This window comes from Streptomyces sp. NPDC048590, assembly GCF_043199535.1.
Taxonomy (GTDB): domain Bacteria; phylum Actinomycetota; class Actinomycetes; order Streptomycetales; family Streptomycetaceae; genus Streptomyces.
On record NZ_JBICWC010000001.1, the window covers coordinates 284,337 to 342,007 of the forward strand.

45 protein-coding genes and 1 tRNA gene (2 of these 46 cut by a window edge) are annotated in these 57,671 nt (G+C 71.3%); 14 read left to right on the forward strand and 32 right to left on the reverse strand.

Annotated elements, in window-relative coordinates; translation table 11 throughout:
* A protein-coding gene (locus ACGFNN_RS01245; protein ID WP_385028638.1) for an SDR family oxidoreductase crosses the window boundary here: on the forward strand, positions 1–314 show its 3' portion. The gene continues 433 nt to the left of window position 1, outside the view; the window shows 314 of its 747 coding nt (coding positions 434–747); its start codon lies off the left edge, out of view; the stop codon is at positions 312–314.
* Between the two features lie 185 nt (positions 315–499).
* Here the strand turns inward: ACGFNN_RS01245 and ACGFNN_RS01250 are convergent, their stop codons facing one another.
* Positions 500–1,093 (reverse strand): hypothetical protein, encoded by a 594-nt coding sequence (locus tag ACGFNN_RS01250; RefSeq protein WP_393551740.1) that lies wholly within the window; start codon positions 1,091–1,093, stop codon positions 500–502.
* A gap of 428 nt (positions 1,094–1,521) precedes the next feature.
* On the opposite strand from ACGFNN_RS01250, the gene ACGFNN_RS01255 reads away from it, so the two are divergent.
* Positions 1,522–3,564 (forward strand): sensor histidine kinase, encoded by a 2,043-nt coding sequence (locus tag ACGFNN_RS01255; protein WP_393551742.1) that lies wholly within the window; start codon positions 1,522–1,524, stop codon positions 3,562–3,564.
* A gap of 25 nt (positions 3,565–3,589) precedes the next feature.
* Here the strand turns inward: ACGFNN_RS01255 and ACGFNN_RS01260 are convergent, their stop codons facing one another.
* The gene (locus ACGFNN_RS01260; protein ID WP_393551744.1) at positions 3,590–4,198 is read right to left on the reverse strand and encodes a DNA-binding response regulator; all 609 of its coding nucleotides are present in this window, start codon (positions 4,196–4,198) and stop codon (positions 3,590–3,592) included.
* 119 nt (positions 4,199–4,317) lie between these two features.
* Between ACGFNN_RS01260 and ACGFNN_RS01265 the strand changes: the two genes are divergently transcribed.
* Positions 4,318–5,049, forward strand: a complete 732-nt coding sequence (locus ACGFNN_RS01265) for an ABC transporter ATP-binding protein (protein ID WP_393551746.1) — start codon at positions 4,318–4,320, stop codon at positions 5,047–5,049.
* Positions 5,040–7,478 carry an FtsX-like permease family protein gene (locus ACGFNN_RS01270; protein WP_393551748.1) on the forward strand — a complete coding sequence of 813 codons (2,439 nt, stop codon included), beginning with the start codon at positions 5,040–5,042 and terminating at the stop codon, positions 7,476–7,478. Before ACGFNN_RS01265 ends, ACGFNN_RS01270 begins: the two co-directional genes overlap by 10 nt.
* 104 nt (positions 7,479–7,582) lie before the next feature.
* On the opposite strand, the gene ACGFNN_RS01275 is transcribed toward ACGFNN_RS01270, so the two are convergent.
* The 3 genes from ACGFNN_RS01275 to ACGFNN_RS01285 form a co-directional block, all read right to left on the reverse strand.
* A tRNA-His gene (locus ACGFNN_RS01275) sits at positions 7,583–7,655 on the reverse strand.
* A gap of 174 nt (positions 7,656–7,829) precedes the next feature.
* A complete protein-coding gene (gene orn / locus ACGFNN_RS01280; protein ID WP_362675077.1) occupies positions 7,830–8,435 on the reverse strand; it encodes an oligoribonuclease in 606 nt (201 codons plus the stop codon).
* Between the two features lie 10 nt (positions 8,436–8,445).
* On the reverse strand, positions 8,446–9,678 hold the full coding sequence (locus ACGFNN_RS01285; protein WP_393551750.1) for a helix-turn-helix domain-containing protein: 1,233 nt from the start codon (positions 9,676–9,678) through the stop codon (positions 8,446–8,448).
* An 824-nt stretch (positions 9,679–10,502) separates the two neighbouring features.
* Here ACGFNN_RS01285 and ACGFNN_RS01290 point away from each other — a divergent pair.
* Positions 10,503–11,024, forward strand: coding sequence for a universal stress protein (locus ACGFNN_RS01290; protein ID WP_362675079.1), 522 nt, complete (start codon positions 10,503–10,505; stop codon positions 11,022–11,024).
* 70 nt (positions 11,025–11,094) lie between these two features.
* On the opposite strand, the gene glmS is transcribed toward ACGFNN_RS01290, so the two are convergent.
* The 12 genes from glmS to ACGFNN_RS01350 form a co-directional block, all read right to left on the reverse strand.
* Entirely contained in the window at positions 11,095–12,924 is a 1,830-nt protein-coding gene (glmS, locus tag ACGFNN_RS01295; RefSeq protein WP_393551752.1) for a glutamine--fructose-6-phosphate transaminase (isomerizing), read from the reverse strand.
* A 53-nt stretch (positions 12,925–12,977) separates the two neighbouring features.
* On the reverse strand, positions 12,978–13,253 hold the full coding sequence (locus ACGFNN_RS01300; protein WP_393551754.1) for a hypothetical protein: 276 nt from the start codon (positions 13,251–13,253) through the stop codon (positions 12,978–12,980).
* Between the two features lie 217 nt (positions 13,254–13,470).
* The gene (locus tag ACGFNN_RS01305; RefSeq protein ID WP_393551756.1) at positions 13,471–15,279 is read right to left on the reverse strand and encodes an IucA/IucC family protein; all 1,809 of its coding nucleotides are present in this window, start codon (positions 15,277–15,279) and stop codon (positions 13,471–13,473) included.
* On the reverse strand, positions 15,276–15,851 hold the full coding sequence (locus ACGFNN_RS01310) for a GNAT family N-acetyltransferase (protein WP_393551758.1): 576 nt from the start codon (positions 15,849–15,851) through the stop codon (positions 15,276–15,278). The genes ACGFNN_RS01305 and ACGFNN_RS01310 overlap by 4 nt, the downstream gene beginning before the upstream one ends.
* Complete coding sequence (locus ACGFNN_RS01315) at positions 15,848–17,134, reverse strand: lysine N(6)-hydroxylase/L-ornithine N(5)-oxygenase family protein (RefSeq protein WP_393551760.1); 1,287 nt, start codon at positions 17,132–17,134, stop codon at positions 15,848–15,850. Before ACGFNN_RS01315 ends, ACGFNN_RS01310 begins: the two co-directional genes overlap by 4 nt.
* Entirely contained in the window at positions 17,118–18,566 is a 1,449-nt protein-coding gene (locus ACGFNN_RS01320; RefSeq protein WP_393551762.1) for a pyridoxal phosphate-dependent decarboxylase family protein, read from the reverse strand. The genes ACGFNN_RS01315 and ACGFNN_RS01320 overlap by 17 nt, the downstream gene beginning before the upstream one ends.
* A gap of 162 nt (positions 18,567–18,728) precedes the next feature.
* On the reverse strand, positions 18,729–19,580 hold the full coding sequence (locus tag ACGFNN_RS01325) for a siderophore-interacting protein (RefSeq protein ID WP_393551764.1): 852 nt from the start codon (positions 19,578–19,580) through the stop codon (positions 18,729–18,731).
* Between the two features lie 69 nt (positions 19,581–19,649).
* Positions 19,650–20,678, reverse strand: coding sequence for an ABC transporter substrate-binding protein (locus ACGFNN_RS01330; RefSeq protein ID WP_393551766.1), 1,029 nt, complete (start codon positions 20,676–20,678; stop codon positions 19,650–19,652).
* Positions 20,679–20,850: 172 nt separating this feature from the next.
* On the reverse strand, positions 20,851–22,017 hold the full coding sequence (locus ACGFNN_RS01335; protein WP_393551768.1) for an acyl-CoA dehydrogenase family protein: 1,167 nt from the start codon (positions 22,015–22,017) through the stop codon (positions 20,851–20,853).
* A gap of 7 nt (positions 22,018–22,024) precedes the next feature.
* Positions 22,025–22,975 (reverse strand): hydroxymethylglutaryl-CoA lyase, encoded by a 951-nt coding sequence (locus ACGFNN_RS01340; protein WP_393551770.1) that lies wholly within the window; start codon positions 22,973–22,975, stop codon positions 22,025–22,027.
* Positions 22,972–25,020, reverse strand: a complete 2,049-nt coding sequence (locus ACGFNN_RS01345) for a biotin carboxylase N-terminal domain-containing protein (protein ID WP_393551772.1) — start codon at positions 25,018–25,020, stop codon at positions 22,972–22,974. Before ACGFNN_RS01345 ends, ACGFNN_RS01340 begins: the two co-directional genes overlap by 4 nt.
* Before the next feature lie 13 nt (positions 25,021–25,033).
* Positions 25,034–26,650, reverse strand: coding sequence for a carboxyl transferase domain-containing protein (locus tag ACGFNN_RS01350; RefSeq protein ID WP_362547287.1), 1,617 nt, complete (start codon positions 26,648–26,650; stop codon positions 25,034–25,036).
* A 109-nt stretch (positions 26,651–26,759) separates the two neighbouring features.
* On the opposite strand from ACGFNN_RS01350, the gene ACGFNN_RS01355 reads away from it, so the two are divergent.
* Entirely contained in the window at positions 26,760–27,377 is a 618-nt protein-coding gene (locus ACGFNN_RS01355) for a TetR/AcrR family transcriptional regulator (protein WP_393551774.1), read from the forward strand.
* 233 nt (positions 27,378–27,610) lie between these two features.
* Positions 27,611–28,408: a phosphatase gene (locus ACGFNN_RS01360; RefSeq protein WP_362664046.1), complete on the forward strand. Its 798-nt coding sequence runs from the start codon at positions 27,611–27,613 to the stop codon at positions 28,406–28,408.
* Here ACGFNN_RS01360 and ACGFNN_RS01365 read toward each other — a convergent pair.
* On the reverse strand, positions 28,360–29,346 hold the full coding sequence (locus ACGFNN_RS01365) for a helix-turn-helix transcriptional regulator (protein ID WP_393551776.1): 987 nt from the start codon (positions 29,344–29,346) through the stop codon (positions 28,360–28,362). The two genes, ACGFNN_RS01360 and ACGFNN_RS01365, sit on opposite strands and share 49 nt — an antisense overlap.
* Before the next feature lie 63 nt (positions 29,347–29,409).
* Between ACGFNN_RS01365 and ACGFNN_RS01370 the strand changes: the two genes are divergently transcribed.
* On the forward strand, positions 29,410–30,564 hold the full coding sequence (locus ACGFNN_RS01370; RefSeq protein ID WP_393551778.1) for an epoxide hydrolase family protein: 1,155 nt from the start codon (positions 29,410–29,412) through the stop codon (positions 30,562–30,564).
* A gap of 36 nt (positions 30,565–30,600) precedes the next feature.
* Here the strand turns inward: ACGFNN_RS01370 and ACGFNN_RS01375 are convergent, their stop codons facing one another.
* The 4 genes from ACGFNN_RS01375 to ACGFNN_RS01390 all read right to left on the reverse strand — a co-directional run bounded on the left by ACGFNN_RS01375 (position 30,601) and on the right by ACGFNN_RS01390 (position 34,957).
* Positions 30,601–31,824 carry a cytochrome P450 gene (locus ACGFNN_RS01375; RefSeq protein ID WP_393551780.1) on the reverse strand — a complete coding sequence of 408 codons (1,224 nt, stop codon included), beginning with the start codon at positions 31,822–31,824 and terminating at the stop codon, positions 30,601–30,603.
* A gap of 81 nt (positions 31,825–31,905) precedes the next feature.
* The gene (locus ACGFNN_RS01380; protein WP_393551782.1) at positions 31,906–32,874 is read right to left on the reverse strand and encodes a cation diffusion facilitator family transporter; all 969 of its coding nucleotides are present in this window, start codon (positions 32,872–32,874) and stop codon (positions 31,906–31,908) included.
* Positions 32,875–32,902: 28 nt separating this feature from the next.
* Positions 32,903–33,778 (reverse strand): acyl-CoA thioesterase, encoded by an 876-nt coding sequence (locus ACGFNN_RS01385; protein ID WP_393551784.1) that lies wholly within the window; start codon positions 33,776–33,778, stop codon positions 32,903–32,905.
* Between the two features lie 21 nt (positions 33,779–33,799).
* Positions 33,800–34,957, reverse strand: a complete 1,158-nt coding sequence (locus ACGFNN_RS01390; protein WP_362664058.1) for an acyl-CoA dehydrogenase family protein — start codon at positions 34,955–34,957, stop codon at positions 33,800–33,802.
* A 490-nt stretch (positions 34,958–35,447) separates the two neighbouring features.
* Here ACGFNN_RS01390 and ACGFNN_RS01395 point away from each other — a divergent pair, with 490 nt between their 5' ends.
* Complete coding sequence (locus tag ACGFNN_RS01395) at positions 35,448–35,870, forward strand: Asp23/Gls24 family envelope stress response protein (RefSeq protein ID WP_362664060.1); 423 nt, start codon at positions 35,448–35,450, stop codon at positions 35,868–35,870.
* Between the two features lie 55 nt (positions 35,871–35,925).
* Here ACGFNN_RS01395 and ACGFNN_RS01400 read toward each other — a convergent pair whose 3' ends face one another.
* Genes ACGFNN_RS01400 through ACGFNN_RS01425 form a run of 6 tightly spaced genes read right to left on the reverse strand, consistent with a single transcriptional unit; the run spans position 35,926 to position 44,464 of the window.
* On the reverse strand, positions 35,926–38,253 hold the full coding sequence (locus ACGFNN_RS01400) for a glycoside hydrolase family 3 N-terminal domain-containing protein (protein ID WP_393551787.1): 2,328 nt from the start codon (positions 38,251–38,253) through the stop codon (positions 35,926–35,928).
* A gap of 41 nt (positions 38,254–38,294) precedes the next feature.
* On the reverse strand, positions 38,295–40,229 hold the full coding sequence (locus ACGFNN_RS01405; protein WP_393551789.1) for a cellulase family glycosylhydrolase: 1,935 nt from the start codon (positions 40,227–40,229) through the stop codon (positions 38,295–38,297).
* Between the two features lie 55 nt (positions 40,230–40,284).
* A complete protein-coding gene (locus ACGFNN_RS01410) occupies positions 40,285–41,289 on the reverse strand; it encodes a LacI family DNA-binding transcriptional regulator (protein ID WP_393552878.1) in 1,005 nt (334 codons plus the stop codon).
* Between the two features lie 47 nt (positions 41,290–41,336).
* Positions 41,337–42,164 carry a carbohydrate ABC transporter permease gene (locus ACGFNN_RS01415; RefSeq protein WP_393551791.1) on the reverse strand — a complete coding sequence of 276 codons (828 nt, stop codon included), beginning with the start codon at positions 42,162–42,164 and terminating at the stop codon, positions 41,337–41,339.
* 13 nt (positions 42,165–42,177) lie between these two features.
* Positions 42,178–43,140, reverse strand: a complete 963-nt coding sequence (locus tag ACGFNN_RS01420) for a carbohydrate ABC transporter permease (protein WP_393551793.1) — start codon at positions 43,138–43,140, stop codon at positions 42,178–42,180.
* A gap of 31 nt (positions 43,141–43,171) precedes the next feature.
* A complete protein-coding gene (locus ACGFNN_RS01425; protein ID WP_393551795.1) occupies positions 43,172–44,464 on the reverse strand; it encodes an ABC transporter substrate-binding protein in 1,293 nt (430 codons plus the stop codon).
* 399 nt (positions 44,465–44,863) lie between these two features.
* On the opposite strand from ACGFNN_RS01425, the gene ACGFNN_RS01430 reads away from it, so the two are divergent.
* Complete coding sequence (locus tag ACGFNN_RS01430; protein WP_393551797.1) at positions 44,864–46,972, forward strand: LamG domain-containing protein; 2,109 nt, start codon at positions 44,864–44,866, stop codon at positions 46,970–46,972.
* A 248-nt stretch (positions 46,973–47,220) separates the two neighbouring features.
* On the opposite strand, the gene ACGFNN_RS01435 is transcribed toward ACGFNN_RS01430, so the two are convergent.
* The gene (locus ACGFNN_RS01435; protein ID WP_393551799.1) at positions 47,221–47,634 is read right to left on the reverse strand and encodes a RidA family protein; all 414 of its coding nucleotides are present in this window, start codon (positions 47,632–47,634) and stop codon (positions 47,221–47,223) included.
* 230 nt (positions 47,635–47,864) lie between these two features.
* Between ACGFNN_RS01435 and ACGFNN_RS01440 the strand changes: the two genes are divergently transcribed.
* Positions 47,865–50,768 carry a BTAD domain-containing putative transcriptional regulator gene (locus ACGFNN_RS01440; RefSeq protein ID WP_393551801.1) on the forward strand — a complete coding sequence of 968 codons (2,904 nt, stop codon included), beginning with the start codon at positions 47,865–47,867 and terminating at the stop codon, positions 50,766–50,768.
* 90 nt (positions 50,769–50,858) lie between these two features.
* Here ACGFNN_RS01440 and ACGFNN_RS01445 read toward each other — a convergent pair whose 3' ends face one another.
* Positions 50,859–51,434 (reverse strand): M23 family metallopeptidase, encoded by a 576-nt coding sequence (locus tag ACGFNN_RS01445; protein ID WP_393551803.1) that lies wholly within the window; start codon positions 51,432–51,434, stop codon positions 50,859–50,861.
* Positions 51,435–51,602: 168 nt separating this feature from the next.
* Positions 51,603–53,072 carry a PucR family transcriptional regulator ligand-binding domain-containing protein gene (locus ACGFNN_RS01450; protein WP_393551805.1) on the reverse strand — a complete coding sequence of 490 codons (1,470 nt, stop codon included), beginning with the start codon at positions 53,070–53,072 and terminating at the stop codon, positions 51,603–51,605.
* 125 nt (positions 53,073–53,197) lie between these two features.
* Between ACGFNN_RS01450 and ACGFNN_RS01455 the strand changes: the two genes are divergently transcribed.
* From ACGFNN_RS01455 to ACGFNN_RS01465, 3 genes are all read left to right on the forward strand, one after another.
* Positions 53,198–54,667 carry a sodium:solute symporter gene (locus tag ACGFNN_RS01455; RefSeq protein ID WP_393551807.1) on the forward strand — a complete coding sequence of 490 codons (1,470 nt, stop codon included), beginning with the start codon at positions 53,198–53,200 and terminating at the stop codon, positions 54,665–54,667.
* A 121-nt stretch (positions 54,668–54,788) separates the two neighbouring features.
* Positions 54,789–55,757: an agmatinase gene (gene speB, locus ACGFNN_RS01460; RefSeq protein WP_362547352.1), complete on the forward strand. Its 969-nt coding sequence runs from the start codon at positions 54,789–54,791 to the stop codon at positions 55,755–55,757.
* Positions 55,754–57,436, forward strand: coding sequence for a thiamine pyrophosphate-binding protein (locus tag ACGFNN_RS01465; RefSeq protein ID WP_393551809.1), 1,683 nt, complete (start codon positions 55,754–55,756; stop codon positions 57,434–57,436). The genes speB and ACGFNN_RS01465 overlap by 4 nt, the downstream gene beginning before the upstream one ends.
* A 48-nt stretch (positions 57,437–57,484) precedes the next feature.
* On the opposite strand, the gene ACGFNN_RS01470 is transcribed toward ACGFNN_RS01465, so the two are convergent.
* A protein-coding gene (locus ACGFNN_RS01470) for a hypothetical protein (RefSeq protein WP_393551811.1) crosses the window boundary here: on the reverse strand, positions 57,485–57,671 show its 3' portion. 170 nt of this gene lie beyond the right edge of the window; only the last 187 of its 357 coding nucleotides appear in the window; the start codon falls outside the window, past its right edge; the stop codon is at positions 57,485–57,487.

Genomic DNA, 57,671 nt, shown 5'->3' on the forward strand with positions numbered 1-57,671 from the left:
CGGGCACGTCCGGCCTCGCCGCGATCAACGGCGCCCTCGAGGCGATGGTTCCGCCCCTCGCAGTCGAACTGGCCCCTCTACGGGTCAACGCTGTCTCTCCCGGCGTGGTCGACACCCCGTGGTGGGACCGCGTCCCGGTGGAGCAACGCACGGCACTCTTCGACGGCCTCGCGAAGACGACCCCGGCGGGCCGGGTCGGCCGCGCCACCGACGTGGCGGGGGCTATCCACTCACTGGCGACGAACGGATTCATCACCGGAGTCGTACTCGACTGCACGGGCGGCGCGAACCTCCCGATGGGCAACCAGGCGTAGGGCGTTCGGTAACCCGGGACATGTGCGCCGCACCGCACGTGTCCCGGGGGCCCGGCGACACGCGGCCCCTTCCCGCACGGGGGCCGACCGGCGCCCGTCCGCGTAAGGGACGGCCGAAGCTCCGGGGGAGCGGGAGATCGGCCTCCCGCCTCAACAGGGCGGAGGCCGCACTTGGCGGGCGCCGCTCAACGGCTCACTCCCGAGGAACCGTCGCGTTCGGTGGACGGTTCCGCGCCCAGGTAGTCGAGGGCCGCGCGGGCGAATCCCGGGGCGGTACGCGGGCACTGCCAGCGGGCCAGGACATCGGGCCCGGAAAGGTTCGCGGGTTCGGCCTTCCCGTCGAACCCGTCCACGTGGTCTTCCGGAAGCAGATCCTCCGGAAGCAGGTCGTCGAGAGCCTGGTCCACCGGGGAACCCAGCACCTCCAGGTAGGCGGGAAGGCGCTCGATCACGTCGTCCACGTCGGCCTCGTAGGGATGCCATCCGTGCGCGCACATTCCGCCGTCGTCGCGCCGCACGACCCGGCTCAGTACGGCAACGACCTCGTCCTCGACTCCCGGCCCGGGGGAGCCGAAGGCCACGTAGGGGGCGAGCGTCAGAAGACCCAGCGTCCAGAACAGGACGGGATCGCCGTCCGACCCGGGCGTCGTCGTATCGAGTCGACGGGCGCAGGCACGCACCGTGCCGTCCTTGTCCCCGGCGTGATACCCGTGCCTGAGCTCATCCCAACTGCCCTGTACAGAACGCCAGTCATCGGGCAGCGTCATGAACGTCGACATGCCTTGGTGCTCCCTTCGCGAGGTCCCGGCTCCGGGACGCCGATGGATCGACACGGGTGTGCGCCGACACCCGAGGACCGGGCACGGCACCCGGCCCGGTGGAGCCGCGTCGAGCGGGCGCGCCAGGGCTACGTCCCTCCGTGCTGCACACCACCAAACCTCATTCTGTCGCGTCGGCGAGACGCCGGACGGTGCGGTGCCGCATGCCGAGCCGACGTCGGATCGTGCATCGGCTGCGCCCGGCCTCGACCAGGACAGGGTCGTGGCGTGCCGGGGTCCGGTGGGATCCGCGAGTGGCTGCCGGCTACTCACGGCGCCGGCCACGATTCCGATCCGTCAGGCACGGTGGGTGGTCGAGCCGGCGGTGCCGGACAACCAGGACATGGCGCCGACGTAGGATGCGCTGGGTCGTTGGGGGCGGGGGCGCTGTGACGAGATCTGCAAGGGCGAGCACGGTGGCCGTGCTGGCCGCCTTCGCGTCCATCTACGTGCTCGCGGGCTCCGTCGTGGCCGTCCTCGTGTTCGGGCTGCAACTCCCGCACGCGCTGGGCCGGTACCGGGGTCGATGGCTGCTGCTCGCACAGGCGTGCGCCGGCTACGGTGCGGTGCTGGGCTCCGGGGCGTCCGTGGGAATTCTGGGATTCCTCGGTGGTTCGCTGCTGCTGTGCCGTCGTCCCTGGCCGCTGATGGCTCTGCCGGTCGTGGCGAGCGCGGTGTTTCTCGGCTCCGCGGACGAAGCCATCAGCATGGTTCTGATCAGCCTGGTGGTGTACGGGCTGACCACGCTCACCGTTCGAGCCGAGGAGGCGGATGCCGCGCGTGTCGGCAGTGTGGTGTCGGCCGTCGCCGAGGAGCGGCTGCAGATGTCCGTCGAACTCGGTGACGGTCTGGGACGCGGTCTCGCCGAGATCGGGACCGGTGCGCGGGCCGTGCTGGACCGCCCCGACCGCGCTGCTGCAGTGCTCGCCGAGGTCACCGATTCGGCACGGGCCTGCCTCGCGTCCGCCCGGCAGTCGGCAGCGTCGTACAGAGCCATGTCGCTCGCCCCGGAACTGACAACCGCTCGCGCCTTGTTGGAGGCCGCGGGTATCGAGGTGGACGTGCTCACCGGGCATGCGGAGCCGTTGGGTTCCTCCGGCGCTCTGCTGGCTCACGTTCTGCGTGAGGCGGTGACCGGTGTGGTGCGCCGGGGTGCCACCGCATGCCGTATCGAGACCTGGGCGGGGCATGGGCGGGTGGGGTTGCGCGTCGTCAGCGACTCCGTGCGGACAGCCGATGACGAGATCCTGGGGGACATACCACTCCGTGTGGCCGAGGCCGGGGGCAGTGTGAGGACCGGGCTGACCCCGGAGGGCCGGTACTTCACCGAGGCGGTCCTTCCTGGAGCGGTCTCCGGCGTGCCGGAGACCGGGAACGACGGCTGGGCGTACCGGCTGTCGATCGTCCTGCTCGCGGTCGTCCTCACCGGGTTCTGTGTCAAGTCGCTGCTGATGCTTGATGCGCCTCGGCTGATGCTGCCCGCGGCGAGTGTGTTCGCGCTGATCGTGTACCTCCAGATGTCTTCGGTGCACGGGCGCCACCCTTACAAGCTGACGGTGATGACGCTGCTCGCCTTCGTTCCCGTGCCGGTGTTCGGGCAGGCCTGGCTGGGTGTTCCCGGATTCGTGGTGGGACCTCTGCTGCTCGCTCTGCCCTGGCGGCTGGCGTGGCCGTCGGTGGTCGCCGTGTCCGGAGCCGTGGCCTGGATGGCGGTGCGCCTCGGGCTTTCGACGGGAGCCGTAGTCAACTACACGGTGTCGTGCGTGGTGACGGGCCTGGTGGTGCATGGGCTGCTGCGGCAGGCGCAGATCATCAGGGAGCTGCACCGGGACCAGGGTCGCCAGGTGCGGGCCGCTCTGGTCGAGGAGCGGCTGCGTGCAGCCCGTGACCTGCACGATCTGTTGGGGCACAGCCTGGCGGCCATTCTCCTCAAGTGCGAACTGGCCCGTCGGCTGCCGTGGGAGCGTGCGCGGGTGGAACTGGCCGACGTGGTAGCCATGACGGCGCGTGGGGAAGCGGATCTGCGGTCGGCTTCGGGCGGGGAGGTGTGGATGGCGCTGACTTCGGAGGCGGAGTCGGCGAAGGCTGTGCTGAACGCGGCCGAGATCGAGGTGAGGGTGCGCCTGCGGCACGGTGTGTTGCCCCCGGCAGCGGAGACAGTGCTGAGCGCCGGGTTACGTGAGGCGGTGACGAACGTCCTGCGGCACAGCTCCGCCGCGCTCTGCGAGATCAGTACGGAGTGCACGGACGGGGCCACGGTGCTGCGGGTCCGCAACGACGGGGCGTCCGGCCTCGGCGGTCGGCCCGGATCGTCCGGAATCGGGAACCTGACGACGCGTCTGGCTGCTCGGGGCGGCACGTTGAGCGCTGGGGCGGCGGACGGCTGGTTCACGCTGGAAGCGAGGCTTCCGGCTGCCGCGGATCGTGAGTGAGGTGCGATGCGGGGCATCTCGTCCGTCAGATCCAGCCTGCCTCCGAGGCGATGCGGGCTGCGTCCGTGCGGTTGCGTGCGTTGAGTTTCGCGACGATCGCGGTGAGGTAGTTGCGTACGGTGCCGGCTGAGAGGTGCAGCTGGGCGGCGGCCTCGGTGGCCTCCGCGCCTGCCGCCACCAGCCGGAGCACGGCTGCCTCACGGGCGGTGAGAGGGTTGTCGGCCAGATCCCAGGCGGTGACCGCCAGCGAGGGGTCGAGCACCCGTTCGCCCCCCGCGACCTTGCGGACGGCGGTCAGGAGTTCGTCGGGTGGTGCGGTCTTCAGGACGAACCCGTGGACCTGGGCGGCGAGCGCCCTGCGCAGGTGGCCGGGTTTGCCGTACGCGGTGAGCATGAGGAGCCGGCAGCCGGGGACCTGCGCCGTGATGCGGGCCGCAGCGTCCAGTCCGTCCATGTCGCCGGGCATGTCGATGTCGAGCACCGCCACGTCGGGCTGGTGGACCATGGCCCTGGCGAGGGCGGTGGCGCCCGTGTCGGCTTCCGCGACGATGTCGATGTCGTCCTCCATGCCGAGCAGCATGGCGAGCGCGGTGCGGATCACGTGCTGGTCTTCGGCCAGCAGTACGCGGATCACCTTCGGACCTCTCCTCGGTGGGGCGTGATGGGCGGCAGTGTCCGGATCATGACGAGATCATGGTAGATCCCGGACGTCGTCCATGGTGGTGATCCCCGCAGGTCAGCAGAGTTGAACTCATGACGAACGCAGTGCAGTTGGAGGCCGTGAGCAAGGTCTACGGCAAGGGGCAGGGCGCGGTGGCCGCTCTGCGTGAGGTGTCTGTACGGATCCCCGCGGGTTCGTTCACGGCCGTGATGGGACCGTCAGGGTCGGGCAAGAGTACGTTTCTGCACTGTGCGGCCGGGCTCGACACCCCGTCGTCGGGTTCGGTGCGGCTCGGCGACACGGAGCTCGCCGGTATGGACGAGACGAGGCTGACGAAGCTGCGGCGCCGCCGGGTCGGGTTCGTCTTCCAGTCGTTCAATCTCGTCCCGTCGCTGAACGTACTGGAGAACATCACTCTGCCGATGCGACTGGCCAAGACCCGCGTGGAGCGTGAATGGCTGGACGAGATCGTGGTGCGGGTCGGCCTCACGGGCCGCGTGGAACATCGTCCTGCTCAGCTTTCCGGCGGTCAGCAGCAGCGTGTGGCGATCGCGCGGGCGCTCGTCACCCGGCCCGAAGTGGTCTTCGGTGACGAGCCGACCGGTGCGCTGGACACGGTGACCGCCCGGGAGGTGCTGACCCTGCTGCGCGGCGTGACCTATGCGATGGGGCAGACGGTCGTGATGGTGACGCACGACCCGATGGCGGCCTCGTACGCGGACACCGTGCTGTTCCTGGCCGACGGCCGGATCGTGGACGCGATGACGGAACCGACCGCGGACCGGGTGGCCGAGCGGATGACGCGACTGGGGGCATGGACATGATGGCGGGTTTCGCTCTGAAGACGCTGCGGCACCGAAAGGCGGCGTTCGTGGGTGCGTTCGTCACCCTGCTGTGCGCCGCGGCGCTGGTCACGGGCTGCGGGATGCTGCTGGAGACCGGCCTGCGGGGCAAGGTGGCACCCGAGCGGTACGCGGGCGCACCGGTAGTCGTCGCGGGTGATCAGTATGTGCACCAGACCATCGTCAAGAAGGAGGGCAAGAAGAAGCACAAGGCGAAACAGATCGCCGAGCGGCGCTGGATCTCCGCCTCGCTGGCGGACGAGTTGCGCGAGCTGCCAGGCGTCCAGGAGGTTGTCGCCGAGGTGACGTTTCCGGTTCATGAGAAGGGCGGGCGTGAGGCGCTGGGCCACGGATGGGATTCCGCGGTCCTCACACCGTTCACGCTGGCCGCCGGCCGGGCCCCGAAAGCCGACGACGAGGTCGTTGTCGACGCCGCGTCCGGGCTGCGCGTGGGTTCGCGACTCGAGGCGCAGACACCGGCGGGCCCCGGTTCGTACCAGGTCGTGGGGGTGACACGGCAGCACCTGAGCAGTCAGCACACGGTGTTCTTCTCCCCGGCGCGGGCCGCCCTGCTGGCCGGGCGGCCCGGGCAGGTCACGGCCTTCGGGGTCTTCCCTCAGGTGAACGTCTCGAAGATCGAGCGGTCCGGCGAGGTGGTCGCGTACTCGGGCGAGGAGCGGGGCAAGGCCGAGTTCTTCGACGCGGAGCAGGCACGGATCAAGCTGATCAGTCTGGGCGGAGCGCTGGGCGGGACGGCGCTGCTGGTGGCTGTGCTCGTGGTGGTCGGCACGTTCGCCCTGTCCGTGCAGCAGCGGCAGCGGGAGATCGCGCTGCTGCGGGCCGTCGCGGCGACACCGAAGCAGCTGCGCAGACTGCTGGGCGGCGAGGCGCTGCTGGTCGCCGCCGTTGCCTCGGTGTGCGGAGCGGGGGCCGGGCTGGGGGTCGGATTCTGGCTGCGGTCGAAGTTCGTGGAGCTGGGGGCGATGCCGGAGCAGTTGCAGCTGGTCGTCAGCCCGTTCCCGGCGGTGGCGGCTGTGCTGGCCACGCTGGTGGCGTCGTGGGCCGCGGCGCGTCTGTCGGCCCGGCGGGCGGCGCGGATCCGGCCGGTCGAGGCGCTCGGTGAAGCGGCGATGCCGACCGCCCGGCTGCCCTGGTCACGGCTGCTGGCGGGGGTCCTGGTGACGGCAGGGGCGGTGACGCTGACGATCGTCCTGTCCACTCTGACGACCGAGGCGGCATCGGGGCCCCTGACCATGGTCACCGCTCTGCTGTGGACCGTGTCGGTCTCCGTGCTGGGACCGCTGGTGGTGCGGGCGGCTGTGGCACTGCTCGGGGTGGCACTGCGGGCCTCGCGGACGAGCGGTTACCTGGCTGCCGCGAATCTGCGGGCGCGGGCGCGCCGGCTCGCTTCGGTGGTGGCGCCGCTGACCCTGATGATCGGAGTGAGCTGCACGATCCTGTTCGTGCCTACGACGACGGGGCACGCGTCGCGGGCGGAGGCCGAGGCGGGCAACCGTGCGGACTTCGTGCTGGGCCCGCATGTCCCTTCCGTAACGGCGGCAAGGCTGCGGGAGCGGGCCGGGGTCGAGGCGGTGACCGAGGTACTGCACACGTCGGTGCGTGTGGGGCTGACGAAGTACGGGGCGCAGGGAGTGACCCGGCAGGGCCTGGCCCGGACGTCGGACCTCGGTGTGACCTCTGGATCGTTGGACGAGCTCGGCCCGGACACGGTCGCCGTGAGCGAGAACGCGGCCCGCCGGCTGGATGTCGCCGTCGGCGAAGAGGTGAGCCTGACCCTCGGAGACGGCACTCCGGTCCGGATGCGGGTGGTCGCCGTGTACGCACGGGGCCTCGGATTCGGTGACCTGACCCTGGATCACGGGCTCATGGCGCGCCACGTGGACGATCCGACAGGCACGCTGCTCGTCGCCGCGCCGAAGCTGAGCCGTGAGGAGGTGGCGGCGGCCGTGCCGGGAGCCTCGGTCCTCGACCGGGCAGAGGCAGTCGAGGCGGCCGCCCCGGACTCGGAGGTCAACTACGTGGCCATGGGGCTGATCATCGCCTTCACCGCGATCGCCGTGGTCAACACCCTCGCGATGTCTATCAGCGACCGCACTCGCGAGCTGGCGCTGCTGCGGCTGGTGGGCGCCACCCGACGGCAGGTCCTGCGGATGCTGCGCATGGAGACCCTGACGGCACTGGTCATCGCCGCTGCGCTCGGTACGGCCCTGTCGGTGATCACCCTGACGGCGTTCAGCAGCGGGATGACGGGGGCCGCCCCCTACATTCCGCCGGCCACCTATGCGGCGGTCCTCGCCGTGGCGGCCGGTCTGGCCATGGCGGCCACGGTGCTGCCGGCCCGGGTGGCGCTGCGCCGGCACGCGGCGGAGGCGGTAGCCGGAGGCGAGTGAGCTGCCCCGCTCGGCCCGGGCCGCGGACCACCGGGCGTCACCGACCGAGGGCGACAAAAAAGCCCCTGATCCGCGTTTCCGCGGATCAGGGGCTTCCCTGAAAGGGTGAGTAACGGGACTTGAACCCGCGACATCCTGGACCACAACCAGGTGCTCTACCATCTGAGCTATACCCACCAAGTCACCCGGTCGTTTTCCCGACCGGACGAGAAAAAGTGTACAGGGTCCGGGAGGGTGCTCGCGCACGCGTTTCCCGGGCGCGGTGCACGGGCCCCTCAGGGCCCGTGACCAGCGGTCGGACGCCCGGTCCCGCCGCCGCCCGTGGGCCGGGCGGGACCACGTCGGTGCGGCCTACTTCCCGGCGGGGGCCGAGTGGCGGGCCGCGATCTCCTTGGCGTGGGCGGAGTCCGGGCCGGGCTGCGGCACGAAGACCGCGTCCCGGTAGTAACGCAGCTCGGTGATGGAGTCGCGGATGTCGGCCAGCGCCCGGTGGTTGCCGTTCTTCTCCGGGCTGTTGAAGTACGCCCTCGGGTACCAGCGGCGCGCCAGCTCCTTGACCGAGGACACATCGACGATCCGGTAGTGGAGGTAACCCTCCAGCGACTGCATGTCCCGGGCGAGGAAGCCGCGGTCGGTGCCGACCGAGTTCCCGCACAGCGGGGCCTTGCCCGGCTCCTTCACGTGCTCGCGGATGTACGCGAGGACCCGCTCCTCGGCGTCGGCCAGGGTCGTGCCCCCGGCCAGCTCGTCGAGGAGGCCCGAGGCGGTGTGCATCTGCCGCACCACCTCGGGCATGGTCTCCAGGGCCGCGTCCGGCGGGCGGATCACGATGTCCACCCCTTCACCGAGCACGTTCAGTTCCGAGTCGGTGACCAGTGCGGCCACCTCGATGAGTGCGTCGTCCGTCAGCGAGAGCCCGGTCATCTCGCAGTCGATCCACACCATGCGGTCGTTCATGCGCCCCACCCTACGGGGCGCTGCGCTGCCCCGGCAGGGTCGGGCGCCCCGGAAAATACGCCTCGGAACCCGCCGTGAGCCGCTCCGCGTGGCCGCCCGGGGCGGTCGACGCGGTGACCGGGGACGGGCCCGGGGACGACGCAGCCGCGGCGCGGCGGCTCGACGGCGTGCCCTGGGTGGGCACGGACGTCTCCAGCGCCGTGGCGACGCTCTCCAGCACCCCTCCCTGCGGACGGCGGGCCCGGTAGGCGGCCCGGTACGCGGCGGGGGAGGAGCCGAGCTGGCGACGGAAGTGCCCGCGCAGCGCGACCGGCGAGCGGAAGCCGCAGCGGCCGGCCACCTCGTCGACCGAGTAGTCCGAGGTCTCCAGCAGCCGTTGCGCCTGCAGCACACGCTGGGTGATCAGCCACTGGAGCGGTGCGCTGCCGGTGAGCGAACGGAACCTGCGGTCGAAGGTCCGCCTGCTCATGTAGGCGCGCGCCGCCAGCGTCTCCACGTCGAACTGCTCATGGAGATGCTCCAGCGCCCAGGCCACGACCTCCGCGAGCGGGTCGGAGCCGATCTCCTCAGGTAAAGACCTGTCGAGGTAGCGCTCCTGCCCCCCGCTGCGCCGCGGCGGCACGACGAGCCGGCGGGCCAGGGCCCCGGCCGCCTCCGTGCCGTGGTCGGTGCGGACTATGTGGAGGCAGAGATCGATACCGGCGGCGGTGCCGGCCGAGGTGAGCACGTCGCCGTCGTCGACGAACAGCTCACGCGGGTCGACGTGCACCGACGGATAGCGCTTGGCCAGCGTCGGCGCGTACATCCAGTGCGTGGTGGCCGGGCGGCCGTCCAGGAGCCCGGCCGCGGCGAGGACGAAGGCACCCGTGCAGAGCCCGACGATGCGGGCGCCCTCCTCGTGGGCGCGGCGCAGCGCGTCCAGCGCCTCCGCGGGCGGCGGCGAGGTGATGGACCGCCAGGCGGGCACCACGACGGTGCCGGCCCTGCTGATCGCCTCCAGGCCGTAGGGCGCGCTGAGTTCGAGCCCGCCGGTGGTGCGCAGCGGTCCCTCCTCGCCCCCGCAGACGAGCAGTCGGTAGCGTGGAACGCCCGCGTCCTGCCGGTCGATTCCGAAAACCGAGAGCGGGATGGAGCTCTCGAAGATAGGGCCGCCACTGAACAGCAGTACGGCTACGACTTCCCGCCGTCGCCGCCCGGTCAGCTTCCGTGCGGCCTCCGTCGTGGTGGCGGAGTCCTGGCTCATGACGCTAAGCCCCCCTCGGTGTTCGCGTCTTCCTGGTCCCTACGGGCCTGTCGCTCCTGCACGTTTCCCCTCGGTCTCGCACGCGTCCCCAGTCCTCGACCCTCATGATCGAATCTACTGCGTCCCGTGACGTCGACGTGACACGTTCCCCCACCGGCACTATGTCGACAAGGCAACTTGGCGCGAAGCGTTCGATCACGAAGGGTTTCACCCGCGAGCCCCGCAGGGAAGTGCGCGTGGCGATCATGGCCCGTCCCCATAGGGTCAAAGCGTACCGCGCGGTCTATTCCTGCCTGCTGGCACGCGGGTTGAGCGGCCATGACGCCAAGGGAACGGGGTGTGGCTGAAGTTGGCTGAAATTCGATGGTCGCGTGCGCGTATTCAAGTCATACGACCGGCGTGCGCCCCATGGTCCCAGAAGCTTCCGTGCGCCTCTCGCGCCTCTCACGGGCGTCCGGAGTCCGGTGATGAACGGTGCGCGATGACCTGATGGCGGGGTGTGACGGGCCCGCCCCGGGTGGCGGGTGGCGGATTCGGCCGTCTTGCGCCGGCCGGCGGGGGCCGGGGCCCGGAGCCGCGTGCCGAGACCGCTCGGGCCGCCGTCAGCTGGATGTACGACGCAACCGGCATTGCCATGAGCGGCGGCGTCCGGCATGCTCCCCCCATTGCCGAAGGCGCCGTGCGAAGGCTGGGCAGTGGAGGAGTGGCGCCGTACCCTTGGGGGTAAGGGGTTGGGAAGATGTTTCCCGGACACAGCTTCGCCGCACACAGGTACACCTCCAAACCGCTCCCTCCTCACGAGGACTCTCTTCGCCGAGACACCGATGGCCGGTCACGAAATCCCTGAACCCGCAGACCGCAAGCAGGTAGCCGACCCCGGGTCGGAACCGCAGACGGTCGGAGAGTCGCGCCCTTCCTGCGATCCCGCCTTCCGGCATGGGGTCGTGGTCGGCTTCGACGGCTCCATGTCCAGCGAGCGAGCTCTCGCCTACGCGATCGGCATGGCCCACCGCCACGGGGCGGGGCTGATCATCGTCCATGTGGCCAACCGCCTCCCGACCACGGTCTGGGCCGGCTGCGAGCCGCCGGTCTTCGTCGACGTGCCCGACCACCGCACCGAGGTCCTCGGTCTGGAGCTCGCGTGCGCCGACTACCTCGCCGAGATTCCCTGGGTGCTGGTGGAGCGCGGCGGCGACATCTGCCACGAGCTGGAGGAGGTCGGCCGGGAATACTCCGCCGACGCCATCGTGGTCGGTTCGACGCACGGCATCGTGGGCCGCATCTTCGGGTCCGTGGCGGGCCGTCTGGCGCGCCGGGCCCAGCGCCCGGTCATCGTCATCCCCTGAGCCGCGAAAGGCCCCTGACGAGCCGTCAGGGGCCTTCTCCGTGCCCGTCCGGGCGGACGGGAGGGTTCTGCTACTCCACGGTGACCGACTTCGCCAGGTTGCGCGGCTTGTCGATGTCACGGCCCATCGCCAGCGCGGTGTGGTAGGCGAGCAGCTGGAGCGGGATGCCCATCAGGATCGGGTCCAGCTCGTTCTCGTTCTTCGGGACGACGATCGTGTGATCGGCCCTCTCCTGCTCGCGGTGGGCGACCGCGAGGATGCGTCCGCTGCGCGCCTTGATCTCCTCCAGCGCGGCCCGGTTCTTCTCGAGGAGGTCGTCGTCCGGGACGATCGCCACGGTGGGCAGGGCGGGCTCGATGAGGGCGAGCGGGCCGTGCTTGAGCTCGGAGGCGGGATACGCCTCGGCGTGGATGTACGAGATCTCCTTGAGCTTCAGGGAGGCCTCCAGGGCGACCGGGTAGCCCCGAACCCGCCCGATGAACATCATCGACTGGGCGCCCGCGTACTCCTCGGCGAGCTTCTTGATCTCGTCCTCGGACTCCAGGATCTCGCTGATCTGCCCGGGAAGCCTGCGCAGGCCCTCGATGATGCGCTTGCCGTCGGAGACCGACAGGTCGCGGATGCGGCCCAGGTGGAGGGCGAGCAGGGCGAACGCGACGACCGTGTTCGTGAAGCACTTGGTGGAGACGACGCAGACCTCGGGGCCCGCGTGGACGTACATGCCGCCGTCGGCCTCGCGCGCGATCGCCGAACCGACGACGTTCACGACGCCCAGGACGCGTGCGCCCTTGCGCTTGAGCTCCTGGACCGCCGCGAGAACGTCGTAGGTCTCACCGGACTGCGAGACGGCGACGTAGAGGGTGTCGGGGTCGACCACCGGGTTGCGGTAGCGGAACTCGGAGGCGGGCTCCGCGTCGGCGGGGATGCGGGCCAGCTCCTCGATGAGGCCGGCGCCGATCAGGCCCGCGTGGTACGAGGTGCCGCAGCCGAGGATCTTGATGCGGCGCACACCACGGGCCTCGCGGGCGTCCAGGTTGAGGCCGCCGAGGTGCACCGTGGAGAAGCGGTCGTCGATCCGGCCGCGCAGCACGCGGTCCACGGCGTCGGCCTGCTCGGAGATCTCCTTGTGCATGTACGTGTCGTGGCCGCCCATGTCGTACGACTCCGCCTCCCACTCCACCGTGGTCGGCGTGGCCGTCGTGGTCGAGCCCTCGGTGGTGTACGTACGGAAGTCGTCGGCCTTGAGGGTGGCCATCTCGCCGTCGTCCAGCGTGACGATCTGGCGGGTGTGCGCGACCAGGGCGGCCACGTCGGAGGCGACGAACATCTCCTTCTCGCCGATGCCGAGCACGACCGGCGAGCCGTTGCGGGCGACGACGATGCGGTCGTTGAAGTCGGCGTGCAGCACGGCGACGCCGTAGGTGCCCTCGACCAGCTTCAGCGACTCGCGGACCTTCTCCTCCAGGGTGAGGGCCTGCGAGCGGGAGATCAGGTGGACCAGGACCTCGGTGTCGGTCTCGGAGAGGAACGTGACACCGTCCGCGACCAGCTTGGCGCGGAGCTCGGAGGCGTTGTCGATGATCCCGTTGTGGACGACGGCGACCTTGCCCTCCGCGTCCAGGTGCGGGTGGGCGTTCTCATCGCTGGGGGCGCCATGGGTGGCCCAGCGGGTGTGGGCGATGCCGGTCGTGCCCGCGAACCGCTTGGGGACGCGGGCCTCCAGGTCGCGGACCCGGCCCTTGGCCTTGACGGTCTTCAGGGTGCCGGGCTTGCCCGCCGCGGCCTTGCCCGTGATGACGATGCCCGCGGAGTCGTAACCCCGGTACTCCAGCCGCTGCAGCCCTTCAAGCAGCAGCGGAGCCACGTCACGCTTGCCGATGTATCCGACGATCCCGCACATAGAGTCTCTGCCCCTCCGACGACGTACAAGTTTCCGTGCCCGCCCGCGGCGGCTCAGCCGTAGACGATGCGCCGCAGCTGGCGCAGCGAGAGCTCCTGCGGCGCGACCGCGCGGTGCGGCAGCTCGGCCGCGATCCGCTCGAAGATCTCCGCGTTGACCAGGCCGCCCGCCTGCAGTTCGCGGTGGCGGCGCCGGACGAAGACCTCGGCCGTCTCGTCGAAGTACGCCAGTACGTCCAGGACCACCCTGGCGGCCTCCCCGCGCTGGAGCGTGGTGGAGCGCACGAGGTGGTCGATCAGATCGTCATGCGTCTGGCGGCGTTCGAGCACCCGTCGATACTGCTTCGGGCGGGTGCGTTACGCAAGAAATCTGCCCGATATCGGGCAGGAATCACGCACTCAGGCATCTGTATGGGGTGAATGTCGCTTATCTCTACTTTCTCGCGCCGTGCGTCGTGCGCCCTCGCGCGCCGCGCGCGCCCCCCGACCCTGCTCTCCCCGGAGGGGCACAACCGGAGGTGAGCGGGGTCGGAGGAGCCGGGCGGCCTCAGAGCCCGGCGATCGGGTTCCGCAGCCTGCCGGTCAGCTGGAGCGCGCCCGCCGGGTCCTCCAGGTCGACCATCTCCTGGTTGTTCCGCAGCTGCAGCCGGTTCAGGCAGGACAGCGCGAAGTCCTGCGTGAACATGTCGTACCGCTCGAACTTCTCCGCGAGGTGGGGCACCGAGTCCTGGTAGCCCCGGACGCACTCGGCGACCGTCCGCCAGAACGTCTCCTCGTCGAGAACGCCCTCCGTGGCCAGGTCGGCCGAGAGGAAGCGGAAGAAGCAGTCGAAGACGTCGGTGAGCACCGACAGCAGCTTCATGTCCTCGGGCACGTCCGCGCGGATCCGCTCGACCTGGGGCGGCAGCACCGCCTCGGGGTCCATGACCGCGATCTCCTCGGCGATGTCCTTGAAGACCGCCCGCCGTACGACGCCGTCCTCGATCACCAGGATCACGTTCTCGCCGTGCGGCATGAACACCAGGTCGTACGCGTAGAAGCTGTGCAGCACCGGGACCAGGTAGGCGTCCAGGTAGCGCCGCAGCCAGTCGGCCGGCGCGAGCCCCGACTCGGCGATCAGGGCGCCCGCCACCGAGCGCCCCTCGGCGTCGGTGTGGATGAGCGCCGCCATCGTCGACAGGCGCTCACCTCCGGACAGCGCCGGTACCGGGCTCTCCCGCCAGAGCGCCGCCAGCATCTTCCGGTACGGGGAGCCCTTGGTGGTGGCCGCCTCGTAGGTCCGGTGGCGGTAGCCGACGGCGGCCCGCTCCCGGATGATCGAGAAGCCCGTCCCGCGCAGCAGCTCGTCCTGTTCGATCAGCCCGGCCAGCCAGTCGTTGATCGCGGGCGTCGCCTCCATGTAGGCGGCCGAGAGCCCTCGCATGAAGCCCATGTTCAGTACGGACAGAGCCGTCTTCACGTAGTGCCTGCCGGGGTGGTCGGCGTTGAAGAAGGTCCGGATCGACTGCTGGGCGAGGTAGGAGTCGTCGCCCTCGCCCAGGCAGACCAGATGCCGCTGCGCCACCTCGCCGGCGAAGGTGACGGAGAGCTTGTTCCACCACTGCCAGGGGTGGACGGGGATCAGCAGGTAGTCGTCGAGGTCGAGGCCGAGGTCCGCCATGCGCGCGGCGAACCGGCCGAGGGTCTCCTCGCCCAGCTCGCCGGCGATCAGAGTGGGGTAGTCCAGCCCGGCACCCGCCGTGAAGGTGGCGCGATCGCGCCGGGCGGCCAGCCACACCAGCGCGATCTCGGACGCCGCCTCGGGGGCGTACGCCCGGTACTCGCCGACGCCGAAGCCGAGCCGGCCGTTGTTGGCGACAAAGCAGGGGTGCCCCTCGGTCATGCCGGTCTCGATCGCCTGGAAACCGGCCACGGCCAGTTGCGCGGAGGTGGTCGGTTCCTTGGTCAGTTTGTACGCGGTTCCGGCCAGGGTCGACGAGATCTCCTCCAGGTACACCGGCAGGATCTCCGCCGAGAGGCCCAGGGTGGAGCGCAGCTCCACGAAGAAGTCGAGCGCGTCCAGCGGGAGCTCCGAGCCGTACCGGTGCCGGGTGACCGAAGCGGCGTCCACCTGCCAGTGGTCCAGGGCGAAACGGCGCGCGGTGAAGTGGTACTCCACGCTCCCGTCGTCGCTGAGCACGCGGTAGCGGTCGTCACCGAGCGGTTCGGGGGTCAGCAGCCGCTCGTGGGAGAACTCGGCCAGGGCCTTGCGGATCAGCAGCCGTCCGGCGGCCGCCCAGCGCTCGGGCGTCAGGTGGCCGGCCGCCGCGGCGGACGCGGGGGCGGTGGTGGCGGGGTGCGCGGTCGTCGTGGTCATCGGGCGTCTCCAGTGGTCGCGGCCTCGAACTGCTCCCGGGTGCAGGTGCAGAGCAGTGCCTGCTTCTCCGGCTTGGTGATCTCGCGGACGACCTCGAAGCCGACGGCCTTGTTCAGCGCCTGGACGGCGCTGTTGGTGACGTCCGGTTCGACGACGACCCGGCGCACCTCCGGGTCCGCGAAGAGCGCCTCCATGACGGCTTTGATGACGGCCCGGGTGAAGCCGTGCACCGGGGTCACGGGCGGGGCGACCAGGAAGTGCATCCCGACATCGCCGGGCTCCGCCTCGTACAGCCCCTTGAGCTCGACCTCGGTCGGGTCGTAGCGCTCCATCAGGAAGGCGGGACGACCGTCGTGCAGACCGATGTAGGCGTCGTGGTGCGGGTGGGCGGCTATCCGCATGTACTCCCGCTCGACGTCCTCGAGCCGGGCGTCACCCATCATCCAGAACGACGACCGGGGGTGGGTCACCCACTCGTGCACCAGTTCCGTGTCCGACCTCTCTCCCGGCCCGGCGGGGGAGAGGTCCAGGGGGCGGACGGTGAACGTTCCGAGAGGTTTCTTGCTGGTCATGCTGCGAACTCCTGGAAGGCGACGGACTTCTCGACCGGGTAGTACGGGCGGCCGAGCAGCTCGCCGATGATGTACGCGTTGCGGTAGGCGCCCATGCCGAGGTCGGGCGAGGTGATCGAGTGGGTGTGCACCCCGGCGTTCTGCAGGAAGATCCCGCGTCCGGTGGTGTCGATGCTGTAGTTGCGTGCCACGTCGAACCTCCCCCGGCTGTCGTGGCGGATCCGGTCGGTGACCGGTTCGAGGAAGGCCGGCGTGGTGTACCGGTAGCCGGTGGCGAGGATCAGGCCCTCGGTGTCGATCTCGTAGTCCCTGCCCTGCTCCTCCTGGCGCAGCCCCAGCGTGTACGTGCCGGTCGACTCCTCGTAACGCGCGGTGTTCAGGCTTGAGTTGGTGAGCAGGCGGGTGGGGACGGGGCCCGCCAGGTTCTTCTGGTAGAGCAGGTCGAAGATCGAGTCGATCAGCTCTCCGTCGATGCCCTTGAACAGCCCTTTCTGGCCGGACTCCAGCCGGTAGCGGGTGTCCTCGGGCAGGGCGTGGAAGTAGTCCACGTAATCGGGCGAGGTCATCTCCAGCGTGAGCTTGGTGTACTCGAGCGGGAAGAAGCGGGGGGAGCGCGTCACCCAGTTCAGCCGGTAGCCGTGCACATCGATCTCGGAGAGCAGGTCCTGGTAGATCTCGGCCGCGCTCTGCCCGCTGCCCACCAGTGTGATGGACCGCTTGGCCTGCAGCGATGCCTTCTCCTGCAGATAACGGGAGTTGTGCAGGAAGTCGCCGCCGAGGCCGCGGCAGGCCTCGGGGACGTGCGGCGGGGTGCCGGTGCCGAGGACGAGACTGCGGGCGCGGAAGGCCGCGCCGCCGGTGCGCACGGTGTAGAGGCCGTCGCCCTCGTCGTACGTAACCGACTGTACGGTTTGGTTGAAACGGATACTGCTCAGTTTGGCCGCGGCCCACCGGCAGTAGTCGTTGTACTCGGTCCGCAGCGGGTAGAAGTTCTCCCGGATGTAGAACGAGTAGAGCCGGCCGCGCTCCTTCAGGTAGTTCAGGAAGGAGTAGGGCGAGGTCGGGTCGGCCATCGTCACCAGGTCGGACATGAAGGGCGTCTGGAGATGGGCGCCCTCCAGGAACATGCCCGAATGCCACTCGAAGTCCGGCTTGGACTCCAGGAAGACGCCGTTCAGCTCGTCGACGTGCTCGGTCAGGCAGGCGAGTCCGAGGTTGAACGGACCGAGTCCGATGCCGATGAAGTCGTACGTGGTGGCGGCGGGCTCAGGAAGCGCGGTCAAGGGAGTCTCCCAGGTACTGCTCGGCGTGGCCGGCGATCAGATCGAGGACGGTGCGGAGGTCGGCCGTGGTCGTCTCGGGGTTGAGCAGGGTGAACTTGAGGTACTGGCGACCGTCGACCTTCGTGCCCGCGACCACCGCCTCGCCCGAGGCGGCGAGCGCCTTGCGGGCGTACAGGTTGGCCCGGTCGATGTCGGCGGCGGCCGTGACGCCCGCGGGGACGTGGCGGAAGACCAGGGTGGAGAGCCGGGGCTCCACGACGACGTCGTAGCGCGGGTCGGCCGCGAGCAGCCGCCAGCCCTCGGACGCCCGCTCGCACACCTCGTCGAACAGCTCACCGATGCCGTCCGCGCCCATGATCCGCAGCGTCATCCACAGCTTGAGGGCGTCGAACCTGCGGGTGGTCTGAAGCGACTTGTCCACCTGGTTGGGGATGCGCTCCTCGACGGCCCGCTCGGGGTTGAGGTACTCCGCGTGGTACGTCGCATGGCGCAGCGTGGCCCGGTCCCGGACCAGTACGGCGGACGAACTCACGGGCTGGAAGAAGGACTTGTGGTAGTCCACCGTCACGGAGTCGGCGCGCTCGATGCCGTCGAGCAGCTCCCGCCTGGTGCGGGAGGCCAGCAGTCCGCAGCCGTAGGCGGCGTCCACGTGCATCCAGGTCGCGTACCGGTCGCAGAGCGCGGCGATCTCGGGCAGCGGGTCGATGGAGCCGAAGTCGGTGGTGCCCGCCGTGGCGACGACCGCCATCGGTACGGCGCCCTCGGCCTCGCACTGCTCCAGGGCCGCCGCCAGGGCGGCGGTTCGCATCCGCTTCTCACGGTCGACGGGGACGGGGACGACGGAGCCGGGGCTCAGTCCGAGGAGCTTCGCCGACTTGCTGACGCTGAAGTGGCTGCACTCGGAGGCGAGTATCCGCAGCCGGCCGAACTCCTCGGGGCGGAGTTTCGCCTCCTCGCGGGCCAGCAGCAGGGCCTGCAGGTTGGACTGGGTGCCCCCGCTGGTGAAGACGCCGTCCGCCGCCGGGCCGAGCCCGATGCGGCCGGCCGTCCAGTCGATCAGCCGGCGTTCGATCAGGGTGCCACCCGCGCTCTGGTCCCAGGTGTCCAGGGACGAGTTGACGGCGCTGAGCACCGCCTCGCCGACCAGCGCGGGTATGACCACGGGGCAGTTGAGGTGGGCGAGGTAGCGGGGGTGGTGGAAGTAGACGGCGTCACGGAGGTAGACCTCCGAGAGTTCGTCCAGCGCGGCGGCGGTGTCACCGAGCGGCCGGTCCAGATCGACGGAGCCGACGACGGGGGTGAGCGCTTCTACGTCTGTACCGCTGAACGGCCGCGTGACGGAGGTGAGTCGGTCAGCGACCTGATCCACGCCCGCGGAGACGGAGTGACGGTAGTCCTCCGCCGTCGTGCGGTTGAGCAGGTGGGAACGCATGTGGGGGAGCCTCCCGGGTAGGGGCGTCGTCGCGCCCTCCGGGTACGGAAATGGGGGACGGGGGCCGCGACGATTAGGTTAGGCAACCCTAACCCAACGATTGTCGCGACTCCCGCCCCCCACGGCGTCCGTCACACGAACCCCACAAGAGGCACGGAGGTGTCACGAGGGACCCCCCGCCGCCTCCTCCCGCAGCTGCTCCTCGCTCAGTCCCCGCCGCCAGTAGCCGACGAAGGTGACGCGCCTCCGGTCGAAGTCCCGCTCGCCGACCAGGTGGCGGCGCAGCGCGCGGACCCCGGAGGCCTCGCCCGCGATCCAGGCGTACGGGGTGCCTGCCGGCAGTTCGGCGGCGCGCACGGCCTCCACGGCCGAGGGGGCACCTTCCTCGCGTATCAGCCAGGTGATCCGGGCGTCGGCCTCGGTGCTCAGTTCCAGCCGGTCCTGGGCGTGCGGGACCTCCAGCCAGACCCGCGCCTCGGTGCCGGCGGGCAGCCATTCGAGGGCGGCCGACGCGGCCGGCAGGGCCGTCTCGTCGGCCGCGATCAGGACCCATCCGGTGTCCTGCGGAGGCTTGAAGCGGAGTCCGCTGTTGTTCTCGCCGGTGGGGCCCAGCACCTTGAGACGCTGTCCCGGCACGGCGGCCTCCGCCCAGCGGCAGGCCGGTCCGCCGTGCTCGTGCACGGCGAAGTCGATGTCCACCTCCGTGGAGCCGTCGGCGGCGCGGCGCTGGGCCCGCACCGTGTACGAGCGCATCACCGCCCTGACGTCCGGGGGCAGGGCCCGCCAGGCCGGGAACCACTCGCCGTTCTCGTCGACCGGGACCACGGCCTCGGCCTGGCCCGGGTGGGGGAGGAAGATCGAGAGGCTCTGGTCACGGCCTCCCGCGGCGAACCCGTCGGCCCCCGGGCCTCCGAGCGTGATGCGCAGCATCGACGGGCCGAGCCGGCGGGTTCTCAGGACCGTCAGGTCGAAGAACCGGAATGGGGCGACGGCGGGTGCGGTGGCGGTCGTCATGCGGGGGTCCTCCCGGGAACCTGGACGGAGGCGGGTCCGGCCCGGTGGAGACCCGGGCCGGACCTCAGGTCAGCCTGCCTTCTTGGCCTTCTCGATGGCCTCGGCGAGGGCGTCGAGGATCGGTGCGCACTTGTCGTAGGAGTAGATGGGCTCCGTGGTGCGGGGAATGACCTGGCCGGCCTTCACGGCGGGCAGCTTCGCCCATGTCGGCTTTGAGGTCAGGGCGTCCGGCTGCAGAGCTGAGGAGCGGTTGTCCATCATGATGATGTCCGCGTCGTACTTGTCGACGTTCTCCCAGCTCAACTCCTCGAAGAAGCCTGCCTCGTTGACCTTCGGTTCGACGAACTGCACGCCGAGCTCCTGGAAGTACAGGGTGTCGGCGGAGGTCTTCGCGAGGGAGACGTAGAAGAGGTCCTGGCTCGCCGAGCCGATCATGACCTTGATGTTCGGCTGTGACTTGGCGGCCGCGCGCAGCCGGGCCGCGGCCTTCTCGAAGGCCGCCTTGGCGTCCGTGACCTTCTTGGCCTTGACGTCGGCGCCGAGCGAGGCGGCCAGATCCTCGTGGCGCTGGATCGCCTTCGGCATCGTGGTCTGCGCGGCCCACAGGGCGACGCTCGGGGCCAGCTTGAGGATCTTGTCCTTCGACTGGTCCGGCACGTACCAGAGGGCGTCCTTCTCCCACATGGCGGTGACGAGGAGTTCCGGCGCGAGACCGGCGTACTTCTCGACGTTGAACTCGCCCCAGACGTTGCCGAGCACCTCGACCTTGTTCACGTCGAGGTCGCCCGCCTGGACATCGGCCTTGCCGCCGGAGGTCTTCGTCGGGCCGAACACGCCCTTGACCTCTATGCCGTAGTCGTGGAGCGCGGCGGCGACACCGATGAACGCGACGATGTTCTTCGGTACGGAATCAGCCTTGACCGTCTGTCCGCGATCGTCCTTGAAGCTCCAGGGGCCGGAGTCCTTCGCGCCCGAATCGGAGGCCGAGCCCTTCTCGTCGCCGTCGCCGCAGGCTGTGAGGGCGGCCCCCAGGCCGATGGCGCCACCGGCGGCCAGCAGGCCGCGGCGGGAGAAGGGGCTGGTCCGGAGGTTGGGCATGAGTGTGTCTGCTTTCGTGCGCGCCGAAGTAACCGATGCCGATTCGAAAGGAAGGCTAGCCTAACCTCACACATCGCGGGCGGGCAGGGCAAGGGGGAGCGGTGGTTCCGTTACCTGCCTCGGTGAAAGCCGCCTTCCCTGACCAGGGAAGGCGGCCGGCGCGCGCCCTGCCTCAGGCGCCCACACCCAGCTCCCGGGCGATCAGCATCCGCTGGACCTCGCTGGTGCCCTCGCCGATCTCCAGGATCTTGGAGTCGCGCCACATCCGGGCCACCGGATACTCGTTCATGAAGCCGTAGCCCCCGTGGATCTGCGTCGCCTCACGGGCGTTGTCCACCGCGACCGTCGACGAGTAGAGCTTGGCGATCGCCGCCTCCTTCTTGAAGGGCTCACCCGCCACCAGCCGGGAGGCCGCGTCGCGCCAGCCGATCCGGGCCATGTGCGCCCGCATCTCCATGTCGGCGATCTTGAACTGGATGGCCTGGTTGGAACCGATCGGCTTCCCGAAGGCGTGGCGCTCCCGCGCGTACTTCAGCGACTCGTCCACGCAGCCCTGCGCCAGGCCCGTCGACAGCGCCGAGATGGCGATCCGTCCCTCGTCCAGGATCCGGAGGAACTGCGCGTAGCCGCGGCCCTCCTCGCCCAGCAGGTTCGCCGCGGGGACGCGGACGTCGGAGAAGGACAGCTCCCGGGTGTCCGAGGCGTTCCAGCCGACCTTGGAGTAGGGGGCGGCCACAGTGAAGCCGGGGGTGCCGGACGGGACGATGATCGCGGAGATGCGCGGCGCGCCGTCCTCCTTGCGCCCGGTCACCGCCGTCACCGTCACCAGTTCGGTGATGTCCGTGCCCGAGTTGGTGATGAAGCACTTGGAGCCGTTGATCACCCACTCGCCCGCGGCCTCGTCCAGCACGGCCGTCGTCCGGGTGCCGCCCGCGTCCGAACCGCCGTCCGGCTCCGTCAGGCCGAACGCGCCGAGCGCCTCGCCCGAGCAGAGCTTCGGCAGCCACCGCCGCTTCTGCTCCTCGGTGCCGAAGCGGTGGACCGGCATGGCGCCGAGCGAGACCCCGGCCTCCAGGGTGATTGCCACGGAGGAGTCGACCCTGGCCAGCTCCTCCAGGGCGATCCCCAGGGCGAGGTAGTCCCCGCCCATGCCGCCGTACTCCTCGGGGAAGGGCAGCCCGAAGAGACCCATCCGGCCCATCTCGGCCACGATCTCGTACGGGAACTCGTGACGCTCGTAGAAGTCACCGATCTTCGGGGCGATCACATCGTGTGCGAACTCCTCGACGGTACGGCGCAGTTCCTCGTGCTCGGCGGTCAGCCGGTGGTCAAGGGACATGGGTGGTTCACTCCTTGTGGGACAGCGCGCGGACGGTACGGGACGGGCTCGGGCGGCCCAGCTGTTCGGCCATCCACACGCTGGTGGCGGTGAGTGCGCCGAGATCGACCCCGGTTTCCACGCCGAGGCCGTCGAGCATCCACACGAGATCCTCGGTGGCGAGATTTCCGGTCGCGCTCTTCGCGTACGGGCAGCCGCCGAGCCCGCCCGCGGACGCGTCGACCGTGGTCACCCCGTGCTGGAGCGCCGCCAGGGTGTTGGAGAGCGCCTGGCCGTAGGTGTCGTGGAAGTGCACCCCGACCGTGTCGGTGGACACGCCCTCGGAGTTCAGGGCGGAGAGGAGTTCCCCCACGTGGCCGGGGGTGGCCACGCCGATCGTGTCGCCGAGGGAGAGTTCGTCGCAGCCCAGGTCCATCAGCGCCTTCGCGACCCGCACCACCTGGGGGACGGGCACGGCGCCCTCCCACGGATCGCCGAAGCACATCGACAGATAGCCCCGCACCCGCACCCCGGCGTCCTTCGCACGGGCCACGACCGGCTCGAACATGGCGAGCGACTCGTCCACCGTGCGGTTGAGATTGCGGGCGGCGAACGTCTCCGTCGCCGAACCGAAGACCGCGATCCCCCGCGCGCCGAGCGCGAGCGCCCGGTCCAGGCCGCGTTCGTTCGGCACCAGGACGGGGAGCTCCACCTCCCCGGCCGCCGCGAGGTCACCGAGCATCGGGAACAGCGACTCGGCGTCGGCGAGCTGGGGCACCCACTTCGGGTGCACGAAGCTGGTCGCCTCGATGGTGGTGAGCCCCGCCCCCGCCAGGCGGTGGACGAACTCCGCCTTCACCTCCGTGGGGACGACGCCCTTCTCGTTCTGCAGACCGTCACGGGCGCCCACCTCGTGGACGCGCACCCGGGCGGGCAGCCCCCGGGCGGGCACGGTCATGGGCAGCGCTGCAGCGGTCACGACTCCTCCTTGCGGTCCACCACGGCCAGGATCTGGTCCATGGCGACCGTGCTGCCCGCCGAGACGTCCAGTTCGGTGACGGTGCCGGCGTGCGGGGCGGAGATGACGTGCTCCATCTTCATCGCCTCGACGACCAGCAGGCTCTGCCCGGCCACGACCTCGTCGCCGACCGCGACCTTCACCACCGTGACCGTCCCCGGCATCGGCGCGGCGAGGGTGTCCGCCCCGGACCGGGCGGCCCCGCTCAGGGACGCCTCCACCGGGTCGTGGTCCTGGACGTGCCAGGCGTCGCCGTCCCGGCCGAGCCAGACACCGTCCGGTGACCCGGCCCGGCTGAAGGTGTGGGTCACTCCGCCGACCTCGACGACCACCCGCGTCCCGGATGCCTCCACCAGCCGGGACGACGAGGGTCCGGGCAGCGGCGGTACGGGACCGCACGCGTCGTCCCGCTCCTCCCGGTCCCCGGCGTGACCGAACGTCAGCGAGGCCGTGCCGCCCGGCTTCGTACGCAGTCCCACCCGCACCGGGTCATGGCCGGGGACACGGAAGTGGTGGAAGGTCTCCGCCGGTGTGCCGCCGAGGCGCCAGCCGCTGCGCACCGAGAAGGGGTCGACCCAGCCGCCGGTGGGCGCCGGGGCCCGCTGCCGCAGCAGCGCCGCCGTCGCGTACACCTCCTCCGGGACCCCGTCCGGCACCAGGCCGTCCGCCTCCCGCTCCACCAGGCCGGTGTCCAGCTCACCCGCGGCCACCGCGGGGTGTGCGAGCAGCCGGCGCAGGAACCCGGCGTTCGTCGGGACACCCAGCACCACCGTGTCCGCCAGCGCCGCCCGGAGCCGCCGCAGGGCGGTCGCCCTGTCCGGCCCGTAGGCGATGACCTTCGAGAGCATCGGGTCGTAGGTGCTGCCGACCGGCACGCCCTCGCTGAGTCCCGAGTCCGTACGCACCCCGCCGCCCTGCGGCTCGCGCAGGGCCAGCACCGTGCCGCCCGACGGGAGGAAGCCGCGCGCGGGGTCCTCCGCGCACACCCGGGCCTCGACGGCGTGCCCGGTGAGGGTGACGTCCGCCTGGGTGTAGGGGAGCTGTTCGCCGGAGGCGACCCGTAGCTGCCACTCCACCAGATCGAGCCCGGTGATCAGCTCGGTGACGGGGTGTTCGACCTGGAGGCGAGTGTTCATCTCCATGAAGTAGTACGAGGACGGGTCGCTGCCCGGGACGATGAACTCGACCGTGCCCGCGCCGACGTACCCGCAGGACCGCGCCGCCTGCACGGCCGCCTCGCCCATCGCCGCCCGGGTCGACTCGTCGAGCAGGACCGAGGGCGCCTCCTCGATGATCTTCTGGTGGCGGCGCTGCAGCGAGCACTCGCGCTCACCGAGGTGCACCACCGTGCCGTGCGCGTCGGCGAGCACCTGGATCTCGATGTGCCGGGGCCGGTCGATCCACCGCTCCACGAGCAGGGTGTCGTCGCCGAACGAGGCGCGCGCCTCGCGCCGGGCGGCCGCGATCTCCTCGGCCAGCAGCGTCTCCTCGCGCACCAGGCGCATGCCCTTGCCGCCGCCGCCCGCCGACGGCTTCAGCAGCACGGGCATCCCGATCTCACGTGCCGCCGCCTCCAGTTGGCCGTCGGTGAGGCCGCTGCCGGCGGAGCCGGGCACCACCGGCACCCCGGCGGCCGCGACGGTCTCCTTGGCCCGGATCTTGTCGCCCATCAGGGAGATGGCGTCGGCCGGCGGGCCGATGAAGACCAGCCCCGCCTCCGCGCAGGCGCGGGCGAACCCCGCGTTCTCGGCGAGGAAGCCGTACCCCGGGTGGACGGCCTCCGCGCCCGTACGCCGGGCGGCATCGAGGAGCCGGTCCACCGACAGGTAGCTCTCGGAGGCCGGCGCGGGGCCGATCCGTACCGCCGTGTCCGCCTCGCGTACGTGCCGGGCGTCCGCGTCCGCGTCGCTGAAGACGGCGACCGACCGCACACCGAGCTCGCGCAGGGTCCGGATGACCCGGACCGCGATCTCGCCACGGTTGGCGACCAGAACAGTGCTGAACATGGAAGTCCTCACATCACATCCGGAAGACGCCGAAACTGGGCTCGCCCAGCGGGGCGTTGGCACACGCGGTCAGGGCGAGACCCAGCACCTGCCGGGTCTCCATCGGGTCGATGACTCCGTCGTCCCAGAGCCGGGCGGTCGCGTAGTAGGCGTTGCCCTGCTGCTCGTACTGCGCGCGGACCGGGTCCTTGAAGGCCTCCTCCTCCGCGGCGGGCCACTCCTCGCCCCGGCCCTCGATCTGGTCGCGCTTGACCGTGGCCAGCACCGACGCGGCCTGCTCGCCGCCCATGACGGAGATCTTGGCGTTGGGCCACATCCACAGGAAGCGGGGCGAGTAGGCCCTGCCGCACATGGAGTAGTTCCCCGCGCCGTAGGACCCGCCCACCACGACCGTCAGCTTGGGGACCCGGGTGCACGCCACGGCCGTCACCATCTTGGCGCCGTGCTTGGCGATGCCGCCCGCCTCGTAGTCGCGGCCGACCATGAAGCCCGAGATGTTCTGGAGGAACACCAGCGGGATGCCGCGCTGGTCGCACAGCTCGATGAAGTGGGCGCCCTTCTGGGCGGACTCGGCGAAGAGGATCCCGTTGTTGGCGACGACACCGACCGGGTGGCCGTGGATCCGGGCGAAGCCGGTGATCAGCGTCTGGCCGTACTCCGCCTTGAACTCGGCGAAGCGCGAGCCGTCCACCACCCGTGCGATGACCTCCCGCACGTCGTAGGGCGTGCGCGGGTCGACGGGAACCGCGCCGTACAGCCCCGCCGGGTCCGCCTTCGGCTCCTCGGCCGGCTCCACGGTCCAGGGGAGAGGGCCCCGCTCCGGGAGGGTCGCGACGATGTTGCGCACGATCCGCAGCGCGTGCGCGTCGTCCTCGGCGAGATGGTCGGTCACCCCGGACACACGGGAGTGAACCTCGCCGCCGCCCAGCTCCTCCGCCGTCACGACCTCGCCGGTCGCGGCCTTCACCAGCGGGGGACCGCCCAGGAAGATCGTGCCCTGGTTCCGGACGATGACGGCCTCGTCGCTCATCGCGGGGACGTACGCCCCGCCCGCCGTGCAGGAGCCGAGCACCGCCGCGATCTGCGGGATGCCGGCGCCCGACATCCGCGCCTGGTTGTAGAAGATCCGCCCGAAGTGCTCCCGGTCGGGGAACACCTCGTCCTGCATCGGGAGGAAGGCGCCGCCCGAGTCCACCAGGTACAGGCAGGGGAGCCGGTTCTCCAGCGCGACCTCCTGGGCCCGCAGGTGCTTCTTCACCGTCATCGGGTAGTACGTGCCGCCCTTGACGGTCGCGTCGTTGGCGACGATCACGCACTCCCGGCCGCTGACCCGCCCGATCCCGGCGATCACCCCGGCGGCCGGTGCCGCGCCCCCGTACAGCCCCTCGGCGGCGAGCGGCGCCAGCTCCAGGAAGGGTGAGCCCGGGTCGAGCAGGGCGTCCACCCGCTCCCGTGGCAGCAGCTTGCCGCGCGCCACATGCCGGGCGCGGGCCTTCTCACCCCCGCCGAGACGAGCCGTGGCGAGCCGCGTGCGCAGCTCCTCGGCGAGCGCGTGATGCGCCGCCTCGTTGGCCTGCCAGGCCTCCGAGGCGGGATCGGCCGCGCTCACCAGGACCGGTGCCTGCTGCATCCTGTCGAGCCCCCTTGCCCGTACCGCGGTAGTCGGATGACGTTAGTGAGCGTTAACGTGTGACGCTCAGGTTAACGAGCGCTAACCCCCCTGTCTAGAATGAATCCCCATGAGCACCCATGCCGCCGCCCGTGTCGCGGCTCCCACCCGCCGCGAGCAGATCCTCCGGGAAGCGGCCCGGCTCTTCGCCGAGCGCGGCTTCCACGGTGTCGGGGTCGACGAGATAGGGGCCGCGGTCGGTATCAGCGGTCCCGGTCTCTACCGGCACTTCCCCGGCAAGGACGCCATGCTCGCCGAGCTGCTCGTCGGTATCAGCGAGCGCCTGCTGGCCGGCGGCAGGCTCCGCGTCACCGAGGACGGCGCCTCCGGCAGTTCCCCGGACGCCCTGCTGGACGCGCTCATCGAGGGGCACATCGACTTCGCCCTGGACGACCGCCCTCTGATCACCCTGCACGACCGCGAGCTGGACCGCCTGCGCGACACCGACCGCAAGCGCGTCCGCCAGCTCCAGCGGCAGTACGTGGAGGTCTGGGTGGACGCGGTCCGCGCCCGCTACCCCTCCCTGGTGGAGAGCGAGGCCAGGGTCACCGTCCACGCGGTGTTCGGCCTGCTGAACTCCACGCCCCACCTCACCCGCCCGGGTGCCCTCCCGGACCGCGCCGCCACGGCCGCCCTGCTCCACCGGCTGGCGCGAGGGGCGTTCGAGGCGGCGGGTCGCGCGGCCTGACGCCCCGCGGCGGGCTCCGGGCGGATCAGGCGCCGGCTGCCCCGCCGTCCCGGATCTCCTCCAGTGCGTCCCGCATGGCCTCGAGGGCCCGGGTGAAAACCAGTCCGCGAGTACGGCCAGGGCGCGACGAGCTCGCCGGAACGGGCCCCGCGTAGCCCCGGCGCGGCTGTCCGCGCGATCCCGCCGTACGAGACGCCAGGCACCCAGCGCGGCGGCGACGGCACAATGGCTGCATGCCGATACCCAGCCGCGCCGCCCTCGTCGAGCACCTCGTCCGCACACGCATCGCGGGCGACGTCGCCACTCCCCGCGACAACAACCTCTCCCACTACCGCCAGCTCGCCAACGGCAACCGCCACTTCTGGCTCGGGCTGGAGCTCGGCGACCGCTGGACCGACGAGCAGGACGTACTGGCCGTGATGGCCGAGCGGTGCGGGGTCGACGACGACCCCGAGCACCGGCAGGGCCAGGACACCATCGACCCGGAGCTGACCGTCGACGCCCTCGACCGGATGGCGGCCCGGCTGCGCAAGGCCGCGGCCGGCGGGCAGCGGGTGCTGTTCGCGACCGGCCACCCCGGCGGACTGCTCGACGTGCACCGCGAGACCGCACAGGCGCTGCGGACCGCCGGGTGCGAGATCGTCCGCATCCCCCAGGGCCTGACGACCGACGAGGGCCGGGTCCTCCAGTTCGCCGGTGTCGCCGTGCTGGAGCGCGGCGCCACCCTCTGGCACACCCACTCGCCCGCGCCGATGGCCGCGATCCTCGACGCCATGGAGCGCGAGGGACGGCCGCGCCCCGACCTCGTCGTGGCCGACCACGGCTGGGCCGGATGCGCCGGCCAGTACGGCGTCGACTCGGTCGGCTACGCAGACTGCAACGACCCCGCGCTCTTCCTCGGTGAGGCGGAGGGAACCCTCCAGGTCACCGTGCCCCTCGACGACCACGTCATCGACCCGCGCTACTACGACCCGATGACCGACTACCTGCTGGACGCGGCGGGGCTGGCACCCTCGGTCGACCGGGCGTAGCGCGCGGCCAGCTCCCGCAGGTGCGCGACCAGTTCCGGCGGGCCGGTCACCGTGAAGTCCAGGCCGAGCATCCCCAGGTGCACGCCGAGCGACTCCAGGGAATCGGCGCCGGTGTCCAGGACACACGTGCCCGCGTCGACGGTCTCCACGGTGCCCACCGCCGGGTTGATCCGCTCCAGCACCGCCTCGGCCGGGGCGTGCACCGTCACCCGGGCGCGGTGGCGCCAGGCTGCGGCCGACGCGCTCCCGGCGACATGCGCGGCGGCCCCGCCCTCCGGGTCCTCGCGCGGGGTGAAGCGGGGGCCGGCCGGAAGCCGCGGCGTGAGCCGGTCCACCCGGAAGGTGCGCCAGGCGTCGCGGTCCACGTCCCAGGCCACCAGATACCAGCGGCGCCCCCAGTTGACGACACGCTGGGGTTCCACCAGACGGCGTGACGACGCCCCGGAGTGGTCGCGGTAGTAGAGCCGCAGCCGCTCGTGATCACGGCACGCGGCCGTCAGCGTCATCAGCAGCTCGGTGTCCGCACCCGGTGCCGGCCGGTCCGCCGGCACCGGCACGGCGTACTCCTGGAGGGTGCGGACCCGTCGCCGCAGACGTGACGGCAGCACCTGCTCCAGTTTCGCCAGCGCGCGCCGCGCGGTCTCCTCCGCCCCCGCCAGGGCGCTCCCCGGTACGTTGCGCAGTGCCACGGCCACCGCGACGGCCTCGTCGTCCTCCAGGAGCAACGGAGGCATCGCGCTGCCCGCGGCCAGCCGGTAGCCACCCGTGGTGCCGCGGGTGGCATCCACCGGATAGCCGAGGGTGCGCAGCCGCTCGATGTCGTTGCGTACGGTCCTGCCGCTGACCCCCAGGCGCTCGGCGAGCTCCGAACCCGGCCACTCACGAGGGGTCTGGAGCAGGGACAGCAGGCGCAGCAGGCGTGCCGAAGTCTCCAGCATCGATCGCGACCCGCCGTCCCGATAGGAATGAACCGTTCCTATATCTTTCCTATGGTTTCACCCATGGAGCACAGCAGCAAGACCGCGACAGCAGACACGTCCGTCCGTCCCTTCAAGGTGGACATCCCGCAGGCCGATCTCGACGACCTCCGCGACCGTCTGGCCCGGACCCGCTGGAACGCCGGGGTGCGCGGGCTCGAAGACTGGTCGCGCGGGGTGCCCGCCGGCTATCTGAAGGAGCTCGCCGCGTACTGGGCGGACGGCTTCGACTGGCGGCGGGCCGAGGACAGGCTGAACGCGTTCCCGCAGTACCTCACGGAGATCGACGGACAGGACATCCACTTCGCCCATGTCCGCAGCGACAGGGCCGACGCCACTCCGCTGCTGCTGATCCACGACTGGCCGGGCTCCTTCGTCCAGTTCGCCGACGTCGTCGAGCCGCTGGCCCGCGACTTCCACGTCGTGGTCACCTCCACACCCGGAGTCGGCTTCTCCGGCCCCCTGTCGTCGACGGGCTGGAACACCGGCCGGATCGCCAAGGCCTTCACCGAGCTCATGTCCCGCCTCGGGTACGGGCGTTACGGCGTCCAGGGGAACGGCGGCGGCGCCTGGACCGCCGCCGAGATGGGGCGGATCGCCCCCGGTCAGGTCATCGGAGTCCACGTCAACGGCCTGGTCACCTTCCCCTCGGACGACCCCGCCGACTTCGCGGGACTCACCGAGGCCGAGCAGACCCGCCTGGAGCGGCTCCAGCACTTCCGCGACGACAAGATGGGCTTCAACGCCATCCAGTCCACCCGCCCGGACACGGTGGCCTACGGCCTGAACGACTCGCCGGTCGGCCAACTCGCCTGGATCATCGAGAAGTTCAAGGAATGGACCGACCCGGCGAAGGAACTCCCCGAGGACGCGGTCGACCGCGACACCCTGCTCACCAACGTCAGCCTGTACTGGTTCACCGGCACAGCGGGATCGTCGGCCCACCTCTACTACGAGTCGGCCCACGACCCCGCCGCCTGGGCGCCGAAGGAGAAGGGCACCGTCCCCACCGCCGTGGCCGTGGCGCTCCCCTCCGACGTCGCGATCCGCCGCTTCGCCGAACGCGACCACGACGTGGTGCGCTGGACCGAGTTCGAGCGCGGCGGCAACTTCCTCTCCCTGGAGCAGCCGGAGCTGCTGACCGAGGACGTACGGGAGTTCTTCGCCGGCCTCCGCTGACGCGGATGCCACCACGTGCCCTCGGCGGCCGCTCTCTCAGGGGCGCAGCCGGACGGGCAGGGACCGGTGGCCGTTGCTGATCAGCGACGCCACCGGTGCCATGTCCCCCTCCGACGGGGCCGCACACACGTCCGGGAAGCGGTCGAAGAGCGCGCCGAGCGCCACCTCCGCCTCCATCCTCGCCAGGGCCGCGCCCAGGCAGAAGTGGATGCCGTGACCGAAGGCCAGATGGTCCTTGGTGACCCGGGTGGCGTCGAAGGTGCCGGGGTCGTCGTGCCAGTCCGGATGGCGGTTGGCCGCCGCGTAGGAGGCGAGGATGGCATCGCCCTCGGCGATGGTCCGCCCGTCGGGCAGCGGGATGTCGGTGACGGCGTACCGCAGCGGCAGGTGCTTGACCGGCGGCGAGTGACGCAGCGTCTCCTCCACGACGTCTGCCCAGGACGCCCGGCCCGCCCGTACGTGGGCGAGCTGACCGGGCCGCGTGAGCAGGGAGTGGACGGCCTGGTCGATCAGGTTGCCCGTCGTCTCGTACCCCGCGTTGATCACCAGCAGCAGGGTGTCCCGCAGCTCCCGCGCCGACAGCCCCGGTCCGTCCGCGCCCTCCTCGCCCATCGCGATCAGCACCGAGGCCAGGTCGTCGCCGGGGGCGGCCCGTTTCGCGTCGATGAGGCCTTCGAGCAGGGCGTAGAGCCGCGCGGTGTTGGCGGCGGCCTCCTCCGCGTCCAGAGTCGTGTCGAAGACACCGTCGACGAGGGTGCGGAACTCGACGCCCCGCTCGTCCGGGACCCCCAGCAGGTGGCTGATGACCGCGATGGGCAGCGGATAGGCGAACGTGTCCCGCAGATCGGTGACCTCGCCACGGGGCTGGGACTCGAGACCGGCCAGCAGCTTCTCCACGATCGCCTCGACGGTCGGCTTCAGTGCGGCCGTCCGGCGGGCGCTGAACGCCGGAGCGACGATCCGGCGCAGACGGCGGTGGTCGCCCCCGTACGCGGTGAACATGTTCTCGACCGCCACCCACAGGGCCAGGGGCCAGCTCCGGACGGCCTGGTCGAACCCGGGCCAGTGCCGGCGGGCGTCCTTCGACACGGCGGGGCTGGTCAGCAGCTCCTTCAGCAGGACGGGATCGGTCACGGACCAGGCCTCCACCCCCAGGATGTCGACACGCGCAGCGGGCCCCTGGGCGCGTAACACCTCGTGCTCCGCGTCCGCGTCGCGGGCTGTGGGGTCGAGGACGATGGGCGTCGCTTGCTCGGTCACGGGGGCACTCCCGGGTCGGGGTCGGTCGGCGAGACCGAGCTACCCAGCCCGGGGGCCGCGGACCCCTCTCCCACGAGACCGTCACATCCGGACGCCGTCTCCCCTTGTGCCGTCACGCTGTTCGCGCCCCGGGGTGGGGTCCAGGTACACGCGCCGGATCGAGGGATAGCGTTCCCTCAGCTGCTGCTCCGCCTCCTCGCACGCCCACTCGATCTCGCCGGCCGTGGCGGCGTCCCGGAAGTCGACCTTCGCGGCGACCAGCGTCTCCGACGGCCCCTGGATCAGGGTGGTCAGCTCCAGCACCTCCACGACGTGGGGGACCGACAGGAGTTCCTGCCGCACCCCGGCCCGCATCTCGGCGGGCAGCGGACGGCCGATCAGCAGCTGGGCGTTGGAGCGGCCGAGCACCCAGGCCACGTACACCAGCAGGACGCCGATGAGGACGGACGCGATGCCGTCCCAGACGCCCGACCCGGTGAGCTGTCCGCCGAGCAGGCCGCCGGCCGCGAGCACCAGCCCGGTCAGGGCCGCCGAGTCCTCCAGCACCACCGCCTTGACGGCGGTGTCGGGGGTGCGGCGCAGATAGCGCGGCGCGGGCATCCGCAGCTCGGCCGCCTCCCCGCGCACCTGGCGGAGCCCCGTACGCAGGGAGAAGCCCTCCAGCACGAAGGCCACCGCGAGCACGATGTAGGAGACCAGTGGATCGCCCAGCTCCTCGCCCCGCACCAGGGTGTGGATGCCGTCGTACAGCGAGAACACCGCACCGCCGACGAAGGTCGCGACGGCGGCGAGCATCGCCCAGATGTAGCGCTCGGGGCCGTAGCCCAGCGGATGGTCCTCGTCGGCCGGCCTCTCGCCCCGCTTCAGCGCGGTCAGGAGCATGAGCTCGGTGACGGTGTCGGCGACCGAGTGCGCCGCCTCCGAGAGCATCGCGCTCGAACCGCTGATGAGACCCGCCACCAGCTTCGCGGCGGCGATGCCGAGGTTGGCCGCCGCCGCGACGACGACGGTGAACGTGGACTCGCTGCCGCCTGACCGGTCGTCACCCATGAGGGGCAGTATGTCCGAATACGCGCGGTCAGTCCCTCGGGACGCGGACCAGACCCTCCTGGATGACCGTGATGGCCAGCTTCCCGTCGGCCGTCCAGATCCTGGCCTGGCCGAGACCGCGCCCACCGGACGAGGAGGGCGAATCCTGGTCGTACAGCAGCCACTCGTCCGCCCGGAAGGGGCGGTGGAACCACATCGCGTGGTCCAGGCTGGCGCCCACCACGTCGCCGACCGACCAGCCGCCGCGCCCGTGCGCGAGGAGCACCGAGTCCAGCAGCGTCATGTCGGAGACGTACGTCGCCATGCAGACGTGCAGCAGCGCGTCGTCGGCCAGCTTTCCGCGGGTCCTGAACCAGACCTGGGAGCGGGGCTCACGGGGCTGCCCGGCGGTGGCGAAGGGAGGAGCGTCCACATAGCGCAGGTCGACCGCGGCGCGGGCCTCGACCAGCCGGTCGGCCAGCCGTGGATCGGCGAACCGGTCCACGTACCGGTGGAGCATCTCCTCGGTCGTCTCCAGGGTCTCCGGGTCCGGGGCCGGGGGCATGACCGTCTGGTGGTCCATGCCCTCCTCGTACACCTGGAACGACGCCGAGAGGTGGAAGATCGGCTTGCCGTGCTGGACGGCGACGACGCGCCGGGTGGTGAAGGACCGCCCGTCGCGGATCCGGTCCACGTTGTAGACGATCGGCGCCCCCGGGTCCCCGGGGCGCAGGAAGTAGGAGTGCAGGGAGTGCGCGCCCCGGTCGGCCGGAACCGTCCGCCCGGCGGCGACCAGGGCCTGCGCGGCGACCTGGCCGCCGAAGACGCGGGGCACGACCGCGGATCGGCTCTGGCCCCGGAATATGTCCTGCTCGATCCGCTCGAGGTCGAGCAGATCGAGCAGGGAGTCGAGTGCTTCGCTCATGGAGGAGAAACGTAGCCGTTCTCAGAGACCCATGGACTTGGCGATGATCGACTTCATGACCTCGCTGGTGCCGCCGTAGATGCGGTTGACCCGGTTGTCCGTGTAGAGGCGGGCGATCGGGTACTCGTTCATGAAGCCGTAGCCGCCGTGGAGCTGGAGGCAGCGGTCGATCACCCGGTGCGCGACCTCGGTGCAGAACAGCTTCGCGGACGCGGCCTCGGCGGGGGTGAGCTCGCCGGCGTCCAGGGCCTCGATCGCCCGGTCGCAGACGGCCTCGGCCGCGTCGACCTCGGCCTTGCAGGCGGCCAGCTCGAACTTGGTGTTCTGGAAGGACGCGACGGACTTGCCGAAGACCGTGCGGTCCGTGACGTACTGCTGGGCGAAGCGGATGGCCGCCTTCGCCTGGCCGTACGCGCCGACCGCGATGCCCAGGCGCTCCTGGGGGAGGTTCTGGCCGAGGTAGGAGAAGCCCTTGTTCTCCTCGCCCAGCAGGTCCTCGACGGGCACCTTGACGTCGACGAAGGCCAGTTCGGCGGTGTCGGAGACCTTCAGGCCGAGCTTGTCGAGCTTGCGGCCCACCGAGTAGCCCTCGGACTTGGTGTCGACCACCAGGAGCGAGATGCCGTGACGGCGGTCGTCGGCCTTGGGGGCGTCCGTGCGGGCGCAGACGATGACCTTGTCGGCGTGCACACCGCCGGTGATGAAGGTCTTGGCACCGTTGAGGATGTAGTGCGTGCCGTCCTCGGAGAGCTTGGCCGTCGTCTTCATGCCGGCCAGGTCGGAACCGGTGCCCGGCTCCGTCATGGCTATCGCGTACATCGTCTTGCCGGAGACGAAGTCGGGGAGCCAGCGCTTCTTCTGCTCCTCGGTGGCGTACGCCTTGATGTACGGCAGGCAGAGCAGGACGTGCACGCCGGAGCCGCCGAAGGAGATGCCCGCGCGGGTGGTCTCCTCGTAGAGGATCGCCTCGAACTTGAAGGTCTCCATGCCCGCGCCGCCGTACTCCTCGGGCACCTCGATGCCGAAGATGCCGAGCTCGGCGAGCTTGTAGTAGAAGTCGCGGGGCGCCTGGCCCGCGGCGAACCACTCGTCGTAGACGGGGACGACCTCGGCCTCGATGAAGGCGCGGACGGTCTCCCTGAACGCCTCGTGGTCCTCGTTGTAAACCGTACGGCGCACGGGGTGCCTCCTGGTGTCAGCTTCGGGCTTCGGTCGCGGTGGCTAAGCGCTTGCTCAGACTCTTCCGAAGTTACCCGGCGGTCACGGTGGCTGTCCAGGGTGATGCTGAGCACGCCCGGAGCTTGTGCGCGGCGGGCGATGCCGGTGTCCTCGGCCTACGGCTTCGAGAGCAGGGGAGTGGGGCGGCTGATCGCCGCCGGTGAGAGGTGGAACCGCGCGGGGACGGTGCGCGTCAGGTGCTGTCCTGGGGCGTGGGCGGACCACGCCCCAGGACAGGGAGGTGAGGGCTGGTTCCGGACCCTCGGCGATGATTCGGAGCCGGACCGGCGGCGGATTGGTCCGGGTTTCCGGCAGGTCAGGGTGGCTGAGAGTGCCGGCCGGCAGCGCCCTGTCACCCCGATGGCGGCACGGCTCGGGCAGGCGCACAGTGAGACGAGGGGCCGGTGACGAACGGGCCGGCCCGTCGCACCGAACTCTCTGTGAGGCAGTCATGGCTGATGTGGGCGGTAACACGGAACAGGCCGGACGCGGCACGACGACCATCGCGGACGGTGTCGTGGCCACCATCGCCGGAATCGCCATCCGCGACACCGAAGGCGTGCACTCGGTGGGCCGGGGGGCGTCGAAGGCGATTGGCGCGGTCACCGGTCGCCGCTCCGGCTCCTCCGGGGCGGGGCGCGCGGTCAAGGTGGAGGTCGGCGAGAAGCAGACCGCCATCGACGTGGACGTCGAAGTGGAGTACGGGGTCCAGATCCACAAGCTCGCCGACCGGATCAGGACCAACGCCACGGACGCGGTCGAGTCGATGACCGGCCTGGAGGTCGTCGAGATCAACATCAACGTCTTCGACGTCCACGTACCGGATGAGGACGAGGACGAGGAGGACGAGGGTTCGACCGCACGCGTGCGGTGAGACACGCGCCCTGAGGGCCGCCCCGGAGTGCCCGGCGCACCCCTGCGATCCGCGGTCAGCGCGCGCCGGACTCCGTCACCAGCAGCCCGACCGTGTCCGTCCGGTCGGACGACGGGCCCGTACCGATGGCGAACTCGCCCGGCTCCACGGCCCATTCACCCGCGTACGTGAACGACGCCAGCGTCCCCGCGTCCAACCGGAAGGTGACCTCCTCGGCCGCCCCCGGCTCCAGGTCCACCCGGGCGAAGCCGCGGAGCTCACGCACCCGGGGCCACGCGGTACCGCCGAGGACCCGGCGCACGTAGAGCTGGACGGTCTCGCGCACCGGACGGGGCCCCGTGTTGGCCACCCGCACCACGCACTCGACGGGCGCGGCGCCACCGTCCCGTGCGAACTCCTCGGCCTCCACCTCGGGCCGGGACAGCCGGGGCGTGCCGTACTCGACGGTCGTGTAGCTGAGCCCGTGGCCGAAGGGGTGGCGGGCGGTCGCGGGCTGGTCGACGTAACCGCGGTAGCCGTGGTCCTTGCCGTTGTAGAACACCGGCAGCTGCGCCGCCGAGCGAGGCACGGAGACGGGCAGCCGTCCCTGCGGCTCCGCCGCGCCGAAGAGGACGTCCGCGACGGCCCGGCCGCCCCACGGGCCCGGATACCAGGCCGACAGCACCGCCGACACCCGGCCGCCGAGGTCCGGCAGCGCGTGCGGGCGGCCCTGCACCAGCACCAGCACCACCGGGGTGCCCGTCGAGGCGACCGCGTCGAGCAGCGCCGACTGGCCTTCCGGAAGCGCGAGTTCGGCCAGGTCGACACCCTCGCCGCAGGTCATCTCCACCGGGTTGCCCGTGGAGACGACCGCCGCGCCGTTGGCGTCGAAGCGGGTGTCCTGCTCGCGTGCGCTCGAACCGCCGAGGACCAGCACCGCCACATCGGCCGCGGTCGCCAGGGCGACCGCCTCGGGAAGCCCGGAGATGTCCCCGCCGACCAGGTCGCAGCCCCGGGCGTGGACCACCTCGGTGCCCCGGGGCGCGGCCGCGCGGACACCGGCGAGCACGGTGAAGCCCGAGTCCGGCCGCTGAGGAGCCGTGTAGTCACCGATCTGCTGGGGGACGGAGTCGGCGTTCGGGCCGATGACCGCGATCCTCCCGAGCCGCTGCCCGGCCAGCGGCAGCGTCGCACCGTCGTGGGAGAGCAGCGTGACCGCCTCACGGGCCACCCGCTCGCTCAGCCGCTCCACGGCCTCCGGTGCCGGGGGGAGCGCGGTGGTGTACGGCTGCTCGAACAGCCCGAGACGGAACTTCAGGGTCAGGACCCGCCCGGCCGCCCGGTCGAGCGTCCCCTCGTCGACCAGGCCGCGTCCGACCGCGTCCGCCAGCCGCGGGTAGCAGTCGTCCCACAGGCTCAGGTCCGTACCGGCCCGCAGCGCCATCGCCCCGGCCGCCGCCGGATCACCCGCCAGCCGCACCAGCCGGTCCAGCGCGAGCCCGTCGGCCATCACCAGGCCGTCGAAGCCCCACCGCTCCCGGAGGATCCCGGTCAGCAGCTCCCGGTTGGCCGCGCACGGCACACCGTCGAACTCGTTGTACGCCGCCATCACACCGGCGGCACCCGCCCGCACACCCGCCAGCGCCGCCACCAGATGGATCTCGTGCAGCTCCCGCGGCCCGAGTTCGGTCGCCGCGCTGTTGCGGCCGCCGACCGTGGCGCCCTGTCCCGCGAAGTGCTTGAGGACGACCGCCGCCCGGTCCTGCCCGATGCCCTCCCGGGCCGGACCGCCCTGGACACCCCGTACCAGCGCCTCGGTGAACCGCGCGGCCAGGTACGGGTCCTCGCCGAAGCACTCCTCCGCCCGGCCCCAGCGCGGATCCCGCACCAGGTCGAGGGCGGAGACCAGGGCGACATGCCCGCCGCGGGCCCGGAGCTGAGCGGCGGCCGCGGCGGCGGCCTCCTCGTACAGCTCCGGATCCCAGGTGGCGCCGACCGCCAGGTTGACCGGGAGCACCGTCCCGTCCAGTGCCTGGTGTCCGTGCGGCATCTCCTCCACCATCAGGACGGGGATGCCGAGCCGGGTGTTCTCCACGGCGTACCGCTGTACGGCGTCGGAGACCCGCGCGCCGTCACTCGCGCCGATGCCCGTCTCCGCGGTCACCCCGGACCACGGATCGGCACGCTGCAGTCCGTACAGCGCGCCCATGCCGTCGTACGCCGCCACCTCCGCGCGGAACGCGTCCGTCAGCCGGTGGCCGGACGGGGTGCGCTCGTACGCGTCCCAGCCGTACATCCGCTGGTTCACCTGGCCCACCTTCTCGGCGAGCGTCATCCGCGACAGGAGGTCGCGCACCCGGTCGGCGACGGGCATCGCGGGGTCACGGAACAGCGGTTCGGACATGGTGCGGCGGCTCTTCTCTCGTGTCGGGCGGGCGGGCGCGGTCAGGCCAGTTCGAGGACGCGCACCCCGTACGGGGCCAGCGTCACGTCCCGCACCGGGTCCCCGCCGGACAGCTCACGCAGCTCGCCGTCCGCCGACGGACGCACGGTCAGTTCCTCGTCCGACTGGCTCACCAGCCACACGAAGCGTGCGCCGTCCTCGCGGACCAGGGTGTCGGCGGCGACGTGCGGAGTGTCCACCGTCACCGGTCGCGCCGCTCCGGCCAGTTCGGCGAGCGCCGCGTACAGCCGGTGGGTCTGCTCCGGGTTGGCACGTGCCGTACGGGCGGCCATGTGCTCCAGCGGGTAGGTGGCCAGGACCGTCCGCCCCGCGCCCGTCTCGTACCGCAGCAGCGCCGGACGGCCGTGCGCGTCGGTGGCGACCACCCGCGCCCCGTCCGGGACGACCGGCAGATAGGCCCGGCTGTCCTCGTTGCCCGCGACCGGGAAGGTCAGCACCTCACCCGCCGCGATCGTGCCGAAGTCCTCGGTGAAGGTCATCTCCAGCACGTCGTCCTCGATCGGCTCCGCGACCCCGTACGACAGCTGGAGCTCCACCCCGAACAGCCCGTCCAGGTCGTGGAACCAGGGGCCGCGGGTCGTCGGGTACTCGCCCGAGCAGAACGACAGGTAGACGGTGGCACCCTCCCGCGCCCGGCGCTCCAGGTCGCGGCGGGTACGGGTGGTCAGCTGCCGGGTCGACGGCAGCAGATACAGCGAGGCGTCCTCCGGCAGCCCGTCCGCCTCGCGGGCGAACGCCACCGGCAGGTCCGCGCCGCGCGAGGCCACGTACCCCTGGTGCAGCGAGGTGAAGATCAGCGGGCGGTCGGCCGGCCTGCTGTACGGGTAGCCCCGCTCCAGGAAGGCCGGCACCACGAGCGCCGCGTCCGCGTCGGAGCGACGGCAGCGCGCGAAGTCGACCTGCTCCAGCACCTTCGCGAAGGAGGCCAGTTCGCGCAGCGGCTCCTTCGGGCGCCCGGAGCTGTCGGTGATGCCGAAGTGCATCTCGAAGGGGTGGTGGTCGTACGGCGACTGCTCCCACAGGTCGTCGTAGTCCGTGTTGTTCCACGCCATCCAGCCGGTCGCCCCGCCCAGCAGCGAGTTGTGCAGGGTCTGGCGGTAGTAGATCCCGGCGTTCGCCGCCGACACCGTGTCCGTGGAGAGCCCGAACTCCTCCAGGACGACGGGCTGCCCGGTGACGGAGGCCAGCTCGCACTCGAACGCGGCCCGGTAGTGCTGGCGCGGCCGGTCGGTGTCGGAGCGGTAGACGTGCGGGCCGACGAAGTCGACGTACTCGGCGGTCTCCCGCAGCGAGAAGCCGTTGTCCCGGCCGGTCACCTCGATGCCCCAGGCGCCGTCGCCCAGAGACACCGGCTGGGTGCCGCCCGCCGCGCGCACCGCGTCGCACATGAACTGCGCCCAGGCCGTGACCACGTCGCTCGACGGGGGGTCCACCTGGTAGATCCGCCCGTAGCCGGGCATCTCGTTGGTGATCAGCCAGCCGGTGACGGCCGGGTGGTCCTTGAAGCGGCGGGTCATCTGGGAGACGAACCACGCCTGCCGGCCGACCAGCCACACGTCCTCGTACAGGTCGCGGTCACCACGCCAGACCGGGTCCCAGTTCTCGCCCGACATGTGACCGACGATGAAGGTGGGGACCGTGCCCATGCCCAGCTCCCGGTGGGCGTCGAGGAAGTCCCGGAACCGGTCGCAGAGCTCCTCGTCGATCCTCCCCGGCTCCGGGTGGAAGTCCGGCCAGTAGAAGAACGACCGGGTCATGTTCAGACCGTGCTCCCGGAGCACCGCCAGCTCCTCCCGCACCGTCTTCGGCTCGTAGTTCCGCCACATCAGCGGACCACCGGTGCGGGACCAGAAGTTGGTCCCGAGCCACGGGAGTACGGCGGAGTCGTGGGTGAGCTGGGCGCTGTGGCGTCGCATGGTGTTTCCGGGTTCCTCTTCGTGGTGCGGGGGTGTGCTGCGTGGTACGGGTGGATCAGGGCGGTGGGCAGGGCACGGGGCCGGTGGACTCCCGTACGACGAGCCGGGGGCGTCCGTCGAGCGCGGGCGGGGGAACGTCCTCCCCGCACCCGGCGAGCAGGACGCGGGCGGCTGCCGCACCGACCTGCTGCACCTGCTGGTCGACGGTGGTGAGCCGGGGGTGGAGCCAGCGGCCGAGCGGCAGGTTGTCGTAACCGACCACCGACAGGTCGTCCGGCACCCGCAGCCCGGCGCGCTGCGCGGTGCCGATACCGCACACCGCCATCGAGTCGTTGGGGAAGACGAGCGCGGTCGGCCGGTCCGGCAGGGCGAGCAGCTCCTCGGTGACCTCGACGGCCGCCCGCTCGGTGAAGTCGCTGTGCCGTACGGCCACGGGGACGAGCCCCGCCCCGGCCAGCGCGTCCTCGAACGCGCTCAGCCGCAGCCGGGTGTGCAGCAGTTCCGCCGGGCCCGCCACATAGGCGATGCGCCGGTGGCCGAGCTCCAGCAGATGGGCCACGGCTTCGCGGACACCGGCGTCCTGCCGGCCGAGCCCCACCCGGGGCACGGGGGACGTGGTGTCCGGCGCGCCCAGCAGGACGGCCGGCAGTCCCAGGCTGCGCAGCAACTCCGGGCGCGGGTCGTCGGCTCGGGCGTCGGTCAGCACCGCCCCGTCTATCCGGCCCTCGGCGGCCAGCCGCTCGTACAGAGCGCCCTCCTGGTCCATGCCGGCGACCAGGTGGAGCAGCAGACCGTAACCACGCGGGGCGAGTTCGCCCTCCAGACCGGTGATCAGCTCGCTGAAGTGCGGGTCGGAGCCCAGCACATCGGTGGGCCGCCTGACGACCAGCGCGATCGTACGGGTACGGGCCCGCCGCAGCGCAGTCGCGGAGGCGCTCGGCGACCAGCCGAGTTCCGCCGCCGCGTCCAGCACCCGGCGGCGCGTGGCCTCCGAGATCCGGCCCGTGCCGTTGACGGCCTGGGACACAGCCGCCGTGGACACCCCTGCCGCCGCTGCCACGGCCTTGATGGTGGGGCGTACGGTCCCACGTGCTTCCTGAGACTGGGTCACATTTTCACCGCTCCGCTGACGAGGGCCTGCTGCATCCGCTTCTGGAGCACGGTGTAGACCACCCAGACCGGGACCAGGGTCAGCACCGTGCCCGCCGTAAGGATGCCGTAGTCCGTACCGGTCAGGGACTTCAGCGTGGGCAGCGCGACCTGCACGGTCCGCAGGTCGGGGTCCGGGCCGACGATGACGAGGGAGTAGAGGTACTCGTTCCAGAACGTCAGGAAGTTCAGCAGCAGGATCGTCGCTATCCCGGGCATGCACATCGGGGTGTAGACGTGCCGCAGCACCGCGAAGGTGGACGCGCCGTCCATCCGAGCGGCCTCCTCCATCTCCCGGGGGATCGTCCGCATGAACTGGACCAGGATCACGACGGAGAGCGGCATCGCCGTCGCCGGCAGGAACAGCACCATGAACGCCCGGGTGTGGAACAGCCCGGTCGCTGCGGCGAGAAGGAAGGTGGGGAAGAGCGCGGCGAACGTCGGGACCAGGAAGCCCAGCGAGAACACCCGCTCGACGAAGGCGCCCATCCGGCCCTCGGCGCGGGCGATCGCGAAGGCCGCCGGTATCGCCAGCACCAGCGTCAGGAGCAGCGCCAGCGCCGTCACCAGTATCGAGTTGACGATCGCCGGCCCGAGGTGCGCCGAGGAGAACGACTCGGTGAAGTTGTGCGTGGAGAGCGAGGTGGGCAGGGAGAACGGGCTCCCGAAGATCTGGTCGTTCGTCTTGAAGGCGGAGACCAGCAGGTAGTACAGCGGGACGACCAGCAGCGCCATGTACAGCCAGGCGAGGATGTGCGCCGGCAGCCAGGACCTTCCGAATTTCATGGAACCGTTCCGATCAGTAGTTCTGGCGGAAGACGCGGCGGATGGTGAGCAGGCCGGCCAGGCCGACGAGGAAGAGCACCACACCCACGGTCTGGCTGTAGCCGAGGTCGGCCGCGATGAAGGCCTTCTGGTAGACGAGGAAGGAGAGCGTCGTCGACGAGCTCCCCGGGCCGCCCTGGGTCAGCAGCAGTACGTTCTGCGCCGAGCCGAACAGCGTCCACAGGAACTGCAGCATCGTCGTCACACCCACGAAGTCCCGGATGACGGGGAAGTGGATGCGCCACATCGTCCGCCAGTGCCCGGCCCCGTCGAGCTGCGCGGCCTCACCGATCTCGTCCGGAACGCTCCCGAGCCGGGCCGCGAACAGCACCGCGGTGAAACCGATACCGCTCCACACGTCCATGACGATCAGGCAGGCGAGCGCGGTGGACGGCGAGGCCAGCCAGGCGTCGGTCAGCGATCCCAGACCCACCTTGTCCAGGGCGCCGTTGAGGAGCCCGTCCGGGGAGAGGACCGCGTAGAACACCATGGCCTTGGCGGGGGTGGAGATGAGCCCGGGGACGAAGAGCAGATAGCGCAGGACCCGGTGGCCCGGCGGCTTCTGCGCGACGTAGTAGCCGAGCATGTAGGCCCCGGTGATCATCAGTGGCACGGCCACCGCGAGCTGTACCGCGGTGTTGCGCACCGCGTCCCAGAAGACCGGGTCGCCGAAGACCGCGCTGATGTTGGAGGTACCGGCGAAGGAGACCGGCTGGAGCATGCCGGGCCAGCGCAGCAGGGCGATCACGAAGATGGCGACCAGCGGGCCGACCATGAAGATCAGGTACCAGGCCAGCGCGGGCAGGGCGAGGACAGTCCCGCCCTGGGTGCGGCGCCTGGTGGTGGCGGCCGCGCCCGACTTGTCGTGGCCGGGCAGCGGGGGACGGGCCGGCCCACGGACCGAGGCGCCGCCCTGGGCGGACGAGAGCATCGTCATTGAAGTACTCGCTAAGGCTCGGGCGCGCGGATCAGGCCGTGCGGTAGGCGGATTCCAGGGCGGAGCGCACGGCTGCCGCGCTCTTCCCCCGGGTGAAGGCGGTGCTGGTCGCGGTGATCAGCGGCTGGGTCGCGGTCGGCGGTACGAACAGGTCGGGGAGCAGCACCTGGCCGACCGTGTCGCCGAGCCGCTGGGCGTCGGCCACCAGCGGGAAGTCCTTGCTGACGGTGTCGGTCACCAGCGCCATGTCACGACCGCTCTCGGTGATGAAGCGGGACACGATCTCCGGCCGGTACATGAAGCGGATGAACTTCTCCACCTGCTCCAGCTTCCGGACCCCGTTCGGGCTGATCCAGAAGGCGACCAGGGTGTACGACCGCAGGATGGTCGGCTTCCCGTGGGCCGCTCCCGGTGCGAGCGGCCAGCCACCGACCTCGGTGTGCCCGGCGGTCTTCGCCGGGACCTTGGCCAGCGCGGAGGACATCGCCGACTGCACGGCCGCACGCTCGGTGTTGTACTGGGTGGTCATGATGTCGGAGGTCAGGCCCTGCGCCTTGTCGGCGAAGACCCCGGCGTCCCGCAGCGCCACGAAGTAGTCGATGCCCTCGCGGGCTCCCCGGCTGCCGCTGAAGTCGCCGGTCGTGTAGACCTGCCGTGCCTCGTCCTGGGTGAGGAAGGTCTGGATGATCTGGGCCAGCAGCTTCTGCCCGGTCCAGTCGTTCCCTCCGACGGTGACCGGCGCGATGCCCTTGGCCCGCAGCTTCCGCGCCGCCCCGATCAGCTGGTCGCCGGTTGTGGGGACGGAGCCGACGCCGGCCCGCTCCAGCAGGTGCGTGTTGAAGGCGACCGGCCAGTTGGTGGCGAAGTAGGGGAAGGCGCGGAGCCTGCCCTTGTCGTCGGTCCACTCCTTCAGCGCCTGGGGCAGGACGCGGTCCCTCAGCCCCCAGTCGTCGAGATAGCCCTTGACGTCGACGGTGGCGCCGACATCGGTCCAGGCCAGCGTCTTGTCGTAGAGGTTGACCATGACCACGTCCGGCTCCTTACGGGCCAGTCGCGAGGTCTCGTACACCTGCGGCAGGTCGTCGCCGTTGACCAGGTTCTTCACCCGGAGGCCCGGGTGCTCCTTCTCGAACTGCTTCACGGCCGCCGTGTACGTCGGCGAGCCGGGCGCGGTGGTGCCGAGCTGGGTGTGGACGACGAGCGTGCCGGGGTCCGAATCGGCCGAGGCAAGGGTGGAGCAGCCGGATATTGCGGGCAGCGCGGTCGCGGCGGCCAGGCCGGAACCAGCAGCAAGGAAACCGCGCCGACTCAGGGGAGAGCGCACAGCGGGATGTCTCCAACCAGGACGTTAACCAGGGTGGTTAATCGATGTACCAGTGGGCTGCGAGAAACCTAGGCACGCATCGAGGATCGGTCAACCCCCGGTTGCACATGCTGGAAAAACCGACATGTGGGGCATTTGGGGTACTCAAGGGTGGGGTGGCCGCTTAGGGCGAGGTGGGCGTGCCCGGCGGCGGGTGGAGGGGCTGATCGAGGATCCGGGAAGCGCTGCTCCGAACGGAGTGCGAGGGGTGGCCGGATGGTGACGGATGCCGGGTGCAAAATCTCAGCCATGATCCGCCTCGTCTGTTAGCTTCATGCGGCTCGTGTCTCATCTGGGAGCCGAGTGGCAACAGGGGAGGGGCATTTGAGCAGGTCCGGAGTTACGGGAAGACGCAGACGGATGGTGGTCGCCGGCTGTGTGGGGGCATTGCTGGCAACGGCTTCCGGGACGGCCTACGCGGCGGAGAACTTGCCGCCGGACCGGCCGCTGGTCCAGAACCTGCAGACGGAGAGCAACCCCTGCGCGACCGGCGAGGCGACACCGTACGTCGCAAGGACGCCCAGGCTCAGCGCCAAGCTGTTCGACCCGGAGGAGGACAACCAGCCGTCCGAGTCCAGTCCCGTCAAGGCTCAGTTCGAAGCGTGGTGGACGGACGCGGCAGGCGTGGAGCAGCGTCGCTCCTACACCTCCGCGACCCTGTACTCGGGGGCGAACTTCTACTGGACGCCGCCCGCCGGCATCCCCTCGGACACGGTCGTCTCCTGGCATGTTCGTGCCGACGACGGTGAAGCGGTTTCCGCGTGGAGCGACGAGGGTGACGGCGCGGTGTGCTCGTTCGTCGTCGACGAGGTGAGCCCGGAAAAGGCGACGGTCAGGTCCACCGAATACCCCGAGGACGTGCTCTGGGTCGACGGTGTGGGTGTCTACGGTCACTTCACCATGGACTCGCCGTCCGACGACGTGGTGTCGTACGCGTACAACTTCATCGGCGGGCCCTACGGCACAGCAGACGCCGAAGGCCCGGACGGCGCGGCGACCGTCACATACCTGCCGCTCAGGTCGGGCCCCAACACCCTGACGGTCCGTTCGATCGACCGGGCCGGGCGGAGCAGCCAGTCGTCGAGCTACGACTTCTTCGTGAAGTCCGGGCGGGATCCGGTCGCCCACTGGAAACTGGATGATCGGGCAGGTTCCCGGTCCGCCTCCGCCGAGGCGGGTGCTGCCGCCAGGGCGGGGACCGGCGTGGCGTTCGACGGTCCGGCGCCCTCGGGCACCGCTCTTTCCGCCACCGCCGGATTCGATGGCAGCGGCCACGGATTCCTCACGCCGGGCGGCCCGGCGGTCGACATCCGGAAGTCCTTCGCGGTCAGTGCCTGGGTGCGTCCCGCCGAGACCGGCCGGACCATGACGGCCGCAGGCCAGGACGCGGACGGCAAGCCCGGCTTCACCCTGGGGCTGCGCACCCGGGGCGGCAACCCCGCATGGTCGTTCGCGACAGGTGGCGAGCGGGTGTCCGGCGGAGCGCCGGAGACGAGTGAGTGGGCTCATCTGCTGGGCCTGTACGACGCGGAGACGGGTCTCGCACACCTGTATGTGAACGGCCGCGAGGTCGGGATCCCGGTCGAGGTGACTCCCGCCGAGGCGGCCGGAGCCTTCCAGATCGGACGCGCCCGCGGTGCCTCCGGTTACCGCGACCGGTGGCACGGACAGATCGGTGACGTAAAGGTCTACGACCGGGTCGTCGTACCGGACGAGGTTGCCGAAACGGGCCGCCGGAAGCCGACGTTGCTCGGCCACTGGTCGATGAGCAGCACCGCCGACGGTGAAACCCCCGAGCAGTCCGGCGGTGCCCCACTGCGTCTGGGTGCCGGAGCTTCGATCCACCGGGGTTCCGATAGCAGTTGCATACCGGACCTCGACCCCGACTGCCCCTATGTGGCGCCCCCGCTCGTCGGGGAGGGCCATCTCGGCCTGGACGGCGAGACCGGGTACGCCGTCTCGGAGGGGCCCGTCGTGGACACAGGCGACAGCTTCACCCTGGGCGTCGTCGTACGACTCGCGGACGCCGAGCCCGCCCACGCGATGACCGTTCTCTCCCAGGCCGGGGAACACACCGATGCCTTCAAGGTGCGGTACGAGCCGTCAACGCACACCTGGCAGTTGGTGATGCCGGAGAGGGACGAGGTGGGGGCACCCGAGAGAGTCGTGTCCCATATCAGGAGTGCCGATGGCGGGCAGGGGCAGGGGCGCAGGCTTGCTGTCGTCTACGACGACGGGAGTGACACGATCAAGCTCTTCCTCGACGGATACACCAACGCCGACGCGACCGCGCAACTCCCGAACGGCTGGCACAGTACGGGGGCCCTCCAGATCGGCCGGGCCAAGGCCGGTGAGGGCTGGGGCGAGTACCTGCACGGCGACGTGGACGAGGTGCAGGCCTACGCCGGCGCACTGCGGGACGACGACGTGAACGGCCTGGGCTGGGACACGGACCCCTGCCTCTGCTGACCGGCCTGGGTAAGGGGATCAGCGGCACCCCGGACCGGGGAGTCAGTAACACCCTTACAGGGCAAAGGGGTTGAAGGTGCGGGTGGCAGCGGTCCGACGCTGTCACCCGCACATCGGTCGTGGGTCAGGACCGGATTGTCCCCCAGCGCATGGTTCGCCGAGGTTCCCGTCAACTGCCGCCTCGGACGCCTCACGTGCCCCGTGGGCGCCGGCTGTCGGGGCGCTCGGCACTGCGGCAGAGGCCCCGGTCAGGAGTCGAGTACGGCCGCGACCGCTTCGATCTCCACCAGCTGGTCGTGGTAGCCGAGGACCGTGACCCCCAGCAGGGTGCTGGGCACGTCGTGGTCGCCGAAGCCGGCTCGTACCACGTCCCAGGCGGTCACCAGGTCGGCCTGGCGGGTGGAGGCGACGAGCACCCGGGTGCTGATGACGTCCTCCAGGTCCGCTCCCGCGTCGGCCAGGGCGGTGCGCAGGTTCTCCAGGGCCTTGGCCGCCTGGCCGGCGTAGTCGCCGACCGCCACCGTCGCACCGTCCTCGTCGAGCGGGCAGGACCCGGCGAGGAAGATCAACCGGGCCTCGGCGGGGGCGGTCGCGGCGTAGGCGTAGTCGGCGACGTCGGACAGGGTGGCGGAGCGGATGAGGGTGACCGCGCGGCGGGTCATGGTTCACGTCCTTCGGGGTGCGGGCGGCGGGGTGCCTCCGAATCCTCACAGGGGCCGTTCGCCGTCGCCTCCGATTTACGGTCCGCCTCGTCAGCATGTGCCCCGGTCGGACGCTTCCGTGAACGGGCGATGGCGGTGGATCGGTTTCCGCTTCACGGGGCTCGAACATCGTTACGCTGCATCGCAGTTGCCGAGTGTTCGCGGAGTCATGAGAAGTCGCGGAGGTCGCTGTGGGGGAGCCGGCGTTCGGGGTCCTGGGGCCGCTGCGGGTGAAGACGGACGGAGCGGCCGTACGGATCGGAGGGGCCAAGCCCCGTGCCGTACTGGCGACGCTGCTGCTCCAGCCGAACGGCTTCGTCTCGGTCGACCTGCTGACGGAGGTGCTCTGGCCCGGGGGCGCGCCACGCTCCGCCGTCGCCAACGTACGGACCCATGTGCGCACCCTGCGCCAACTGCTGCCTCCGGCCGCGGTCGCCGCCCTGCGTACCGAGCCCGGCGGGTACGCGCTGGACGTCGCACCGGGCGAACTGGACGCGTTGCTCTTCGAGCAGCGGCTCGCGGTGGCCCGTGCCGCGCGCGACCGCGGTGAGGACTCCGGGGCCCTGCGCGGCTACGAGGCGGCTCTCGGGCTGTGGCGCGGTGGGGTGCTCCAGGACGTGCGGTCCAGCGTGGTGTGGGATCCGGCCGTCGCGCGCATCGAGGAGCTGCGGTCCCTGGCGGCCGACGAGTGCCTGGAGGTCCGGCTCCGGCTGGGCGACTACGCCCACCTGGTCTCCGGGCTGCGATCCCGGCTCGCCGAGAGCCCGTTGCGGGAGGACCTGTGGCGGATGCTGGTGCACGCGCTGCGGGACGCGGGCCGGGTCGCGGAGGCGCGGTCGGCGTACGCGGAGGCGGAGAGGGTGATAGCCGCCGAGCTCGGGGTGGAGCCGAGCGCGCCCCTGCGGGCCATCGGCGCCGAGGTCAACGGGTATGCCGCCCGCCGGCGGTCCGCGACCCCCGCTCCGGTCTGTCAACTACCGATGGACATACCGGACTTCACGGGTCGTGCGGTCGAGGTCGCGGACCTGGAGGCGCTGCTGTCCACCGCCGGAAGGCACCCCGTGGTCGCCGCCGTGTCCGGGGCGCCGGGTTCCGGGAAGTCGACCCTGGCGGTGCATGTCGCCCACCGGGTGCGTACGGCGTTCCCCGACGGGCAGCTCTTCGCCGACCTCGCCGGAACGAGCGAATGCCCGCGTGAACCGGCCGAGGTGCTGGCCGAGTTGCTGCGCGGCCTCGGTGTCATCGACAGTGTGATACCCGGCGAACTCGGAGAACGGGCCGCGATGTTCCGCTCCCGACTCGCCCAGCGTCGCTGCCTGATCGTGCTGGACGACGCGGTGGGTGCCGCCCAGGTGAGCCCGCTGCTGCCGGGTACCGGCGGCTCGGCGGTGCTGGTCACCTCGCGGCGCCGGATGCCCGGACTGCCCGCGCACGCCTGCCCGTTGGGGCTGATGCGGTACGACGACGCCCGTGCGCTGTTCGGGGCGATCGTCGGCGCGGAACGGCTGCTCCGGGAGGGAGCGGATGCCGACCGGGTCCTCACCGAGTGCGGATCGCTTCCGCTGGCCGTACGGATCGCCGCCGCCCGGCTGGTCAACCGGCCTGGATGGAGCGTCTCCACCCTGGCGGACTCGCTGCGCGACGAACGCGGGCGGCTCGGGGCGGTCCGCTCCGGTGAGCTGGAGGTACGCGCGGGCGCCGAACTCAGCTACCGCCATCTCCCGGAGGCCGCGGCCCTCGCCTTCCGGACCTTCGGCGACCTGCCGGACGAGGCCGTCCCCGGCTGGCTCGTCGCCGTGGCCACGGGCAGCGGCGAGCAGGCGGGCGAGGAGTCCGTCGGAGGGCTGGAGACCCTGCTCGACGAGCATCTGGTGGAGGTGACGGGCAGGGACGACCTCGGCCTGAACCGTTACCGGATGCACGACCTGCTGCGGTCCTACGCCCGCGAACTCGCCCTGACCGACCACCAGGAGACCCGTATGCGGCGCCGCCTGGTGGTCATCGACGCGCTGACCGCTCTGGCCCGTGCCGCCAACGCGGCGATGCCCACCCGCTTCCTGGGCGTGCTGGGCGGCGAGCCCGCCGCCTGTGACGGCGAGAGGCCACCGACCGCGGTGGCCGCCCTGGTGCGGGAGCGGCCCGTGGACTGGTTCGAGAGCGAGCACCGGAACCTGGTCGCCGCCGTCGACGCGGCGGTACGGCTGGGCAGGACCGACCGGGCCGCGGCCCTCGCGATCGAGCTGGCGGGCTTCTTCGACATGCGCGGCTACTACGGGGACTGGCTGCGCACCCACCGGCTCGTCCTCGACGCCATGCCGTCCCACGACGGAGCCGGGGCGGCCGCCCTGCTGCGCAACCTCGGGCAGCTCCACCTCTACCAGGACCGCTACGAGGACGCGCTCACCTCCTTCGACCGGTCCCGCGCGCTCTTCGCGGAGCTCGGCCACCGGACGGGGGTGGCGGTCGCCGCGGTGGGGGCCGGTTCGGTCCACCGGGTGGTGGGTGAACTGGATTCCGCGCTGCGGATGTTCACCATGGCCCTGCGGCACTTCGCGGCCACCGGCGACCCGCACGGCGAGGCGGTGGCACGGAACGCGATCGCCTCCGTGTGGCTGGAGCGGGAGGACCCGGAGGCCGCGGCCGGCTGGTTACGCGGAGCCCTGGAACTGTCCCTGGTCGTCGGTGACCGGCACCGGGAGGCGCAGGTACGGCGCAGGGTCGCCGTGCTGCACGAACTGCGGGGCGAGCCGCAGGCGGCGCGCGGTGAACTGGAGCACGCGCTCGGCATCTTCGACGAGCTCGCCGATCTGCACTGCGCGGCGTACGTGCAGCAGAGCATCGCCGAACTGTGCCTGCGGCAGGGCGAGTCCGGCGAGGCGTCGGCGCTGCTGGTGGGCGCGCTGGCGGTGCAGCAGCAGCTCGGGGACCGCCGGGCGGAGGCGCGGGTGGCCGGCCTGCTGGGGGAGCTCCACGACGCGACGGGGCGTACGCAGACGGCCCGGCACTACTTCCACCGCTCGCTGGCGACCTGGCGGCGGCTCGACGTACCCGATGAAGCGGGGCTGATGGACGCGAAGCTACGCGCGTTGCGATGAGCCCGTGCGAGACACGGGCGCGGGTGCGACCGCCGTCGCACCCGCACCCTGCTCAGGAGAGCCCCGGTCCGGTGGCGGACCGGGTGTGGGTCAGCATCTGTTGTTGCTCTTCTGGGTGCGCTTGGTGAAGTCGCTCCACGTCACTCCCTGGACGACGGCGACGACGACCGAACCGTTGAGCTTCTGCTCGTAGTGCAGGTGGGGGGAGAGGTCGTAGAGGGCGGAGGTGGCGCCGACCTTGCCGATCAGCTGACCCACGTTCACCGTGTCACCGGCCTGCACCTCGCGGGTCTGGAGGTGGGCGTACCGGGTCTGCCAGCCGCCTCCGTGGCCGATGACTATCGTGTTTCCGTAGCCCGCCCCCGTCGAGTAGTAGGACTCCAGGACGGTGCCGCCCGCGCTGGCGAACACCCGGCGGCCCAGGTCGTCCGGGGTGCCGTTGGCGTCGTAGTGGTTCCAGTCGATCGAGTGGGCGGGGCTGTGACCGTCCCAGTTGCTGCCGGTCCACACCTGGTCGCAGTCGAACGGCATCTTGAAGGCCGGCCTCGCGGCCACGGCGGCCTCGGAAGCGCCCACGACCGGCGCGGCGACCGCGACCGGGCCGATGACCATGGCGGCGGCGCTCACGCTCAGGGTGGTCAGGGCACGGCGGACATTGCTGTGCATGGTTCTCCCCTTGTCGTCGGATGACGCGTCGTCGGGTGACGCGGCGATTCAAGGGGCCGGGCATACAGGGCGGATACATTTCCGCCCCTCGCACGGAACTGCGAGGGGCGGAAGCCCGAGGGGCGGGAGAGTGAGGAGAGCTGGGCGAGAGGGACAGGTCCCGGAGCGCTACGCACGGCTCCGCAGGGCGAACCACAGCTCCGTCCGCACGTCCATGTCGTCCAGGTCCATGTCGAGCAGCGCCGCACACCGGGCGATGCGCTGGCGGACCGTGTTGCGGTGGACCTGGAGGGCGACGGCGGTACGGTCCCAGCTGCCGTGGAGGCCCAGCCAGCAGCGCAGGGTCTCCGCCAAGGGCCCGCCGAGCGGGGCGAGCAGGGCGCGGGCGTGCGCCGCGGCCTGGTCGGGCGGGACGAGCGCGGCGAGACCTCCGAGGCCGGGGCGGTAAGCGCTCACCGGGGCCCGGGTCGCCACGGCGTGGCCGAGGGCGCGGGCCGCCTGCGCGTCGGCGTCGGGCAGGGCCCCGGCCGGCGACGGTTCCGACACGCCGACGGTCCAGCCCGGCTGCGGCGGAACCGTGCGGCGGCCGGGGAGCAGGACCCGTACGGTCTCCCGGTCCGCGTCGGACAGGGCCGAGCCCAGTGCCGCTCCCAGCGCCCCGGCGTTCAGCGGGTCGGCCGGCGCGCCGTCGGTACGCCGTGCGTGCACCACCGTCCAGGAGTCCCCGTCGCCCAGCAGCGGGGCGACCTCCCGTGGTGCCGCGCCCAGCAGCAGCCGTACGAGCGCCGCCGAGCGGCCCGCCGCGTCGGCGCCCTGGTGCGGTGCGGTGAGGAGGGAGAGCAGCACCACGGCGATCCCGGCGACGGTGTGGTCCCCCGCGTCGCGCCGGGGAGTCGCCAGAGCGAGGGCCAGTCCCTGCCCGCCGCCCAGGGCGTACGCGAAGAGGTGGACGCCGTCCCGGGACTCGGCGGCCGAGGACGGGCTGGGCTTCCGGCCGGGCGTCCCGGCTGCCGGGGCGGCGGGGACCACCACCCGAGCCAGCCTGGCCAGGGCCGTCTGTACATCGGGTGCGGTGCGGTCGCCCGCCGCGTGGAGCACCCCGCCGTCCGCGGTGAGCAGTGCGACCCGCCCCTCCAACTGCACGGCGAGCTGCCGCAGCACCGCCGGCACCGGGTCCGGGCGCGCCGCCGCCGTCGCCAGCGCCTGCTGGGCCCGGGTCACCCGGCGCAGCTCGCGGTGCCGGGCCTCTGCCATCAGCCGCCACACCGCGCGGGCGATCGCCGTGAACCGGGTCTCCGGCGGCACCTCGACGAGTGGCAGCCCGTGCCGTTCGCACGCCTCCACCAAGGACTCCGGCACGGTGTCGTACACCGGGGTCACCCCGAAGCCCAGCGCGGAGGCGCCCGCCTCGACCAGCCTGGCCACATAGGTGTCCGCGTCGCTGAGCTGGACCCCGGCGGTCAGCAGCAGCTCCCCGCCGAGGAGATAGGGGTAGGGGTCGGCCATCTCGGAGGTGTGGACCCAGAGCAGATCCGCCTGCTCCGGGCCCGCGAGCAGGCGCAGCCCGAGCTCCTCCCTGCCCAGCAGTTCGGTCAGGGCGATCGGCGGGGTGGGAGGCCCGGCAGGGGAATCGGGCATGGATGATCCATCCATTCATCGGGGTGAGGATGGAGAAAACGTACACTTCAGCGTCGGCTTCCGGCCACCTACCGTCTTCATGACCACCCCCGACCCCTGAGCGGAAACGAGACGGAGGAAAGCCCATGGCTGTCGACTACGCGGTGATCGTGGTCTACCTGGCTGGCATGCTCGCCATGGGCTGGTGGGGCATGCGCCGCGCCAAGTCCAAGAGCGAGTTCCTGGTCGCCGGGCGGCGGCTCGGCCCCTGGATGTACTCCGGCACCATGGCCGCGATCGTCCTCGGCGGTGCCTCGACGATCGGCGGCGTGGGCCTCGGCTACCAGTACGGGCTCTCCGGCGCCTGGATGGTCTTCACCATCGGCCTCGGACTGCTCGCGCTGTCCGTCTTCTTCTCCGCGCGCATCGCGCGGCTGAAGGTCTACACCGTCTCCGAGATGCTCGACCTGCGCTACGGCGGCAGGGCCGGAGTCATCTCGGGCGTCGTCATGTGGGCGTACACCCTGATGCTCGCGGTCACCTCGACCATCGCCTACGCCACCATCTTCGACGTCCTGTTCGACGTGAACCGGACCGTCGCGATCATCCTGGGCGGTGCGATCGTCGTCGCGTACTCGACGCTCGGCGGCATGTGGTCGATCACGATCACCGACATGGTGCAGTTCGTCGTCAAGACGATCGGCGTCCTGCTCCTCCTCCTGCCGATCGCCGTGGTCAAGGCCGGCGGCTTCAGCGAGATGAAGGCGAAGCTGCCCACCGAGTACTTCGACCCGCTGGGCATCGGCGGCGAGACGATCTTCACCTACGTCCTGATCTACACCTTCGGCATGCTGATCGGGCAGGACATCTGGCAGCGCGTGTTCACCGCCCGCAGCGACAGCACGGCCCGCTGGGGCGGCACCGTCGCCGGCACCTACTGCCTGGTCTACGCGATCGCCGGTGCCGTCATCGGGACGGCCGCCAAGGTGATGTACCCGAAGCTGCCCAGCGCGGACGCGGCCTTCGCCACGATCGTCAAGGACGAGCTCCCGGTCGGTGTGCGAGGGCTGGTGCTGGCCGCCGCGCTCGCCGCGGTGATGTCCACCTCCTCCGGCGCGCTGATCGCCTGTGCCACCGTCGCCAACAACGACATCTGGTCGCGGCTGCGGGGTGTCGTCGCGAAGGACGGCCACGGCGAGGCCGAGCGGGACGAGGTCAAGGGCAACCGGGCCTTCATCCTGGTCATGGGCGCCGCCACCATCGTGATCTCCATCGCGCTCAACGACGTCGTCGAGGCGCTGACCGTCGCCTACAACCTGCTGGTCGGCTGCCTGCTGGTGCCGATCCTCGGCGGGCTGCTCTGGCGCCGCGGCACGGCCGCCGGAGCCCTGGCCTCCGTGGCCGTCGGCGGTGTCGCCGTCATCGGGCTGATGGCGGGCTACGGGATCCTCGCCAACGAGCCCATCTACTACGGGCTGCTCGCCTCGCTCGCGACGTACGTCGTCGTCTCGCTGGCCACCAGGCCGACCGACCCGGCCGTGCTGAGCGCCTGGCGCGAGCGGCTGGCCGGACGCGTCACCGAGGACCCGGCCACCCCGGACGCGGTCACCGCCTGACCCCGGCACCCGCCGCCTCGTGGCCCCTCGGCCGACCGGGCCACGAGGCGGCCCCTGACAGACTGATCAACGTATGAACGCCCACCCGGCGTGCATGGCAGAACGAAAGGCACCCGCACCCATGAGCAGCAACGAAGCGCCGCGCGGCCCCATCGACTCCTCCCGCGTTCCGCGCTATGCCGGGCCCGCCACGTTCGCCCGGCTGCCCCGCCTCGACGAGGTCGGTACCGCGGACGTCGCCGTCGTCGGCGTGCCTTTCGACACCGGTGTCTCCTACCGTCCCGGTGCCCGCTTCGGCGGCAACGCCATCCGTGAGGCCTCCCGCCTCCTGCGCCCCTACAACCCCGCCCAGGACGCCTCGCCCTTCGCGCTCGCCCAGGTCGCCGACGCCGGTGACATCGCCGCGAACCCCTTCAACATCAACGAGGCCGTCGAGACCGTCGAGGCCGCCGCCGACGACCTCCTGGCCACCGGCGCCCGCATGATGACCCTCGGCGGCGACCACACCATCGCCCTGCCGCTGCTGCGCTCCGTCGCCAAGAAGCACGGTCCCGTCGCCCTGCTCCACTTCGACGCCCACCTGGACACCTGGGACACCTACTTCGGCGCCGAGTACACCCACGGCACCCCCTTCCGCCGCGCCGTCGAGGAAGGCATCCTCGACACCGAGGCGCTGTCCCACGTCGGTACCCGCGGCCCGCTCTACGGCAAGCAGGACCTCACCGACGACGCCAAGATGGGCTTCGGCATCGTCACCTCCGCCGACGTCATGCGTCGCGGCGTCGACGAGATCGCCGACCAGCTCCGTCAGCGGATCGGTGACCGGCCGCTGTACATCTCCATCGACATCGACGTCCTCGACCCGGCGCACGCCCCGGGCACCGGCACCCCCGAGGCCGGCGGCCTCACCTCGCGCGAGCTCCTGGAGATCCTGCGCGGACTCTCCTCCTGCAACCTCGTCTCCGCTGACCTCGTCGAGGTCGCCCCCGCGTACGATCACGCGGAGATCACCTCCGTCGCCGCCTCGCACACCGCGTACGAGCTGACGACGATCATGTCCCGCCAGATCGCGGAAGGCCGCACCAAGTGAGTCACGACCACGACGACCGGCCGCAGCTCACCGCCGCCCAGGCGGAGGCCGCGCTGAACCCTCCGACCGGACGCAACGGCGGCGACCTGGTCGTCGAGACCCTCCAGGGCCTCGGCGCCACCACCGTCTTCGGCCTGCCCGGCCAGCACGCGCTCGGCATGTTCGACGCGCTGCGCCGCTCCTCCCTCTCGTACGTCGGTCTCCGCGTCGAGAACAACGCGGGCTTCGCCGCCGACGCCTACGGCCGGATCACCGGCGAGGTGGCGCCCCTGCTGCTCTCCACCGGCCCCGGCGCGCTCACCTCGCTGGCCGCGCTCCAGGAGGCGGCCGCCGCGTCGGCCCCCGTGCTGGCGATCTCCAGCCAGATCCCCACCGCCGGACTCGGCGGCGGACGCCACGGCTACCTGCACGAGCTGCGTGACCAGAAGGCGTCCTTCCGGGACGTCGTGAAGTCCGTGCACACCGTGCGTACGGCCTCGCAGATCCCCTCCGCGATCGCCGCCGCCTGGGAGTCCGCGCTGACCGCCCCGCACGGGCCGGTCTGGATCGAGATCCCCCAGGACGTGCTGCTCGCCGAGACCACCCTGCCCGTCGTCAGCGCCCTCGACGCCACCCCGCGCGAGGTGTACCCGCGCCCCGAGCTGACCCTCGTCGCCGCGGACCTGCTGTCGAAGGCCGAACGCCCCGCGATCATCGCGGGCGGCGGAGTCGTACGCTCCGACGCCGCCGGGAAGCTGCTGGCCCTCGCGGAGAAGCTCGACGCACCCGTCGTCACCACCTTCGGCGGGAAGGGCGCCTTCCCCTGGGAGCACCCGCTCTCCCTCCAGTCGTGGCTGGAGGACCGCTACACCACGGACTTCCTGGAGTCCGCGGACGTCCTGCTGGTCGTCGGCTCCGGGCTCGGCGAGCTGTCCTCGAACTACCACACCTTCGCCCCGCGCGGCCGGGTGATCCAGATCGAGGCCGACGCCGGGAAGCTGGAGTCCAACCATCCCGCGCTCGGCATCCACTCCGACGCCCGCGAGGCACTCTCCGACCTGCTGGAGACCGTCGAGCGCCGCGAGGACCCGCAGGCCGCCGAGCAGGTCAGCGCCCTGCTGGGCAAGGTCCGCGACCGTATCGCCGCCCAGGACCTCACCCTGGAGCAGCAGGTGCTCGCCTCCGTACGCGAGGCGCTGCCCGACACCTCGCCCAGCTTCTGGGACATGACGATCCTGGCCTACTGGGCCTGGTCCGCCTTCGACGCCCGCCACCCCAACACCATGCACTCGGCACAGGGCGCCGGCGGCCTCGGCTACGGCTTCCCCGCCGCGATCGGGGCGGCCGCGGCCGACCGCACCAAGCCCGTGCTCGCGGTCTCCGGCGACGGCGGCGCCATGTACTCGATCGCCGAGCTCGCCACCGCGCGCCAGTACGACCTGCCGGTGACCTGGCTGATCGTCGACGACGGCGGCTACGGCATCCTGCGCGAGTACATGACGGACGCCTTCGGCGAGGCCACCGCGACCGAGCTGTCCCGCCCGGACTTCGTCGCGCTCGCCGAGTCCTTCGGCGTCCCCGCCGTCCGTACGACCCCGGAGGCCCTGGCCGCCGACCTCGGCAAGGCCCTGGCCTCCCCCGGCCCCTCGGTGGTGGTGCTCCCGGCGCTGCTGCGGATGTTCGAGCCGACGCACCTGTAGGACGACCTGCCCGTGCGGCCGGAACCGGGTCCGGCCGCACGGCCCCTCTCACTCCGCCTTGGCGATCTCCTCCCGCTGGGCGGCCACGCCTGCGTGGAAGCTCTCCACGATGTCCTTCGAGCGCTGCCCGTTCGGCAGCTCCCGGCCGGTGGGCAGCAGGTCCGGGATCGAGCGGAAGAGAGCGGCCGCCTGCTTACCGGAATTCCTGTTCCTGGCGCCCAGCAGATACTTACCG

Excerpts from the sequence above, each read along its gene's own strand:
- ACGFNN_RS01250 (WP_393551740.1), bottom strand. The coding sequence starts at position 1,093 with ATGTCGACGTTCATGACGCTGCCCGATGACTGGCGTTCTGTACAGGGC.
- ACGFNN_RS01265 (WP_393551746.1), top strand. The coding sequence starts at position 4,318 with ATGACGAACGCAGTGCAGTTGGAGGCCGTGAGCAAGGTCTACGGCAAG.
- ACGFNN_RS01270 (WP_393551748.1), top strand. The coding sequence starts at position 5,040 with ATGGACATGATGGCGGGTTTCGCTCTGAAGACGCTGCGGCACCGAAAG.
- orn (WP_362675077.1), bottom strand. The coding sequence starts at position 8,435 with ATGAACGACCGCATGGTGTGGATCGACTGCGAGATGACCGGGCTCTCG.
- ACGFNN_RS01285 (WP_393551750.1), bottom strand. The coding sequence starts at position 9,678 with ATGAGCCAGGACTCCGCCACCACGACGGAGGCCGCACGGAAGCTGACC.
- ACGFNN_RS01290 (WP_362675079.1), top strand. The coding sequence starts at position 10,503 with ATGGCCGGTCACGAAATCCCTGAACCCGCAGACCGCAAGCAGGTAGCC.
- glmS (WP_393551752.1), bottom strand. The coding sequence starts at position 12,924 with ATGTGCGGGATCGTCGGATACATCGGCAAGCGTGACGTGGCTCCGCTG.
- ACGFNN_RS01305 (WP_393551756.1), bottom strand. The coding sequence starts at position 15,279 with ATGACCACGACGACCGCGCACCCCGCCACCACCGCCCCCGCGTCCGCC.
- ACGFNN_RS01310 (WP_393551758.1), bottom strand. The coding sequence starts at position 15,851 with ATGACCAGCAAGAAACCTCTCGGAACGTTCACCGTCCGCCCCCTGGAC.
- ACGFNN_RS01320 (WP_393551762.1), bottom strand. The coding sequence starts at position 18,566 with ATGCGTTCCCACCTGCTCAACCGCACGACGGCGGAGGACTACCGTCAC.
- ACGFNN_RS01325 (WP_393551764.1), bottom strand. The coding sequence starts at position 19,580 with ATGACGACCGCCACCGCACCCGCCGTCGCCCCATTCCGGTTCTTCGAC.
- ACGFNN_RS01330 (WP_393551766.1), bottom strand. The coding sequence starts at position 20,678 with ATGCCCAACCTCCGGACCAGCCCCTTCTCCCGCCGCGGCCTGCTGGCC.
- ACGFNN_RS01335 (WP_393551768.1), bottom strand. The coding sequence starts at position 22,017 with ATGTCCCTTGACCACCGGCTGACCGCCGAGCACGAGGAACTGCGCCGT.
- ACGFNN_RS01345 (WP_393551772.1), bottom strand. The coding sequence starts at position 25,020 with ATGTTCAGCACTGTTCTGGTCGCCAACCGTGGCGAGATCGCGGTCCGG.
- ACGFNN_RS01350 (WP_362547287.1), bottom strand. The coding sequence starts at position 26,650 with ATGCAGCAGGCACCGGTCCTGGTGAGCGCGGCCGATCCCGCCTCGGAG.
- ACGFNN_RS01355 (WP_393551774.1), top strand. The coding sequence starts at position 26,760 with ATGAGCACCCATGCCGCCGCCCGTGTCGCGGCTCCCACCCGCCGCGAG.
- ACGFNN_RS01360 (WP_362664046.1), top strand. The coding sequence starts at position 27,611 with ATGCCGATACCCAGCCGCGCCGCCCTCGTCGAGCACCTCGTCCGCACA.
- ACGFNN_RS01365 (WP_393551776.1), bottom strand. The coding sequence starts at position 29,346 with ATGCTGGAGACTTCGGCACGCCTGCTGCGCCTGCTGTCCCTGCTCCAG.
- ACGFNN_RS01370 (WP_393551778.1), top strand. The coding sequence starts at position 29,410 with ATGGAGCACAGCAGCAAGACCGCGACAGCAGACACGTCCGTCCGTCCC.
- ACGFNN_RS01380 (WP_393551782.1), bottom strand. The coding sequence starts at position 32,874 with ATGGGTGACGACCGGTCAGGCGGCAGCGAGTCCACGTTCACCGTCGTC.
- ACGFNN_RS01385 (WP_393551784.1), bottom strand. The coding sequence starts at position 33,778 with ATGAGCGAAGCACTCGACTCCCTGCTCGATCTGCTCGACCTCGAGCGG.
- ACGFNN_RS01395 (WP_362664060.1), top strand. The coding sequence starts at position 35,448 with ATGGCTGATGTGGGCGGTAACACGGAACAGGCCGGACGCGGCACGACG.
- ACGFNN_RS01400 (WP_393551787.1), bottom strand. The coding sequence starts at position 38,253 with ATGTCCGAACCGCTGTTCCGTGACCCCGCGATGCCCGTCGCCGACCGG.
- ACGFNN_RS01405 (WP_393551789.1), bottom strand. The coding sequence starts at position 40,229 with ATGCGACGCCACAGCGCCCAGCTCACCCACGACTCCGCCGTACTCCCG.
- ACGFNN_RS01415 (WP_393551791.1), bottom strand. The coding sequence starts at position 42,164 with ATGAAATTCGGAAGGTCCTGGCTGCCGGCGCACATCCTCGCCTGGCTG.
- ACGFNN_RS01420 (WP_393551793.1), bottom strand. The coding sequence starts at position 43,140 with ATGACGATGCTCTCGTCCGCCCAGGGCGGCGCCTCGGTCCGTGGGCCG.
- ACGFNN_RS01430 (WP_393551797.1), top strand. The coding sequence starts at position 44,864 with ATGGTGGTCGCCGGCTGTGTGGGGGCATTGCTGGCAACGGCTTCCGGG.
- ACGFNN_RS01435 (WP_393551799.1), bottom strand. The coding sequence starts at position 47,634 with ATGACCCGCCGCGCGGTCACCCTCATCCGCTCCGCCACCCTGTCCGAC.
- ACGFNN_RS01445 (WP_393551803.1), bottom strand. The coding sequence starts at position 51,434 with ATGCACAGCAATGTCCGCCGTGCCCTGACCACCCTGAGCGTGAGCGCC.
- ACGFNN_RS01450 (WP_393551805.1), bottom strand. The coding sequence starts at position 53,072 with ATGCCCGATTCCCCTGCCGGGCCTCCCACCCCGCCGATCGCCCTGACC.
- ACGFNN_RS01455 (WP_393551807.1), top strand. The coding sequence starts at position 53,198 with ATGGCTGTCGACTACGCGGTGATCGTGGTCTACCTGGCTGGCATGCTC.
- speB (WP_362547352.1), top strand. The coding sequence starts at position 54,789 with ATGAGCAGCAACGAAGCGCCGCGCGGCCCCATCGACTCCTCCCGCGTT.